Genomic DNA, 55,916 nt, shown 5'->3' with positions numbered 1-55,916 from the left:
CCGGCGGCACCACCGGCCGCGCCAAGGGCGTGATGCTGTCGCACGCCAACCTTTGGGCGGCATCGATGTCGCGCGCCGCCGAGTTGAACAACGCACCGGACAGCGTGTCGCTGCTGGTCGCACCGCTGTTTCATGTCGCCGGTCTGGGCCGGCTGATCGGACAGCTGATCGCCGGCGGCAGCTGCGTGACATTGCCGCAGTTCCGCGCCGACATCGTATTGACTGCGATCGATACGCATCGAATCACGGACATCATGGTCGTGCCCACCATGCTGCAATCGCTGCTCGATCATCCCGATTTCGACGCGGCGCGGTTGCAGAGCCTGAATCGCATCGCCTTCGGCGCCGCCCCGATGCCGCCCGACCTGCTGGCGCGAGCCCTCCTGGCGTGGCCGGATGCAGAGTTCTTCCAGGCCTATGGCATGACCGAGACCGCCGCCTCGGTCTGCATCAATCCGCCGGTCAATCATCGCCCCGGCCCCGACGCGGAACGCCGCCGGCATTCGGTCGGTCGCGCAGGGCTCGGTGCGGAGATTCGCGTGGTCGATGCCGATGGCAATGAAGTGCCGCGCGGCACCGTCGGCGAAATCGTCGTGCGCGGGCCGATGGTGATGCGCGGCTACTGGAACCAGCCGGATGCCACCGCGCAGGCCCTGCGCGACGGCTGGCTGCACACCGGCGACGGCGGCTGGATGGACGAGGACGGTTATCTGTTCATCGCCGACCGGCTCAAGGACATGATCATTTCCGGCGGCGAGAACGTCTATTCGGCCGAAGTCGAGACCGCGCTGCGCAGCCATCCGCGCGTCGCGCAGGCCGCGGTGATCGGCGTGCCCGACGCCCGCTGGGGCGAGCGAGTGCATGCGGTGGTGGTCGTGGAGGGCAGCGCTTCGTTGGCGTCATCAGAGGCGGCCGCGCTGTCGGCGCAGCTGACGCAGTGGTGTCGCGAACGGCTGGCGGGCTTCAAATGTCCGCGCAGTTTCGCCTTTGTCGATACGCTGCCGCTGTCGGCGGCAGGCAAGGTGCTGAAGAACGAATTACGGCAGCGGTATCGCGATGAGGCGGCGGGCGGGGGAGGCTGAGTGGATTGACGCGCGAACGGTTTCGCCAGAACAACGGCCTGCCCTCTCCCCCACCCCTCTCCCACAAGTGGGAGAGGGGGGCCGGACGCGAGCCGTGATGAGCATCACAGCGCTGGCGGTTTTCTCCCCTCTCCCGCAAGGCGGGAGAGGGGCCGGGGGAGAGGGAAAGCGCGCGCCTCAGCGAGCGATCGGCTTGTAGCGGATGCGCTTGGGCTTGGCCGCTTCCTCGCCCAGACGGCGCTTCTTGTCGGCCTCGTACTCCTGATAGTTGCCGGCGAAGAACTCGACGTGCGAGTCGCCTTCGAAGGCCAGGATATGCGTCGCGATCCGGTCCAGGAACCAGCGATCGTGCGAGATCACCATCACGCAGCCGGCGAACTCCAGCAGCGCGTCTTCCAGCGCGCGCAGCGTTTCCACGTCGAGGTCGTTGGACGGTTCGTCCAGCAGCAGCACATTGCCGCCGGCGATCAGCGTCTTGGCCAGATGCAGGCGCCCGCGCTCGCCGCCGGACAGCGTGCCCACGTGCTTCTGCTGGTCCGAGCCCTTGAAGTTGAAGCGGCCGATATAGGCGCGCGACGGCGTCTCGTAGCGGCCCACCGTCAGCACGTCGGCGCCGCCCGAGATTTCCTCGAACACGGTCTTGCTGCCGTCGAGCGCATCGCGGCTCTGGTCGACGTAGGCCAGCTTGACGGTCGGCCCGATCTTGATCGCGCCGCTGTCGGGCTGCTCCTTGCCGGTCAGCATGCGGAACAGCGTCGATTTGCCGGCGCCATTCGGGCCGATCACGCCGACGATCGCGCCCGGCGGCACCTTGAAGCTCAGGTTGTCGATCAGCAGCCGGTCGCCGTAGGCCTTCGACACGTTCTCGAACTCGATCACCTCATTGCCGAGCCGCTCGCCGACCGGAATGAAGATCTCCTGGGTTTCGTTGCGCTTCTGGTATTCCTGGCTGTTCAGCTCGTCAAAGCGCGCCAGACGCGCCTTCGACTTGGCCTGCCGGCCCTTCGGATTCTGACGGACCCATTCCAGCTCCTTCTTCAGCGCCTTCTGCCGCGCCGATTCGCTGGACTCTTCCTGCTTCAGCCGGTTTTCCTTCTGGTCCAGCCACGAGCTGTAGTTGCCCTTCCACGGAATGCCGTGGCCGCGGTCCAGTTCCAGGATCCACTCGGCCGCGTTGTCGAGGAAGTAGCGATCGTGAGTCACGGCGACCACCGTGCCGGGGAAGCGGGTCAGGAACTGCTCCAGCCATTCGACCGACTCGGCATCCAGGTGGTTGGTCGGCTCATCCAGCAACAGCATGTCGGGACGCGACAGCAGCAGCCGGCACAGCGCCACGCGACGCTTCTCGCCGCCGGACAGATTGCCGACCTTCGCATCCCACGGCGGCAGCCGCAGCGCGTCGGCCGCGACTTCCAGCTGCTGCTCGGCATTGTTGCCGTCGCTGGCGGCCAGGATCGCCTCGTACTTGGCCTGATCGGCGGCCAGCTGGTCGAAGTCGGCGTCCGGCTCGGCATAGGCCGCGTAGATTTCCTCGAGCTTCTTGCGCGCCTCGAACACCTCGCCCAGGCCGCCCTCGACCGCTTCACGCACGGTCTGCTCGGGATCGAGCTGCGGCTCCTGCGGCAGATAGCCGATGTTCAGATTCGGCATCGGGATCGCTTCGCCCTCGATGTCCTTGTCGACGCCGGCCATGATTCGCAGCAGCGTCGACTTGCCCGAACCGTTCAGGCCCAGCACGCCGATCTTGGCGCCGGGGAAAAAGGACAGCGAAATATCCTTCAGGATCTGACGCTTGGGCGGAACGATCTTGCCCACGCGATTCATCGTATAGACGTACTGTGCCATGCGGCTTACCCAGTGAAATGACTGTGTTGGAGGGGGATGGCGCAGTGTAGCAAACCGGGCGCGGCCGGCGCACCCGATCGGTGCAGGCGCGGTATCATCATGGCCCTCGCCTTCGGGCCAAATTTCGCTTGCCGAGTACGACCATGAGCCCCAAACCCGCCCGCACGCTGACGTTCAAGTGCAAGAAGTGCAACAAGCCCGTGACGCTATATCTGCAGAAGGTATCGGCCTGCTCGCATATCACGCCGTATCAGGGCTTCTGCAAATGCGGCGAGATGATGCGCCATGCCACCGGCGACAAGGACGCGGTGGCGTCGTTCGTGGAGTCGAACGATATTCATTGGGCGCATCACCATCATCCATCATTGAGCGATGGCTTGTTCAGGCCACGATGCGGGCGGAGACCTTGCGCGTCGTGGACTGAATGAACCGGCCGAGGCGATCCGCGAGATCGCGCGCGCCATGCGGCAACGACGGCAAGGTCTGCTCCACCGCCCGAGCCACTGCCCCAGGAATCCGTTGCGCCAGTTCCGCCGCCTGGCCCAACACGAAGCGTGGCTGCATGCCGAGGGTTTCCGCCATCGCCACCACGTGCTGGCGCGCAATTTCGCCCGGCCGGTTTTCTCCCCCGATCGAAAATGCGAACTCCCCCGACAGGCCGGCATACAAGCGGGTGCACATCAGATCGTAGAACGGGGTCAGCCTCACGCCCTGCCCAGGCAGCACGTACAGCGACAGGTTCTTCGCGTGGCTGTCGTTGTTGCCTACGTAGAGATTGAAGAAGATCCAGTTCACGAAGTTGCGCAGATCCACTGCTGGCTGGGCGCTGCGCTGCCGAATCAGAGCGGCACAGGCCGCGATGCCCGGTCCTCCCTCCTTCTCATACTTGCGGTCCGACACGGTGCCCGCCAACTGGCACAAGTCGTACTGGACCAGCCGTCCCAACGTTCCATCCGGCCGCTGGTACCTGTCGAAGCGGCGCACCACGCATGCCCGGGTCATTGGTTCATAGAAAACTTCTGCGGCAGGCAAACCGCACTCCGCGGCAACGCGCATCACGATGGTTTCGTTCGCTGCCGACTGCCATACCTTGGCCAGGCGCTTGATGTCCGGCTTCAGGATATGCGTGGACGGCGCGACGCCGCGAGGAAGGCGTGGGACGCCATCGTCGAAGATCGCCAGGCTGGTCTTGTCCTGGGCCCCTGCCAGCGAAATCCGCGCACGTGCCCCCTTCAGGTCGACGGCGGCCGCAGACGGCTTGCTAAGCGCTGCTCCCAACGCTTGCCATGAAGTCGGCTGATACGTGGGCGACTTCGGCGTTTCGCCTTCCGGCACGATGACGAAGGCGCCCGCGGTGTCGCCGGCGATCTCCAGAAGCATCGAGAACAACGTGGAGGCCTTCTTCTGCTGCGCGAGATAGTCGCGCAATTCACCCTCGGGCAGCAGGTTCTCGAAGAACGCCTGCACGACCTCGGTGTCCTGCTGCCCCGGTACCAGCGGAATGGCGGCGACCTGGAAGCGGTCCTGCCTGGCAAGCCACGCTGGCGAATAGGCAAAGGCCAGTGGCGCGGTATCGTGGACGGTGCCGACCACGTCATCGCCCCATAGGACGCTGAGCCGCTCGGGCCGGGCCATCACAAGCCTCCGCTCGACTTCGGCTTCACCACCACCTCAAGCCCAAGCAAGTCCATGATGTCGAGAACCTTCTGCAACTGAGCCGTCGGCTTGCCTCGCTCGAGTTCGACGACAAAGCGGTTGCCGGTGCCGCCGAGCCCGGCGAGATCGGTTTGCTTGAGTGCAAGTTGCTCGCGGCGCCGGCGGATGACAGCGCCAAGTTCCACTGAACTATGGACCGCAACGCCATCCTGGCGCAAGTTACCGCTCGGGAAGTCGTGTCCCTTTACCAGCATCTCGTGCCCCTCGAATTACCGTTCGGTAATTCTTGTCTCAAAATCAATCGGGGTCAAGGAGAAAATTACCGATCGGTAATTCGACGGGATGAGCGTGGGCGAGTGACGCGGTCGTATCACTAGCGCGATATAGTGCGGCGTCTGCAGCCCCACCGACCCACCATGAATTCGTACGACTCCAATCCGCTTCCGACGAGCGTGCTTGTGGCGTCCCCCATCTACAACGATCAGTGCTACGGCTCCTATACCCATTCGCTGCTGCAGTTGCAGGCCGCGTTGTATCAGCGGGGCATCGGCTTCGAGTATGCGTGGACGAAGAGTTCGAGCCTGATCACGATCGCGCGCAATCTGCTGGCCAACTGGTTTCTGAAGCGGACAAGCTGTAGCCACCTGCTCTTCATCGATGCCGACATGGTGTTTCGCAGCGCCGACGTGCTGGCGATGCTGGAGACGGATGTCGACGTGATTGCAGCGATGTGTCCGCGCAAGGAAATCAATTGGCCCAATGTCGCGGCTGCCGCGCGGAACCACCCTGAGATGCAGCCCCACGAGCTGGCCAAGGTAGCAGCGTCGTACGGCACGTTTCAGCTTGTTGAGCCGGACAGCGGCTTCAATGTTCGGACGCCGGTGGAGGTTGAAGGCATTGGCACGGGAATCATGCTGATCAAGCGGCAAGTGTTCGAGCGAATGGCCGCGATGTACCCCGACGCGACCATGAAATCGCCGGACCGCTCAAGCGATGAACGGATCCACGTGTTCTTCGATCTCGGCAGGGACGAGCACGGCGACATGCTGTCGGAGGATCTGATGTTCTGCAAACGGTGGCGGCAGATTGGCGGGAAGATTTATGGTGCGCCTTGGTTCGAGGTGGGACATATCGGCAGCCATGAATTCCGCGGCAGCCTGTTCGATATCGCCGCCGTGCCGGGCGCGGTGCTTTGATCCGGTGCGCTGGGCTTGGCCACCGGGACAGAAGTCCGCTCCACCCCTCAGTCGAACGCCTGCACCGCCAACAGCAGAATCACGGCCAGATAGCCCAGATGCATGCGCGTGCGCTGCCGCTTGTAGCGCCTGACGTCGTCGGGCAGGAATAGCTGTCGCGCGGTCTTGAAGCTTGAAATCGGATCGGCCACAACGTCCGAATAGGCCTCGGTGTTGTTGCGATAGATCGTCGCCAACGACTCGCGCTCATGTCCGCCCGCCAGCTGCTGCGTCGTTCGCGAACGCTTGCTGATGCGATAGTAGAACAGCGGCGCATCGATCCGATGCACCTTGGCATCGGGCTCCAGCAAACGGATATAGAACTCCCAGTCCTCGAAGCCGTGCTTCATCGCTTCGGAATAGCCTGAAGTCCGGTCGTACAACGCGCGCGGATAGATCGCGCAGTTGTGGATCATGTTCTCGAAGCGCAGCCGCTGATAGCTGTATTCGGGAAGCCGCCACTTGCCCTTCTTCGCGCCGAAGCGCATCGCCTGGCAATAGACCAGCGCCGTGTCCGGGTGCTTGCGGAAGTGCGCCATGGCGCGTCGCAGGTAGTCGGGATGAATCTTGTCGTCGCCGTCCAGCGGCACGATGTATTCGCCACCGGTCAGCCGGATGCCGAGATTGCGCGCCGACGCCACGCCGCCGTTCTGCTTGCGGATATAGGTGAAGCGACGGTCCTTCTGCACGAAGGCCTGCACGCGCTGCGCGGTGTCGTCGGTGGAGCCGTCGTCGACCACAATGCAGCGCCAGTGCGGATAGGTCTGGCGCTGCACCGACTTCAGCGTGTCGGCGATCACGGCTGCCTGGTTATAGCAGGGGACGACGATGGCAACTTCGGGGGACGAATCGGTCTGCGGACGGCGGATTTTGGAAAGAGACTTCAACAGCATTAATTGGGAAAGCGGGTTCTGCGGTTGCGGCCAATGATCGCATACCGGGCGTGACGGGCCGGGAAAACCGGCCTTCTCCGCCTGTAGGGCTCTGCTCGGGTCGTGGGCTTGGCCAATGAAGTACATTCCCAACACGACTGAGGAGAGCCCAAGTCCAATTTTTACGAGCCGGGAATCTGATGCACAACGACGATTTCGACCTGATCAAGTTTTCATCCCAAGTCCGCGACCTTCTCGACAGCGAGCTTCAGATAGCCGTCGGCAATATGGAAGTGGTGCCCTTTGCCGAGAAGCTGTACAAGCTGGTGCGTGCGCAGGCGTACAACGAAGGCGTGCTGGACGCAAAGCGGGTGATAGACCGCAAGCTGACGGACGTTTCGGAGCAACTCGATATCTTGCTGCAGTATGAGTAGCAAGTATTCGCTGACGCAGATAAGGGATGTCTGGGTCAATGCGCGCCTGAACGGCGAGGTGGACTGGCTCGACTATCTGGAGGCGCCGACCTTCTTTCTGAAGGCGAATGGCGAGCTGGTCTCGAAAGCCAATCAGATCGCGTACATCGAACGCAGCCGGAAGAAGTTTCCGAACAAGCGCGCTGGCGAGGCGGAGTTCAAGGAGACCGGTACCGAGATCCAGCAGCACAAGAGTTGGGCCACGGTAACGGGATCGGCCTGCTTGAAAAGGGACGGAAGGATCGTCCACCAGTTCGATTTTCTCGAGCTGTGGCTGGTGGTGGACGGCCGCTGGCAGATTGCGTCGCTGTGTATCGAGGATATCGAGCATGCAGTGGCGACATGACCTTGCCCGGCGCCGGCATGACGGCGAGGCGTCGTCGCTAACGCGAAGATAGGCGCAGGCCGCCGCTGGCGCTTCCCGGCCAATCGGCCCCGACGCCCCCTTGAGGCACCCGCAGCAACTCAAGACAACGTGGCCTCCATTCCCGGCCCCTTCCCGCTCGGTCCGGGGCAAGTCTAGCTCCAGCGGGCAGCTCCCGGCAGTTCCAGTTCGTCGCAGTTTTGCCCTGGCCCGCCACGGTCCACAACGATGTACCACACCACGCCTTCCGTCACGATCAGCGGGGGGCCACACGCCCTCCGTCTTGCCTGCCGTTGGTGACGATATCGTCGATGTCCTAGGCCACCATCCCGGCCGTTACGCGAGAGAACTTGGCTCTACCGCAACGTTGCTTGGCAACTCCTGCCCTTCCTGATGCTACGCGATATCGCTGCGCATCTTGGATCGCGCGAACGTCGGCTTGGCCGGGACTGCAAATGCTCTCCGAACATGCTGCATGTCGACGTGCTGACTGCGGTCCCACTCTAGGCGGCCGTCTGTTGGATGTTCCTGCGACCGGCGGCATTCCGCTACTACTAAAGATGCCGCTACAGATCTGTCCCTTGCACGAGGCCTTCAGGATTACGGGACAGAGGAACGAAGTCACCGTCAACACGCTGACGCTGAGCTCGCTATCGAGCGAGAGGATACACATCACCGGCGATAGTTCCTGTACTAAACCGCCAATAAGCCCCCGGCGAAGTAACTACCATAGTATGATAGTTACATTACCGGAGCATGATGTTGGAAACGTCACAGAAATCACAACTTTTTAAGAGCGTCTACTTTTCGGATTGCCCTGGAGCGTCCGCCCAGCAGAAGAGCGTATCGATCGCGTTCGGTCGACGCGATGCCCATATCTATGAACGGGTGAGGCCTATGTCTAGCGAAGATATCAGGGGCCTCCTCGGGCTGCAGACATACTCTGCCCTCAAGGCAGCCTCGGAGGCAGACGGGGTCGGGCCAAGCGCATATATCATCGCAAGCCTTAGGAAGCGGCTTGCAATCGGCGACCACCTTGCTCCTCAACAGCAGTTGGAACTGGATAGCTTTGTTGATCCAGTGCACGTTACATTCCGGGGTGGCGCACCAGAGCCGCTCCATTCCTGGTTTCCATATCTGGAAGGGTATTCCCCGGCCTTCGTTCGGGCCATCTTGGAAGAGTACTGCCCGGACGCCCAAACAATTTTTGAGCCGTTCGCGGGTACTGGCACAACGCTTTACGCCGCGGCAAAGAATTCAAAGCAGGTTCTTTTTTCCGAAGTGAACCCGCTGATGACACATGTCATCGCAGCTAAAGTCGCCGCTTTCACAATCTCCGCTAAACAAAGGATCGCGTTGGCCGACTCCCTGGAAGAAGTCGCGCATGACGTTCACGCTTGGCCGTGCAAGTTTGCGCCGGACAAGGACTTGGGCGAATCCTTCCGGCACATCTTTGGAGACAGCCGATATTTCGAAGCGGATGCGTTGAAAGAAGTTTTGATAGCTCGTGCTGCGCTGAATTACCTGCAGCAGAGGTTACCCCACGTTTACCTTCCCGTTTCCGTTGCTGTTGTTTCATGCCTTTTGCCGTGCTCGAATCTTATTCGCCGGGGCGACGTGAGGTTCAAGACTCCCAAAGAGCTGGAGAAGGGAGTACCTTCGTTGCTGGCTGAGACGAGAGCGAAGCTCCTGGTAATGGCGCAGGATCTTAGGACAGTTACAACGCTTCCCGGCGTGATCAAGCATGTGTGCGACGACGCCCGCTCGTTAGGCAAGCTACCACCGCTATCTATCGATGCGGTAATAACCAGTCCACCGTACTTGAACGGCACAAACTACATTCGCAATACGAAAATTGAGCTATGGTTTCTCCGGCTCTTGTCGGCTGACGGCGATTTGCGACGTCTTCGCACGAAGACTATTACAAGCGGAATCAATGATGTCAATCGCGATAGGACCGAGGTCGGGGGCCTCCCTAGGTCCGTTGTAGATATTGCTCGTAGGCTTGATGACGCAGCGTACGACGTCAGAATTCCAAAGATGGTTACCGGCTACTTTGCAGACCTGCAGCGAGTATTCGAAGGTGTCTCTCGACATATCAGATCGGGAGGCACTGTTGCAATCGACATTGGTGACTCTGAATACGCGGGAATTCACGTTCCGACAGATAGGTTAATCGTTGATGTATTCAATGGGCTTGGCTTCGAGTTGGACAGCGAAGTCATGCTTAGACAACGCAAATCTCGGTCCGGGAGACCACTGCGACAGAGTCTCCTCATTTTCAAGAATCGGAAGCCAAAGCGGCCCCGTGCATCGAAGCAAGCGCTACCACGTGAGTTGGATGAACGTTGGTCTACGTTCAAAACGGAACTGCCTCATCAGCGGGGGGAGTTTGCCAAACGTAATTGGGGACATCCTCTTCACTCTCTTTGCTCGTACCAAGGCAAAATGAAGCCGTCGCTCGCCGCTAAATTGATAGAAGCGTTTCTTCCTAAATCCGGCCGCGTGCTCGACCCTTTCGGGGGTGTAGGAACAATTCCATTCGAGGCGGCGTTGGCGGGGCATCAGAGTTTTAGTTTCGATATTAGCCCGTCGGCCTTACCGATAGCCAGGGCAAAAATAGAAGGCTTCGACGGTGATAGCTGTGAACGGGTACTCCGAGAGTTGGAGGACCACATTGAGAACGGCAATGTCCCGGACAGCGTACTGCAGGAGGCATCGGCCATTGGTTTCAATGGAAAAATCCCCGAATATTATTCGCAACAAACCTTCAAGGAAATTCTTTTAGCACGACAGTTTTTTATGGAGCGGGGATACTCCACAGGTCATGAATCACTAGTTCTTTCGGCATTGCTCCACATTCTACATGGTAATCGACCATACGCATTAAGCCGCAATTCGCATCCGATAACCCCTTTTGCACCAACCGGAGAGTTCGAGTACCGCGCACTTATGCCACGCTTGCGGCAAAAGGTACGACGCAGCTTAGAGGCTCCGCACCCGCAGTCATTTGTGGCCGGACGGGTGATTGAGCAAGACGCAACCGGTCACTGGCCGCTATATGTTGATCAACTAGATGCCGTTATTACGTCGCCACCGTTCTTCGACAGCACACGATTCCATCTTGCGAATTGGTTGCGCTTGTGGTTTGCGGGGTGGAGCGCGGTAGATTTCTCGCTACGACCACAATCCTTCGTCGACGAACTACAAAAACTGGATTTAGCCGTTTACGATCCCATATTGCGGCAAGCTAGAGAGCGATTAAAGGCGGGTGGCGTCTTGGTGATGCATTTGGGGAAAAGCAAGAAATGTGATATGGGTGCAGAGCTTCAACGACGGGCCAGGAGATTCTTTAACGTGGCGGATTTATTCGACGAAACAGTCGGCCACTGCGAGAGCCACGGCATACGCGACAAAGGCACAGTGACTTCGCACCAGTACCTCGTCCTGATCTAGTTACGCCTAAGCACGAGGAGGTTATCTGCCTCCTCGCGCCAGGCATCTGAAACTCGCGTACCGTCAAAGAAGTCGAACTTCGCCATTGTGAGCACCCTGTTTCTCAGGCGAATGAGTTCACTTCTATAGCGAGCATATTTGAATATGAGCGCATTGACCTGCGCTGGATCTCGCAACAGCTCTACTGCAACCGGGTTTAGTACAGGAGGGCCACGAAGCAACTCCGCTTGAAGACCCGTTAAGACTGCCAACTGGTTAATCTGCTCTTGGCTATAAAATTCGCTTGGCCACTTTTCAGCTTTTGACCCGTTGTGCTCGCGACAGAGTAAGGTAGCGTTCTGGCTGGTAGCTGGCCAAAGATAATACACAGGAAGCGTGTGATCGATGTTGAAAGCACCGGAGATTGGAAAACCATCGTCATCAACGAGTGGTCTGCTGCAACAAAAACACTTATTTTGGAATCGACGAAAAATTTCCGCAGTATTGATGCGCCCACTCTCTTTTGAAATTTCGATGTAGAGCCGACGCTTCTGTGCAGCTTCCCGGTGCTGATCTTGAGTTCGGGTAGGATTTTTTATGGAGTTATAAATCGACTTACAGAGATTGCACTCACTTTGACGCCCGGTCGCTCGGCCGCTATGTCGATCGAAGGCCTCGAAGGGTTTTAGAGTATTGCAAAGAACACAATACTTGTACTGGAGCGACTGTAGGACATAGCTGCGATGATCAATGATAAATTCGCCGCTATTAAGAGTTTCCAAAACTTCCTTTGTTAGAGGATTCAGTGACTGGATTGCAAAGTCGAAATATTTTTCGCTGCCTCCGTCCTCATGGACATGTTCGCACTTGGGACAAGCAATGACAAAATTCTCTGTAATGGGCTCAGGCCAGATAATGAACTGATCGCAATCCGTATTCAGGCACTGAAAGCCCCGGTAACCTCTGTCCCCCTTTCCTTGTGCCCTCGGAGCGACAACCCGATTGTATTTTTCGACCTTTGTGTATTGATTTCGCCGTGCCATTCCCCGTGGTCCTTTCACGCCATCGTTCTACCAACCAGGAGACGCGCGGTACTTCCTCGGCAAGCTAAAGTAGGATTGGTAGAACAAGAAGCGGGCCCCATCTCTGGAACCCGCATGGGTACTGGTGCCGGCTGCAGGACTCGAACCCGCCACCTGATGATTACAAATCAACTGCTCTACCTGATGAGCTAAGCCGGCATAAATGCAGACCGCGATTCTACTGCATGCGGGCTGCGTTGGCGATGGTTGGCCAGTTAGATCAGACCGGCCGAAGGGCCTTACTTGACGACCTTCAGCGAAGGCTTGCGGGTACCGATGCGCGGCACCGGCGGCGGATTCGGATCGTCGTCGTCCGAAGCGTCGGCAGTGTCGGCTTGGGCACCGCCGTCGCTTTCGACCGGAGCCAGTTTCGGCGGCGGATTCAGTTCGCGTTCGGTCGCGGCCTGGGTTTCCGGCACGCTGCGCTCGACCGGGAAGGCCATACCCTGCCCGTTCTCGCGCGCGTAAATCGCGAGCACGTTATCGACCGGCACGTCCAGCTTCCGGGAGACGCCGCCGAAGCGGGCGCTGAAGCTGATCCACTCGTTGCCCATTTCCAGACCGCTGGTCGCGTCGAAGCTGACGTTCAGCACGATCTCGTTGTTTTTGACGAATTCGCGCGGCACGTTGGTGTTCGCGTCGACGAACACGGCGATATACGGAGTGAAGCCGTTGTCCGTGCACCATTCGTAAATGGCGCGGATCAGGTAGGGCTTGGTCGAGGTTTCAGGCATAAGACTTCCAGTGGCGTCGCGCCGGTGGCCCGAGCGGACTCGGGCCGGGCCGGCTTAGCGGCGCATCACCTTTTCGGACGGGGTCAGCGCTTCGATATAGGCGGGGCGGCTGAAGATCCGTTCCGCGTACTTCAGCAGCGGGGCGGCGTTCTTCGACAGTTCGATGCCGTAGTGGTCCAGACGCCACAGCAGCGGTGCGATGGCAACGTCCAGCATCGAGAATTCTTCGCCGAGCATGTACTTGTTCTTGACGAAGATCGGAGCCAGTTGCGTCAGCCGGTCGCGGATCGCGGCGCGGGCGCGCTCGTGGCTCTTCTCGGCGGTCTTGCCCTTCTCGTTCTCGAGCACGTAGACGTGGGTGAACAGTTCCTTTTCGAAGTTGAACAGGAACAGGCGGGCGCGGGCACGCTGGACCGGGTCGGCCGGCATCAGCTGCGGGTGCGGGAAGCGCTCGTCGATGTACTCGTTAATGATGTTGGATTCGTACAGGATCAGGTCGCGCTCGACCAGGATGGGCACCTGGCCGTAGGGATTCATCACCGAGATGTCTTCCGGCTTGTTGAACAGGTCGACGTCGCGGATTTCGAAGTCCATGCCCTTTTCGAACAGGACCAGGCGGCAACGCTGAGAGAACGGGCAGGTGGTGCCCGAATACAACACCATCATGGTTGGGATTCCTTGGAGGCGGCGCTAGGCCGAAGTTGGGTCAAACATTCTGTCAGAACCCACCATCGGAAAGCAAATTCGTTACAAATAGCGTAACGGAATGTCGGATCGGTGGCTTGGCGGGCGGCGCATGGGGCGCGCCGGTGTCCGATCCGTTCATCCCGTCACAAAGGAAAAAGGGCCAGGCGGTGTCGCATCGGCAACCCCGCGCTAGCCCTCGGGCGGTCTACCGGGATTACTTGACGTCTTTCCAGTAGGCGGCGTTCAGGCGCCAGGCGAACACGGTGAATACGCCGAGGAACAGCAGCACCCACACGCCCAGACGGCGGCGGTGGTTCTGCGCCGGCTCGGCCATCCAGTCCAGATAGGCGACCAGGTCGGCGACGGCGGTATCGTACTGCAGCGGCGTCATGCTGCCGGGCGTCAGTTGTTCGAAACCGACGAACTTGTGCACTTTTTCGCCATGCTCTTCGACGTCGGCGAACTTGGCGGCGCGCTGGCCTTGCAGTTCCCACAGCACGTGCGGCATGCCGACGCTCGGGAATACCAGGTTGTTCCAGCCGGTCGCACGGGTGTCGTCGCGATAGAAGGTGCGCAGATACGTATACAGCCACGCATCGCCGCGAGCACGAGCGATCACCGACAGATCCGGCGGCGCCGCGCCAAACCACGCCTTGGCGTCCTTCGGCTGCATCGCGATCGTCATCGTTTCGCCGACCTTGTCCGCGGTGAACATCAGGTTCTCGCGGATCTGGTCTTCGGTCAGGCCGATATCGCGCAGGCGGTTGTAGCGCATCATCGACGCGCCGTGGCAGTTCAGGCAATAGTTGACGAACAGCTTGGCGCCACGCTGCAGCGAGAACAGGTCGCTGGTGTTGACCGGCGCCGGCTCCAGTGGATAGCCCCCTTCGGCGGCGATGGCGGGCGCACCGGCAAAGCACGCGCCGGCCAGCGCGAGAATGGAAAGCAGCTTTTTCATCGTTGTTCCTTGTCCTTGGGCCTGGCTTAGTGGTGCTTGAACGTCACGCGGTCGGGCACCGGCTGGAAGGTGCCGACGCGGCTCCACAGCGGCATGGTCAGGAAGAAGGCGAAGTACAGCAGCGTACCGAGCTGCGACACCTTCTCGCCGACCGGCGACGGCGGCTGCACGCCGAGGTAGCCCAAGATCAGGAAGAACACGACGAACACCATCAGGATCGTCTTGTGGAAAGCCGGGCGGTAGCGGATCGACTTGACCGGCGAATGGTCGAGCCAGGGCAGGAAGAACAGGATGATCACCGAACCGCCCATGATCACCACGCCCCAGAACTTGGCGTCGATGAAGTAGAAGCCCAGGGCCAGCACGACGGCGATGGCCACCGCGATGCCCTTGACCTTCAGGCTCTTGCTGCGCAGGAACAGGATGCCGAGCAGCACCGCGAAGAAGATCCACAGGATCGGCAGGAAGTTGGCCGTGGTGGCACGCAGCATCGAATAGAACGGCGTGAAGTACCAGACCGGCGCGATGTGCGGCGGGGTCTTCAGCGGGTCGGCCGGGAAGAAGTTGTTGTGTTCCAGGAAGTAGCCGCCCATCTCGGGGAAGAAGAAAATCACCGCCGAGAACAGAATCAGGAACACGCCGACGCCCATCAGGTCGTGCGCGGAGTAGTACGGATGGAACGGGATGCCGTCGAGCGGCACGCCGTTTTCGTCCTTCTTCTCCTTGATTTCGACGCCATCCGGGTTGTTCGAGCCGACCTCGTGCAGCGCGATGATGTGGGCGACCACCAGGCCCAGCAGCACCAGCGGCACGGCGATCACGTGGAACGAGAAGAAGCGGTTCAGCGTCGCGTCGCTGACCACGTAGTCACCGCGGATGAACAGCGACAGGTCCTGGCCGATCACCGGGATCGCCGAGAACAGGTTGACGATCACCTGGGCGCCCCAGTACGACATCTGGCCCCACGGCAGCAGATAGCCCATGAACGCCTCGGCCATCAGCGTCAGGAAGATCAGGCAGCCGAAGATCCAGACCAGCTCGCGCGGCTTGCGGTACGAACCGTACAGCAGCGCGCGGAACATGTGCAGATAGACGACCACGAAGAACGCCGAGGCGCCGGTCGAGTGCATGTAGCGGATCAACCAGCCCCATGGCACCTCGCGCATGATGAACTCGACGCTGGCGTACGCCACCGGGATGCCGGCGGCGTTCAGCGTGCCGTCCGGCTTGTAGTTCATCACCAGGAAGATGCCGGTGACGATCTGGATCACCAGCACCAGCAGCGCCAGCGAGCCGAAGAAGTACCAGAAGTTGAAGTTCTTCGGCGCGTAGTACTTGGACAGATGGTCTTCCCACAGTTGCGTCGCCGGGAAGCGCGCGTCGATCCAGCCCAGCAGGCCGGTCGTCTTGACTTGCTTTTCCGCCGCCATGATCAAGCCTCTCCTTTTTCGTCTTTGCCGATCACGATCGTGGTGTCGGTGAGGAACTGGTATGGGGGAACGTCAAGGTTCTGCGGTGCCGGCTTGTTCTTGAATACGCGGCCTGCCAGGTCGAAGGTCGAGCCGTGGCACGGGCAGAGGAAACCGGGGTCGGAACCGAGGGTGGGATTGGCGCCAGCCGCGAACGGGCCGGACGGGGAGCAACCGAGATGCGAGCAGATGCCGACGACGACCAGGATATCCTTGTGCTCGGGCCGGGAACGGGTTTCGTTCTTGCAGTACTCGGGGGTTTCCATCGTGAACGGAATGTCCGAGTTCGGGTCGGCCACTTCGGCGTCGGTCTTTTTCAGCGACGCCAGCATCTCGTCCGTACGACGCAGAATCCAGACGGGCTTGCCGCGCCATTCGACCGTCATCATTTCGCCGGGCTTGAGCCCGCTGATGTCGGCCTCGACCGGCGCGCCTGCCGCCTTGGCCTTTTCCGACGGTGCAAAGGTACTGACAAACGGCACCGCAACCGCCACTCCTCCGATGCCGCCAGCCACAGACGTCGCGATCAACCAGTTGCGACGCCCCTTATCCACGCTCTTCACGCTTTGCTGGTCATTCATTCCAAACCCCAGGGGAAGTCAATTTAGATTTTGCGTCAACCGTAAATTGTACCTTAGGCACATTGGGCAGTGAAAGCGCGGTAACCCGGGGGTGTTCGTTGATCGCGCGACCGTGTAGGGGACCGACATCCGTCTGCCGCAAAGCCGCGTCAGGCTTGCGTTTGCGGCATCGTTGCGGCAGTCTTGCGCTGCGGTGCGTGGTGAAAAATGAACAACAGCAAGGAGTTAAGCCATGAGCATGATGTCGGAATTCAAGACCTTCGCGATGCGCGGGAACGTGGTCGACCTGGCGGTCGGCGTGATTATCGGCGCAGCTTTCGGAAAAATCGTGGATTCCGTAGTCAATGACCTGATCATGCCGCTGGTGGGCCGGATCATCGGCAAACTCGACTTTTCGAATCTGTTCCTCGTGTTGTCCGATCCCCCGGCGGGCACGCCAATGACGCTCGATGCCTTGAAAAAGGCCGGCGTGCCGGTATTCGCCTACGGCAATTTCCTGACCATCCTGGTCAACTTCCTGATCCTGGCCTTCATCATTTTCATGATGGTGCGCGCCATCAACCGGCTGCGCGCCGCGGAACCGCCGGCACCGGCGCCCGAGGATCCGGAAGACGTCAAGCTGCTGCGCGAGATCCGCGACAGCCTGAAGAGCCGGGCCTGAGTTTGGCCCGAGCGGGCGCCGCTGTCGGCGCCCGCGAAAAAACCCCGGTTATACCGGGTTGGAAATATCGATGAAGGTATGGCGCAGCCCTAATTGCTGTGCCAGATGGGTGCCGAGCGCGCGAATGCCATAGCGCTCGGTCGCATGGTGGCCGGCGGCGATATACCCGACGCCGCTTTCGCGCGCCAGGTGCGTGGTCTGCTCGGAGACCTCGCCGCTCAGATAGACATCGACTCCTGCTTCGATCGCCGCGCCGAAATAGCCCTGCGCGCCACCAGTACACCAGCCCACGGTGCGTACCGGCTGATCCGGATCGCCGATCGCCAACGGGTCGCGGCCGAGCACGCCGGCCACGTGGTCGGCCAGCATGCGCAGCGTCATCGACTGCGGCAGCGTGCCGGTCCAGCCCAGTTGGTCGTCGCCGAAGCGCCCCGTCGGATTCAGACCGAGCTCTCGCCCCAACTGCGCGTTGTTGCCTAGCTCGGGATGGCCGTCCAACGGCAGGTGATAGGCCAACAGATTGGTGTCCGATACCAGCAGACGCCGCAGCCGTCCATGCTTCTGGCCAATGACGCGCGCGTCCTCCCCGCGCCAGAAATAGCCGTGATGGACAAGGATCGCGTCGGCCCCGGCCTCGATGGCCGCGTCGAGCAGCGCAACGCTGGCCGTGACGCCCGTCACGATGTGAGTGATTTCGGGTCGACCTTGCACTTGCAGACCATTCGGGCAATAGTCCTTGAAGCGGGGGACTTCCAATAGGTCGTTCAAGTACAATTCAAGCTCTTTTGTTTTCATTTTCAGCCCAAACTCCAATATGTTGCGCCGCTTCTGGCTGTTCTTTGCCCAGGCCGTCACAGTTGTGCTGGCCATCTGGTTTGTCGTGGCGACATTGAAACCGGAATGGCTGCAACGCGGGCGCGTCGCGGTCCAATCCGGTTCGCCGATCGTCGCGCTCAAGGAAGTGGTGCCGAATGTCACGGGACCATCCGCGGAACGCTCTTATAGCGAGGCGGCGCAGCTGGCGATGCCGGCGGTGGTCAACATCTTTACCAGCAAGAACGGCGCGCGCCGCGGCAATCCGCAGGCCGACGATCCGTGGTTCCGCTTCTTCTTCGGTGACCGGCTGCCCGAGCGGCAGGAGCCGGTGTCGAGCCTCGGTTCAGGCGTGATCGTCAGCGCCGAGGGCTACATTCTAACCAACCACCATGTCGTGGACGGCGCCGACGAGATCGAGGTCGCGCTGACCGACGGCCGCAAGGCCAACGCCAAGGTGGTCGGCTCGGACCCGGAAACCGACCTCGCGGTGCTGAAGATCACGCTGAAGGACCTGCCGGCGATCACGCTGGGACGTCTGGAGAACGTCAAGGTCGGCGACGTGGTGCTGGCGATCGGCAATCCGTTCGGCGTCGGCCAGACCGTGACCATGGGCATCGTGTCGGCGCTGGGCCGCAGCCATCTGGGCATCAACACCTTCGAGAACTTCATCCAGACCGACGCCGCGATCAACCCCGGCAACTCCGGCGGTGCGCTGGTCGATGCGCAAGGCAACCTGCTTGGCATCAACACGGCGATCTACTCGCGCTCGGGTGGCTCGCTCGGCATCGGCTTCGCGATTCCGGTGTCCACGGCAAAGCAGGTGATGGAGTCGATCATCTCCACCGGCTCGGTAACGCGCGGCTGGATCGGCGTCGAACCGCAGGACATGACGCCGGAGATTGCCGAATCGTTTGGGCTCGATGCCAAGGAGGGCGCACTGATCGCCGCGATCGTCCAGGGCGGACCCGCCGACAAGGCAGGCGTGCGGCCGGGCGATGTGCTGGTGGCCGTGCAGGATCAACCGATCACGGATACCACGGCGCTGCTCAATGCGATCGCACAGCTCAAGCCCGGTACGGAAGTCAAGATGAAAGTAGTACGTCGTGGCAAGCCGACCGAGGTGACAGTCATGATCGGCAAGCGGCCGCCTCCGCCGCGACGTGTGCTGCCTTACGACGAGGAAGATTGACCGCCGTCCGACCGCGCATCGCCGCGGTCGGCTGCGACGGGCGATCCAGCAAAAAGCCCCTTGGTACGTTGCCAAGGGGCTTTTTCTTTTTCGGGCCTCTATCCACGATCACGCCGGTTGCTGACGTGGGCAATTGGCCGATCGCCATGACAAACCGCAATCGCCGCAAGCCCTGGCTCGGACAATAGCGGCGGCATGCGAGCGCCCGAACGGTCGTACAGTCGCCATCCGCTCGGACTGCTGCATGGCGTCTCTCTATGCCGCGCCCGACTACTCATCCGGTCACAGCGATCGGGAGCCTGAAGCAGGCGCGGCTTGGAGCAGGCCCGCGCCGACTCATCGTCTGCACCTACAGGTATCGAAACCGCGCGCCCAAAACAAAACGCCGGCATCCCGAAGGATGCCGGCGTTTCGATCAAGCTAACTTGATGCGATCGCTCGCGTCAAATTAGAACTTGTGGCGCACGCCAACGATGGCACCGAACTGGTCCTTGCCCGGCTCGACGTTGAACACCGGGGTCGAAGCGGTCGGGTTGTTGAAGCCAGCCACGCCCAGAGCCGAACCATCCTTGTTCAGGGTGTACGACAGCGAGGTGTAGATGTCGGTGCGCTTCGACAGAGCGTAGTCGCCGGTCAGCACGAATTGCCACGGATCAGCACCGCTGCGGCGGAAGTCCTGGTAGTACGCAGCACCCGTGACCGAGAAGGCCGGGGTCATTTGGTACGCCAGGCCAGCCCAGTACAGGTTCGACGTGGTCACGTCAGCACCGCCAACAGCGCCCGGCAGGACGGCGCCGTCAGATGCCTTCGCCCAACGGTAGCCCAGGAAGGCCTTGGCCGGACCGAAAGCGTACGTACCGGCAACGGTAGCGCGGCGGATCACCGGAGCTTGGTTGCCTCCGGGAGCCAGCGAACCAACGTGCAGGTCGTCATAGGCAGCACCGATCGAGAACGGGCCAGCAGCGTAGCTCAGCAACGCGCCCATTTCGCGACCACCGACGTTGCGGCCAGCAACTTCTTGGCCGTCAGCGCGGAACGAGTACATGGCCGACGCGGTCAGGCCGCCGAACTTGCCGACGTACTTGACGGCGTTGTCAGCACGCGATTGGAACTCGACAGCTTGCGAGGTGATCGAGTAACGCGGAGCGATCGCCATCGGGTCGAACTGCAGACCGAAGTCGTAGAACGGGGTCTGTTGACGGCCCAGGGTCAGGGTGCCGAACTGGTTCTGCAGACCGACGTAGGCGCTACGACCGAACAGACGGCCGTCTTGGCCCGAACGGCCGTTGTCGAGATCGAAACCGCTTTCCAGCACGAACAGACCCTTCAGGCCACCGCCCAGGTCTTCCACGCCGCGCAGGCCCCAACGCGAACCGGACTGGCCGCCCGATTGCATGCGGAACAGGTTCTCACCCGTTTGGCCGGCGTTGTTGTTGTACTCGAGACCAGCGTCGACCACGCCGTACAGGGTCACGCTCGACTGGGCGTAGGCACCACCAGCGGCCAGGGCGGCGACTGCAGCTGCAAACAGTTTCATCTTCATATCGACACTTTCCTTGTCAACTGATTGGGAAATCTTGGGTTGCCCAAGTGCTTGGGCGACGCATTCACCATCACGTCTGAGGCGTATTATGTGTCAGGCTCCCCGGCGCTCAGAAGGCTTTTTCGTCGTAAACCGTTCCTGAGGGCGGCTTTTGTTGCTGGACAGCAACAGGAGAAACGGTGGTTTTCCCCATTTTGGTGCAAAAAGGACGCAATGATTGCGCCCTTCGGCACCAATCAGTCGGCTTGCGACTCTTTGGCCGCGCCGTCATTGGGCAACGGACGACCGATGACCTTGGCCATCAACAGGCCAAGCTCGTAGAGCAGGATCAGCGGGATCGCCAGCAGCAGCTGCGAAAGCACATCGGGCGGCGTCACGATGGCCGCGATGATGAAGGCCCCGACGATCACATACGGGCGGATCTGCTTGAGCTTCTCGAGCTCCACCACACCGAAGCGCACCAGCACGATAACAACCACCGGCACCTCGAAGGTGATGCCGAAGGCTAGGAATGTCGTCATCGCGAAGCCGAGATACTTGTCGATGTCGGTCGACATCTCGGCGCCCAGCGGCGCGTTGTAGTGCGCCATGAAATGGAACACCGTGGGAAACACCAGGAAGTAAGCGAACGCCACGCCGAACAGGAACAGCAGATAGCTGCTGGTGACGAGCGGCATGATCAACCGCTTCTCATGCTGATAGAGCCCCGGCGCGACGAATTGCCAGATCTGGTACAGCACCCACGGCAACGCGATCAGGAAGGCGACCAGCAACGTGACCTTCATCGGCACGAAGAACGAGCCGGTCACGTCGGTGACGATCATCCTGCCGCCCTTGGGCAGCGACTCCATCAGCGGCCGCGCGAACAGATTGAAGATGTCCGGGGCCCAGTAGACCAGACTGACGAATACCACCAGCACGCCGGCGACGGCCTTGACGATGCGCTCGCGCAGCTCCACCAGGTGCGAGATGAAGGTTTCCTGCTGGGATTCTTCTTGGGGATCGGGGGAACGCGATTCGCTCATGGCGGCAGCCGCTCAGCAGCGGTGGGCGGACAACAGGAAAGAGAAAAGCGACATCGCGCGCGGCAAGGCGCGCGACGAACGTGCGGACCGGTCGGCCGCCGGTATCGGGGCGGACTGCCGCATGGTCACTCGAAGAAAGAACGCGCGGGGCGCGTGGCCGGACGGTGGCGCTTGACGCGGGCGGCGCCGGACTGGGCCCAGCCGCGGACATTGTTCTGGCGCTTGTACCACTTCGGCACGGCGGCCTGCTTGACGCGCCAGCTCTTGCGGCCGTTGTGCATCTTGTGCGCGGTGTCCCAGCTGGGGACATACGGCGCCGCGGACATATCGCTGCCGCCGGACACGCCGGACACGCCGCTCTCGCCGGTGGCCTCCGACAATGCCTCGTTCAGCGACTGTGCCTGCTCGTTGACCTCTTTGTGGATGGTCCGCTCGACGTCGCGCGCGGCGTCCTCGAACTCGGTCCGCATGCGGCGCAGTTCGTCGAGCTCGACTTCGCGGCTGACTTCCGCCTTCACGTCGCTGATATAGCGTTGTGCGCGGCCGACCAGCGCGCCGACAGTGCGGGCGACCTTGGGCAGCCGCTCGGGACCGATCACGATCAGCGCGACCGCACCGATCAGCGCCAGCTTGGAAATGCCCAGATCGATCATGCGGGATTCAATGCCATTGCCGGGCGCGGCCGGGCGCAATGCCCCGCGCCGCCGCCCGGAGGAAGAAGAGGATCAGTGTACCGGGCCACGGCGGGGCCGATGCGGGGCCGCGCCGGCCGGACGCCGACTGACTGCATGATCCGGATTACTGCTGCTGGCGCGACTTTTCCTTGGCGTCCACGTCGATCGTGGTCGAGTCGCGCAGTTCCTTGGGCGTGCCCGTGCCGGTAGTGGTGTCCTCGCCCGGGGCCGCGTTGGGATCCTTCATGCCGTCCTTGAAGCCCTTGACCGCGCCGCCCAGATCCTGGCCGATATTGCGCAGCTTCTTGGTGCCAAAGACCAGCATGACGATCACCAGCACGATCAGCCAATGCCAAATGCTAAACGAACCCATTTTCCTGCTCCTGATGAAGCCCCGCGCGGCACCTTGCCACGCGGACCCGTTGTTTCCGTCCGAGCTCGCACGCCGGGCGACGGTAGCCGGCGCTGTTTCGTCCGCCGCAAGCGGCCGGACGTCATTCTCTACTCAAGCGTGCCGCGTCGGCCTACGGCAGCGCGACCTTCCATTCGGTCCGCGGCCCGCCCATCACGTGCAGATGCAGGTGATAGACCTCCTGACCGCCATCCGGACCGGTGTTGATCACGGTGCGGAAGCCATTGCCGCAACCCAGTTCCTGGGCCAGCTGCGGCGCCTTGAGCAGCATTTTAGCAAGCACGTCGCCCTCGCCCGGGCCACAGGCTGCGAGCGAGTCCACATGCACCTTCGGAATGATCAGGAAGTGCACCGGCGCCTTCGGATGGATATCGTGGAACGCCAGCATGTCGGCGTCCTCGTACACCTTTCGCGACGGTATCTGGCCGGCGACGATCTTGCAGAAGATGCAATTCTCGTGTGCGTTCATGAAAGTTTCATTGCGAAGTGAAGGACACCGGCAAGCCCGGCTCAAACCTGGCCCGGATGGCACCGTCTAGAAACGCTGCTCTGGGTACATCGGCTTGCTGTCATTCAAATACAACCAGCCTTTGACAATACGGTAAAGAATCCACAGCGACAACAGGCCCCAGACAATGAAGGCCAGCGCGATGCCCACCACGGTGGCAAACAGCACGCCGCCGAGCACGGTCCACGCGACCGACCACCAGAACGAGCGGATCTGCCACGCAAAGTGCGATGCATAGAGCGTGCCGCGAGCGTCGTCCCGCTTGACGTAGTTGATGATGATCGCGATCAGCGCGGTAATGCCGCCGGTCAGCCAGAAAATCGCATACAGCCCATACAGGATGTGGGTCAGCTTGCGCAGGCTGTCGAGCTGCGCGCCGCCGCTGCTCGGCACCACCTGGCCGGGATAATCCCGGCCGGGATAGTCGTTGCTCATTGCGCCTCCTTGCGTGTGCGCACGGTTCGGTCCAGACGATACTGTGCCACACGATACCCCACAGCCCGTCCAGGAGCCGCGGCGCTCACTTTGCCTCGGGCGTGCGCGACGCCTTCTCGGCCAGCCCCGACAGCCCCTCGCGGCGCGCCAGTTCGGCCACCACGTCGGCCGGGCCCCGGCCGAAGCGGGCCAGCAGCACCATGCTGTGGAACCACAGGTCGGCGACCTCGTAGACGACCTTGTCGAGCGCGGGCGCGGTCAGGTTGGCTGCGCGTGCGTCCTTGGCCGCCATCACGGTCTCGGTCGCTTCCTCGCCGATCTTCTTCAGGATCGCGTCATCGCCCTTGTGGAACAGCCGCGCGACATACGATTGGTCGGGATCGCCGCCGTGTTCCGGCTTGCGCGATTCGAGCACCGCGGCCACGCGCGCCAGTACATCGGCCAGCGCGTCGGCCTGGTTCGCAGAAGAGTCGCTCATCAGTGATTGCTGCCGTAGATGGCCGAGGGATCCTTGAGCACCGGTTCGACGGTCTGCCAGTCGCCGTTCTCGACGTCGCCCTCGAATTTCTGAAAGAAGCAGGAATGGCGGCCGGTGTGGCAGGCGATGTCGCCGGCCTGCGTGACCTTCAGCAGCACCACGTCCTCGTCGCAGTCGAGGCGGATCTCATGCACCTTCTGCACATGACCCGATTCCTCGCCCTTGTGCCACAGCCGCTTGCGCGAGCGCGACCAGAACACCGCCTCGCCGAGCTCGACGGTGCGCTGCAGCGCCTCGCGATTCATGAAGGCGAACATCAGCACGTCGTTGGAGCCGAGTTCCTGCACGATCACCGGCACCAGGCCGTGATCGTCCCATTTGACCTTGTTGAGCCACTTCTTTGCCATCGTCAAACCCGCATCGGAATGCCCTCGCGGGCCATGAATGCCTTCGCCTCGGCCACCGTGTGCTGGCCGTAGTGGAAGATGCTTGCGGCCAGCACCGCGTCGGCGTGGCCGATGCGGATGCCGTCGGCCAGGTCCTGCAGCCCGCCGACGCCGCCCGAGGCGATCACCGGCACGCCTACCGCGTCGCTGACCGCCCGGGTCAGTTCGAGATCGAAGCCGCTCTTGGTGCCGTCGCGATCCATGCTGGTCAGCAGCAGTTCGCCGGCGCCGCGCCGTGCCACTTCGCGCGCCCACTCGACGGCATCGAGCCCGGTGGCCTTGCGCCCGCCGTGCGTGAACACCTCCCAGCGCGGCGGCTCGCCCGGCGCCGAACTGCGCTTGGCGTCGATGGCGACCACGATGCATTGCGAGCCGTAGCGCGCGGTGGCATCCGACACCAGTTGCGGATTGCTGATCGCCGACGAATTGACGCTGATCTTGTCCGCGCCGGCATTGAGCAGCCGGCGTACGTCCTCGACGGTGCGCACGCCGCCGCCCACCGTCAGCGGAATGAAGACCTGCGAGGCCACCGCTTCGATGATGTTGAGCATCAGATCGCGGCCGTCGCTGGTCGCGGTGATGTCCAGGAATGTGATTTCGTCCGCGCCCTGCTCGTCATAGCGGCGCGCGATCTCGACCGGGTCGCCCGCGTCGCGCAATTCGACGAAGTTGACCCCTTTGACCACCCGCCCATTGGTCACGTCCAGGCAGGGGATGATACGTTTGGCTAGCATCGGAATCCTTGCCACGCGGCGCGCGCAGGCGCGGCGCGACGCGGGCAGCAGCGCCCACCGGGGCGCGATGGCGACGGCTTACTTGTCGGCGCCGAGTTTGTCCGCGAGCGCCTGGGCGTCCGCGAAATTCAGGTCGCCGGAGTAGATCGCGCGGCCGCAGATCACCCCTTCGACGCCTTCGCTCTCGACCGAGCACAGCCGGTCGATATCGCTCATGTTCGACAGGCCGCCGCTGGCGATCACCGGGATCGACACCGACTGCGCCAGCTTGACGGTCGCATCGATGTTGATGCCCTGCAGCATGCCGTCGCGGCCGATGTCGGTATAGATGATCGCCTCGACGCCGTAGTCCTCGTACTTGCGCGCCAGGTCGATCACTTCGTGGCCGGTCAGCTTGCTCCAGCCGTCGGTGGCGACCTTGCCGTCGCGGGCATCGAGACCGACGATGATGTGGCCGCCGAACGCCGAGCACGCGTCCTTCAGAAAGCCCGGGTTCTTGACCGCGGCGGTGCCGATGATGATGTACGACAGGCCGTCGTCCAGCCACCGTTCGATGGTGTTCAGGTCGCGGATGCCTCCGCCGAGCTGCACCGGGATCTCTTCGCCGACCTCGGCAATGATGGCCTTGATCGCGGCCTCATTGCGGGGCTTGCCGACGAAGGCGCCGTTCAGATCGACCAGGTGCAGACGCCGCGCGCCCTGTTCCACCCAATGTCGTGCCATGGCGGCGGGCTCTTCGGAGAAGACGGTGGCCTGGTCCATATCGCCTTGTTTGAGGCGTACACATTGACCGTCCTTCAGGTCGATGGCCGGAATGAGCAACATAAGCGTGACGAGCGTGTTGAAGTAAAAAGGTTGTCCTGGCGTGACCGGCGCTGCCGGCCCGGCCTTGCCTGCGTCGAACGGCTTGGTGAATCAGGGCTTCCAGTCCACGAAGTTCCGGTAGAGCTGCAAGCCGAGCGCCGCACTCTTCTCGGGGTGGAACTGCGTGGCAAAAATATTATCTCGGGCCACCGCGCTGGTAAACACGACGCCATATTCGGTTTCCCCGGCAGTATGGGCGGAATCGCGCGGCTGCACATAGTAGCTGTGGACGAAATAGAACCAGCTCTGATCGGGAATACCCTGCCACAGCGGATGCGGCCGGGTCTGGCGAACGCGGTTCCAGCCCATCTGCGGCACCTTGTAGCGCGAGCCGTCCGGCTGCGTCATGCCATCGAGCTCGAAGCGGACCACCTCGCCCGGCATCAGGCCCAGGCATGGCGTGCTGTCCGCACCGGCCCTACTTTCCCTGCTGGCCTCGAACAGCATCTGTTCGCCAACGCACACGCCCAGCAGCGGCTTGCTGGCCGCGGCCTCGAGCACGGCTTCGCGCAGCCCCGAGGCGTTCAGCGCAGCCATGCAGTCGGGCATCGCGCCCTGGCCCGGCAGCACCACGCGCTGCGCGGCGCGGATGCCCTCGGGCGCATCGACGACGCGCACATCGGCGTCGGGCGCCGCACGGCGCAGCGCCTGCGCCACCGAGCGCAGGTTGCCCATGCCGTAATCCACAATTGCAATCGTAGTCATGATGTTGGAAACGGCCGTGGCATCGCGTGGCCGTCCCGTCGGAACGGTGGAGTTGGGTAGGTGGAGTCCGGTAGAGACCGGTCGGAGTCGTTGGCGGCAGGCAGGGCGCCGCCGTACTTCATCGGACCGGTATCGAGATCAGAGCGTGCCCTTGGTCGACGGAATCGTGTTGGCCGCGCGCGGATCCAGTTCCACCGCCATGCGCAGCGCCCGGCCGAAGGCCTTGAATACCGTTTCGCATTGATGATGCGCATTGATGCCGCGCAGGTTGTCGATATGCAGCGTCACGCCGGCATGATTGACAAAGCCGCGGAAGAACTCGATGGTCAGGTCCACATCGAAGCTGCCCACGCGCGCCCGGGTGAACGGCACATGGAACTCCAGCCCCGGGCGGCCCGAGAAATCGATGACCACGCGCGACAGGCATTCGTCCAGCGGCACGTAGCTGTGCCCATAGCGGGTGATGCCCTTCTTGTCGCCGATGGCCTTGGCCACCGCCTGCCCCAGCGTGATGCCGACATCCTCGACCGTATGGTGGTCGTCGATATGGGTGTCCCCCTTGGCTTCGACCTCGAGGTCGAACATGCCATGGCGGGCGATCTGGTCCAGCATGTGGTCCAGGAAGGGAACGCCGGAAGCCAGCAACTGGCGTCCGGTGCCGTCCAGATTCAGGGCGACGCGGATCTGGGTCTCTGAGGTATTGCGGGTGACCTCGGCAACACGCATGGTGCTAATCCTGCAGCGAGGCGGCAAACGCCTCGAGAAACTGCGCATTTTCTTCGGGGGTGCTGACCGTCACGCGCAGACAGTTGGCCAGCAATGGGTGCATTTTACTCACGTTCTTGATCAGCACCTTGCGCGCGAGCAGCCGATCGAAGATTCGCGCGGCATCGGGCACGCGCACCAGCAGGAAATTGCCGGCGCTCGGGAACACCGTGACGCCGGGGTGCGCGGCCATCGCCGTGGCCACGCTGGCGCGCTCGGCACGCAGTTGCGCCGCCTGTTCGTCGAGCACGTCGACATGCTCGAGCACGAACAGCGCGGTCGCCTCGGTCAGCACGTTGACGTTATACGGTGGGCGGACCTTGTCGATCTGCGCAAGCCAGGCCGGATCGCCGGCCAGATAGCCGAGGCGGATGCCGGCCAGACCGAGCTTGGACACGGTCCGCATCACCAGCAGATTGCCGAACTCGGGCAGCCGCGGCATCCAGCTGTGCTGGGCGAACGGCTGGTAGGCCTCGTCGATCACCACCAGGCTGTGGCAGACCTCGCCCTGCGCGGCGCGCACGATGGCCTCCATGTCCTGCTCGTCGAACAGCGTGCCGGTCGGATTGTTCGGATACGCCAGGTAGATCACGGCCGGCTTGTGCTCGGCCATCGCGGCCAGCATCGCGGCGCGGTCCAGCGTGAAGTCCTCCCGCAGCGGCACGCCGACGAATTCGAGTCCGGTGAACTGCGCCGACATCGCATACATCACGAAGCCCGGCACCGGCGCCATCACCTTCGCGCCGGGCCGCGCCACCGCCAGCGCCAGCATGCTGATGATCTCGTCCGAGCCGTTGCCCAGCAGGATCTCCATGCCGGCCGGCACGTCCATCACCTCCTTCAGCCGCGCGCGCAGCGCCTCGCTGGTCGGCACCGGATAGCGGTTCAGCGCGACCTCGGCGAGCCGCTTGCCGAGCTGCTCACGCAGCGGCGCAGGCAGCCGGTACGGATTCTCCATCGCATCGAGCTTGATCAGACCGTGCGAATCGGCCACGTGATACGCGCCCATGGCGCGGACGTCGTCACGGATGATTCGCTCGATCAGGGAAGGCTCGACGGCTGACATAAATTCCTCTTCGGTTGGGGAGTGATGGGGCGGCACACCGGGCCGGCACGCATGCCGCCCCGGCAAATCAACTGCGCTTGAGCCGGTACTCGGCGCTGCGGGCATGCGCCTGCAGGCCCTCGCCATAGGCGAGTTCCGCCGCGATCTGGCCCAGCATCTGCGCGCCGGCCTCGCTGACCTCGATCAGACTCGAGCGCTTCTGGAAGTCGTAGACCCCCAACGGCGACGAGAAGCGCGCGGTGCGCGAGGTCGGCAACACGTGGTTCGGACCCGCGCAGTAGTCGCCCAGCGATTCGCTGGTGAACTGGCCCAGGAAGATCGCGCCGGCGTGGCGGATCTTCTCGGCCCACTGGCGCGGATTGAGCGCGGAGATCTCCAGGTGCTCGGGGGCGATCGCATTGGCGATGTCGCAGGCCTCGTCCATGTCGCGCACCTTGATCAGCGCGCCGCGGCCGCCGATCGAGGCCGCGATCACGTCGCGGCGCGGCATGTCGTCGAGCAGGCGGCGGATGCTGTCTTCCACCTTCAGCAGATAGCCGGAATCCGGGCACAGCAGAATCGACTGCGCCATCTCGTCGTGTTCGGCCTGCGAGAACAGGTCCATCGCGACCCAGTCGGGGTCGGTGCTGCCGTCGCAGATCACCAGGATCTCGGACGGCCCGGCGATCATGTCGATGCCCACCGTGCCGAACACGCGGCGCTTGGCCGCGGCGACATAGGCGTTGCCCGGCCCGACGATCTTGTCGACCTGGGGCAGCGTCTCGGTGCCGTAGGCCAGCGCGCCGACCGCCTGGGCCCCGCCGATGGTGAACACCCGGTCGACCCCGGCGATGGCCGCAGCCGCCAGCACCAGCGGATTGCGCACGCCGCCCGGCGTCGGCACCACCATGATCACTTCCTTGACGCCCGCGACGCGGGCCGGAATCGCGTTCATCAGCACCGACGACGGATACGCGGCCTTGCCGCCCGGCACGTACAGGCCGACGCGATCGAGCGGCGTCACCTTCTGGCCGAGCACGGTGCCGTCGGCCTCCGCGTATTCCCAGCTATGGCTGCCGCATTCGATCTTCTGCTTCTCGTGATAGGCGCGCACGCGCGCCGCGGCCGCCTCGAGTGCCGCGCGGCGTTTCGGCTCGAGCTCCTCGAGCGCCGCGTCCATCTCGGCCGGCGACAGTTCCAGCGCGGCCAGCGATTCCGCCTCGACACGGTCGAAGCGCAGCGTGTATTCGAGCACCGCGGCATCGCCGCGCACCTTGACGTCGGCCAGGATCTGCGCAACGGTGCGCTCGATGGCCTCGTCCTCGCCGGCCTCGAAGGCCAGCAGCTGGCGCAGCCGCAACGGGAAGTCCGTGCTGGCCGAGTCCAGTCGGCGGATGTTCAGGCTTTGTTCCTTCATGACTCCATTCCCCGGGCCGTCGGCCATGGCATCACGCCACGGCCGCGGAGGCCCGTTCAAATGCTTCGAGGATCGGCGCCAGCCGCTCGCGCTTGAGCTTGAGCGCGGCCTGGTTGATCACCAGCCGCGACGAGATCTGCACGATCTCCTCGACTTCCACCAGATTGTTGGCGCGCAGCGTGCCGCCGGTGCTGACCAGGTCGACGATCGCATCGGCCAGCCCGACCAGCGGACCGAGCTCCATCGAGCCGTACAGCTTGATCAGATCGACGTGGACGCCCTTCTTGGCGAAATGCTCGCGCGCGGTCTGTACATACTTGGTCGCCACCGCCAGCCGCGCCCCCTGGCGCACCGCGCGGACATAGTCGAAACCCGCCGGCACCGCCACCGACATGCGGCAGCGGGCGATATTCAGATCGATCGGCGCGTAGAGGCCGGCCATGCCGTGTTCCATCAGCACATCCTTGCCCGCCACGCCGAAGTCGGCGGCGCCGTACTGCACATAGGTCGGCACGTCGGAAGCGCGCACGATGATCACGCGCACGTCCGGGTCGGTGGTTGGCAGGATCAGCTTGCGGGAGGTTTCCGGGTCTTCGGTGACCTCGATGCCCGCGGCCGCCAGCAGCGGCATGGTTTCGGTGAAGATCCGGCCCTTGGACAGGGCCAGGGTCAGCTGATTCGGAGAAGGGCTCATCGTCTTGTTGGTCGCTGGGTCAGCCGGCGATGCGGCGAATGCGCGCACCCACTGCCGACAGCTTGTCTTCCATGCGGTCGTAGCCGCGGTCCAGGTGATAGATGCGGTCGATCACCGTTTCGCCGTCGGCGATCAGGCCGGCGATCACCAGGCTGGCCGAGGCGCGCAGATCGGTGGCCATCACCCGCGCGCCGGACAGGCGCGGCACGCCGGTCACCACCGCGGTATTGCCTTCGACCGCGATATTGGCGCCCAGCCGGTTCAGCTCCTGCACGTGCATGAAGCGGTTCTCGAAGATCGTCTCGGTGACCCGAGCGGCGCCGTCGGCGACGCAATCGAGGGCCATGAACTGCGCCTGCATGTCGGTCGGGAACGCCGGATATTCGGAGGTGCGAAAGCTGACCGCGCGCGGGCGCTGGCGCATTGCCAGCCGGACCCAGTCGGCGCCGCGCTCGATCGAGGCGCCCGCTTCGGCCAGCTTGTCGAGCACCGCGTCGAGAATGCCCGGCGGGACATCGCGCACCACCACCTCGCCCAGCGTTGCAGCGGCCGCACACAGAAAGGTGCCGGCCTCGATGCGATCGGCGATCACGCGGTGCTCGGCGCCGTGCAGGCGCTCGACGCCCTGGATCACCAGCCGGTCGGTGCCGATGCCCTCGATGCGCGCGCCCATGCCGACCAGCAGGTTGGCCAGGTCGGTGACCTCGGGCTCGCGCGCCGCGTTCTCGAGCACGGTCTCGCCCTCGGCCAGCGTGGCGGCCATCAGCAGGTTCTCGGTGCCCGTCACCGTGATCATGTCGGTGACGATGCGCGCGCCCTTGAGCCGGCGCGCGCGGGCGTGGATGAAGCCGTGCTCGATGGCGATGTCGGCGCCCATCGCCTGTAGGCCCTTGATGTGCTGATCCACCGGCCGCGCGCCGATCGCGCAGCCGCCGGGCAGCGACACCCGCGCCTCGCCCAGGCGCGCGACCAGCGGTCCCAGCACCAGGATCGACGCGCGCATGGTCTTGACCATCTCGTAGGGCGCCTCGGGCGAGGTGATCTCGCCCGCGTTCAGCGCCAGCTGCGTGCCGCTCTGCTCGGCGCGCACGCCCATCTGGCGCAGCAGCGTCAGCATGGTGCGCACGTCGTGCAGACCGGGCACGTTGTCCAGCGTCAGCGTGTCGCCGGTCAGCAGGCTCGCACACAGGATCGGCAAGGCAGCGTTCTTGGCGCCGGAGATGCAGATTTCGCCGCGCAGCGGGCCGTTGCCGTGGATTTCGAGTTTGTCCATGAGGATCGGCGGCTGCTCAGCGCTGGCCGGGCTGTCCCGCCTGCCCGGCTTGCCCGGCCTGATCCCCCTGCCATTCGGCGGGCGTCAGCGTCTTCATCGACAGCGCGTGGATCTCGGCGCGCATGCGGTCGCCGAGCGCGGCATAGACGCGCTGATGACGCTGGATCAGCCGCTTGCCTTCGAATTCGGCGCTGACGATGGTGGCGAAGAAGTGCTGGCCGTCGCCCTCCACTTCGAGGTGTTCGCAGGGCAGCCCCTGGGCAATGTAGTCCCTGACTTGTTCAGGTGTAGGCAGCATGGCTAATCTCGTTTCGTCGGTTTGCATCCCGCTGTCGCGCGCGTCGCTGCGATCTGGTGTCGCAGTGCGGTTCGCGATCAGTGCCGCAGCTTGTAGCCGCTCTGCAGCAGCCGCAGCGCAATCGCCGCGACCACCGCGAAGGCGCTTGCCACCACGGCCAAACTGAACCACGGCGACACGTCGGAGACGCCGAAGAAGCCGTGGCGGAACCCGTCGATCATGTAGAAGAACGGGTTGGCGTGCGACACCTTCTGCCAGAACGCGGGCAGCGAGTGGATCGAATAAAACACGCCGGACAGGAAGGTCGCCGGCATGATCAGGAAATTCTGAAAGGCGGCCAGCTGGTCGAACTTCTCCGCCCAGATGCCGGCGATCAAGCCAAGCGTGCCGAGCATGCCGGCGCCCAGCAGCGCGAACACGACGATCCACGCGACATTGGCCACATGCAGGTCGGCGAACCATACCGTCACCAGCAGCACGCCCAGGCCAACCGCGAGCCCGCGTACGATCGCGGCGGTCACGTAGGCGCCGAACATCTCCCAGTGCGACAGCGGCGGCAGCAGCACGAACACCAGGTTGCCGGTGATCTTCGACTGGATCAACGACGACGAACTGTTGGCGAACGCGTTCTGCAGGATGCTCATCATCACCAGCCCGGGCACCAGGAAGGCGGTGTAGCTGATCTGGTCGTAGACGCGGACGCGGTCCTCGAGCACATGGCCGAAGATCAGCAGATAGAGGATGGCGGTCAGCACCGGCGCGGCCACGGTCTGGAAGCTGACCTTCCAGAAGCGCAGCACTTCCTTGTACAGCAGCGTGCGAAAGCCGACCAGGCCGCCCACCGCCATCGGCGCCAGGTGCAGGCTGTCGTCGCCGCCGCTGCGGGCACCCTGGTCCGCGCGGTCGAGTCCGGCTGGATGTTTCATACCGGGCTCTCCAGCGAGGAAGGGGTGGCATTGACGGGTTCGGCACGGTCCGCGGCGCGCTTGCCGCCGTCGCGGTCCACCTCGCCCCCTGCGTCGCCACCGTCGGCGCCGTCACGCGAGGCCGGCTTGCGCCCTTCCCTCCCCATGATCTGCACGAATACGTCCTCGAGGTCCGCCTTGTTGATTTCCATGTCTTCGATTTCGCAGCCCGCCTCGCGGCACGCCGCCAGGATCGGTTCGACCACCTGATAGCCGGACAGCCGCAGCCGGATCGCGCGCTCGCCCGGATTGGACGGCATCCGCAGCGGCTCGAGCGAGGCCGGCAGGCGGCCCGCCGACAGCGTCAGCACCAGCTGCAGGCCGGCGAACTGGCTCAGCAGGCTGCTGGTGCGGTCCAGCGCCACCACCTCGCCGAACTTGAGCATCGCGATGCGATCGCACAAAGCTTCGGCCTCTTCCAGATAGTGCGTGGTCAGGATGATGGTATGACCTTCGCGGTTCAGCCGGGAGATGAATTTCCACAGCGTCTGGCGCAGTTCCACGTCGACGCCCGCGGTGGGCTCGTCCAGCACGATCACCGGGGGACGATGGACCAGCGCCTGCGCGACCAGCACGCGTCGCTTCATGCCGCCCGACAGCTGGCGCATGTTGGCGTCGGCCTTGTCGGTCAGGTCCAGGTTGGCCATGATCTCGTCGATCCAGTCGTCGTTGCGCGTCAGGCCGAAATAGCCGGACTGCAGGCGCAGCGTCTCGCGCACGGTGAAGAACGGATCGAACACCAGTTCCTGCGGCACCACGCCCAGCATGCGGCGCGCCAGCCGGTAGTCGCCGACCACGTCGTGGCCATGCACGCGCACCTGCCCCGAGTCGGCGCGGTTCAGTCCGGCAAGAATCGAGATCAGCGTGGTCTTGCCCGCGCCGTTGGGGCCGAGCAGGCCGAAGAATTCGCCGCGCTCGACGCTGAAACTGACGCCCTTGAGCGCCTGCAGATTGCGGTAGCGCTTGCGGACATCCTGGATTTCGATGGCTTTCATGGCCGATATCGTCTGGCGGGCGTGCGAGCGTCGCGCTGCCGCGCCGGGCTCCTGGAAATGGCGGGAACCGCCTGAGGGTGATACAGCTGCCGGCCTGGTCGCCCGGCTGGCTTGCCGGCTGCCGGCGTGGCAGGCGCATCGCGCGTTGGCGCGCGGCGGTGCTGACGAACGAATAACCCGGAATTATAGGGGATGCGGAGAAATCCCCGCTTGGGACGCGGCATCGGCTGACGGCCGGTGCCGAGGCATCGCGACGGTGCCGGCGCCGGCCATCGGCCGACGCTCACCGCGGATGCCGGTTCAATGTCGATGCAAGGCGGCTTGCCCGGCGGCGGCGAGGGGGTCGGCGGCGGACTGGATGCCGGATTCAGTGGCCGCAGCCGCCGGCACAGATGCCGGGTTGCGCGGCGACAGCGTCAGCAGCGTATCGACGCCGTACAGGCTGGCGAGCGCGGCCACTTGCTGCGGCACGCCGACGAAGGAGAGGGACTGTCCGCGCGCGGCGGCGTCGCGATGCAGCGCCAGCATGACGGCCACCGCCGACGAATCGACCTGTCCGAGCGCGCTGCAATCGATCTGCGCTTCCCCTTGCGCGACGCGCGCGGCCGCATCGCGCAGCACGGCGGCGGCGTTGCGGTTGGTCAGCGAGGTTCCGAGTGAAAGCATCGAATCGAGCAGGCCGGTAGGTAGGTCGGACGGTAGGTAGGTCGGTCGGTCGGTAGGGATCGATCAGCGAAAGCCGGTGGTGCGAGTGACGCATCCGCGCCACGCCGGCATTGTAACGCGGCGCAGCATCGACGTGCTGCGCCGCGTCGTCACGACATGCGCCGGCGTCGCAAGGTTTAGCCCTTGGCGCTGGCCAGCTGGCGGTTGCGGTCCTGCAGCGTCTTGATCACGCCTTCGATGCCCTGCTGGCTGGCGATCGTGTTGAAGCTGCCCTTGTAGGCTTCGGTCAGCCAGGCGCCCAGCACATTGATGTCGTAGACCTTCCAGCCCTGCGCAGTCTTCTCCAGGCGGTAGTCCATCTGGATCGGCTCGCCCTTGTTGATGACCTGGGTGCGCACGGTGACCTCGGTGTCTTCCGGCGCGGCGCGGAACGGGCGGAACTGCACGGTCTGGTCGCGGATCTGCGAGACGGCGCCGGCGTAGGTGCGGATCAGCAGCATCTTGAATTCCTCGACGATCTGCTTCTGCTGCTCCGGCGTGGCCTTCGCCCAGTTGCGGCCCATCGCGATCTGCGTGGTCTTCTGGAAGTTGGCGTTCGGCAGGATCTTCTGCTCGACCAGCGCGGTGATCTTCGGAATGCTGCCGGCCTGCATTTCCTTGTCGGCCTTGACGGTGGCCATCACGTCGTCCACCAGCGCCTTGATCAGTCCGTCCGGGGTCGAGGTATCGGGGCTCTGGGCCATGGCGGCGCCGGCCATGGCGAAGGCCGCAATGAAGGGAAGCAACAGTCGCTTGAACATGGTTTTTCCTTGTCTATCTTGTTGCGCCGGGGGCGGCGGGGGTGCGTTTGTTGGAGAGTGCGCACCCCTGGCAAGTTCATGGTGCCGGGCGCGCGTGGCGCTCGCACCGGTTATCACAGTTTGTTGCAGCCGTGACGGCGCGCTCACAACTGAAGTGAAGCGGCGACCTCACGGCGAGTCACCTCAAAGGCCCAGGCGGCCCGGCGAGAACGACGGCGCCACCGGCGGCACCGGCATGGTCTGGCCCGGCAGGCTTTCGCCGGAGCCCGAGCTAGGCGGCTTGGGCTCGGCGTCGCTGTCGATGTCGTCGTCCTCGCGGTCCGGCGGATTGCCGTCATAGACCAGATACTCGCGGCGCTGCAGATAGGCGTCGCGCATGAACGAGTAGCGGTCCAGCGCGGCCATCTCGACCAGGTTGCTGGCGCCGAGCAGTTCGGCACGGGCGCTGACCACGCGCACGCCGATCAGCGAATTGCGCATCCACACCGGATGCAGGTAGGCGGTCGGATCGGCCTGCCGGTCGACCAGCATGCCGCCGGTGTCGCGCACCGTGCTCGGCCCGAACAGCGGCAGCACCAGGTACGGACCCGGCGGCACGCCCCACACGCCCAGCGTCTGGCCGAAGTCTTCCTTGTACTTCGGCAGGCCGGCCGGCGTGGCGATGTCGATCAGGCCGCCCAGACCGAGCACCGTGTTGATCGCCACGCGCATGGTGTCCTCGGCGAAGCGCGTCGGCTTGCCCTGCAGCAGGTTGTTCAGCGCCGAGTAGACGTCGCTGACGTTGGAGAACACGTTGCTGACGGCGGTGCGGACCGGCGACGGCACATAGTCGGCATAGACCTCGGCCACCGGGCGCATCACGCCCTTGTCGAAGTCCTCGTTGATCTTGTTGACTTCGCGGTTGAACGGCTCGAGCGGGTCGCGCGGATTGGCGTCCGGCCCCGTCGCGCAGCCCGCCAGGGCGACCGCCATCGCGCCGGCCAACAGCCAGCGCCCGTGAACTCCCGAACCCCTCATTTCTCCGCTCCCGTGCCGCCCGCGTCGGCCGCCTTGTTGTACAGGAATTGCCCGATCAAGTTCTCCAGCACCACGGCCGATTGAGTCATCGTGATCCGTGCGCCGTCGGCCAGCATCGCGGTGTCGCCGCCCGCTTCGAGGCCGATGTATTGCTCGCCCAGCAGCCCCGACGTCAGGATCTTGGCCGACGTGTCCTTGGGGAACTGGTAGCGCTTCTCCAGGTTCAGCGTCACCGTGGCCTGGTAGTTCTTGTCGTCGAAGCTGATCTGCCCGACGCGGCCCACCACCACGCCGGCGCTCTTGACCGGAGCGCGCGCCTTCAGGCCGCCGATATTGTCGAAGCGGGCCTGCACGGTGTAGGTGTCCTCGAAGCTGAAGGCGCTCATGTTGCCGGCCTTCAGCGCCAGGAACAGCAGGGCCACGAAGCCGGCCACCACGAACAGCCCCACCCAGAAATCGAGTGCGTTCTTTCTCATCGGAATTCTCTAGTTCAACCAGCGGAATGCGACGGCGCCCATGCGGGGCTCAGGTACTGAACATCAGCGCCGTCAGCAGGAAATCGAGCCCCAGCACGGCGAGCGACGCGATCACCACGGTGCGGGTGGTGGCGCGCGACACGCCCTCGGGCGTCGGCTTGGCCTCGTAGCCCTGGTACAAGGCGATAAACGTCACGGCAATGCCGAAGATAAAGCTCTTGATGACGCCGTTCAGCACGTCGTCGCGCACGTCGACGCCGCCCTGCATCTGGGACCAGAACGCGCCGGCGTCGACGCCGATCAGCTGCACGCCGACGATGTAGCCGCCAAGGATGCCGACCGCGCTGAAGATTGCCGCCAGCACCGGCATCGCGATCACGCCGGCCCAGAAGCGCGGCGCCACCACGCGCTGCAGCGGGTTCACCGCCATCATTTCCATCGCGGTCAGCTGCTCGCCGGCCTTCATCAGGCCGATCTCGGCGGTCAGCGAGGTGCCGGCGCGGCCGGCAAACAGCAGCGCGGTCACCACCGGACCCAGCTCGCGCACCAGCGACAGCGCCACCAGCAGGCCGAGCGCCTGTTCGGAGCCATAGCGGTTCAGCGTGTAGTAGCCCTGCAGGCCGAGCACGAAGCCGACGAACAGCCCCGACACGGCGATGATCACCAGCGACAGGTTGCCGACGAAGAAGATCTGGTCCGACACCAGCCGGAAGCGCCGCAGCATCGACGGCGACATCGCCAGCATCGCAAAGAACATGCGCGTGGCCATGCCCAGCCCCTCGACAGTCTGACGGACCGCCGAGCCGATCATCGCGATGGCGTTGTAGAGCGCGCCCATTACCGCCCCGCTCCGCCGGCGAAGTCCTCGGCGAGCGACGGCCCGCCGTAGTGGAACGGCACCGGGCCGTCGGCCTCGGCGTGCACGAACTGGTGGACGAAGGGGTCGGTCGAGGCGCGCAGCGCGTCCGGCTCCCCTTCCGCCGCGATGCGGCCTTCGGCGATGAAATACACGTAGTCGGCGATCTGGAAGGTCTCGTGCACGTCGTGCGACACGATGATCGTGGTGGCGCCGAGCGCGTCGTTCAGCGTGCGGATCAGGCGCGCGGTCAGGCCCAGCGAAATCGGATCGAGCCCGGCAAAGGGCTCGTCGTACATCAGCAGCGAGGGGTCCAGCGCGATCGCGCGGGCCAGCGCCACCCGGCGCGCCATGCCGCCGGAGATCTGCGCCGGCATCAGGTCGCGGGCGCCGCGCAGCCCCACCGCATTGAGCTTCATCAGCACCAGATCGCGGATCATCGATGCCGGCAGGTCGGTGTGTTCCCGCAGCGGGAAGGCGACATTGTCGAACACCGACAGGTCTGTAAACAGCGCGCCGAACTGGAACAGCATGCCCATCTGCCGCCGTGCCGCATAAAGGCCGGCGCGGTCCAGCGCCGGAATATCGGCGCCGTCGAAGCGGACATGACCGCGCTGCGGCCGGACCTGGCCGCCGATCAGCCGCAGCACGGTGGTCTTGCCGCAGCCGGAGCCGCCCATGACCGCGACGACCTTGCCACGCGGAATCCGCATGGACAGGCCCGACAGGATGGGCTTGCCGCCCGCCGCATAGGCGAAGTCGACCGCTTGCAGCTCGACGAGGTTGGGTGTGGTTTCAGTCACGTTGGCATCGCTAGGGACGGTCGGCATTATAAGTGCTAATACCTATACTCGTCCGTGCGCGTGCTGGGCAATGCGCCCGCGATGAAATGCTGCATGGCAGCGTGAGGTGCACTATCGGGCGACGAAGGGATATTCGGGCGCATGGCGGCCCGGAAAAGGCCGGGAAACATCCCCGGCAGGTGCCCCGCCGTCAAGGCTCCACCGGCCGCCCGGCCTGGCGCAGAATCACCTGCCACTGGATCGATTCCGACCGGATCGAGGTGGCGAAGGCCTCCGGCGAATCGCGCAGCGGCGTCAGCCCGACCGATTCCAGCCGGCGCCCGACATCCCCTTCGCGCACCACCTCGTCCAGCACGGTGGCGAGCTTGGCCACGATCGCGCGCGGCGTCTTGGCCGGTGCCAGCACCCCCAGCCACGGCCCGGCGCCGTAGCCGTCGAGTCCGCTTTCGTGCAGCGTCGGCACACCCGGGGCGAGCGACGATCGCGCCGAGCCCGCCACGCCGAGCAGCCGCAGCGTACCCTCGCGCACATGCTGCTGAACCGCGGCGAAATTGCAGAAACAGGCGCTGATACGGCCGGCCAGCATCTCCTGCACCAGCGCCGCCTCGCCCTTGGCGGTGACCAGCGGCACGCCGTTGGGGATGCCTCGCACCGCGTATTCGGCATACAGATGGGCTGGGGTACCGGCCTGGGCCGTGCCGACGCTGTAGGCGCCGGGATTGGCGCGCACCGCCGCGACCCATTGCTGCGGCGTGCGCATCGGCAGCCGCGCGTCGATCACCAGGAACAGCGGCATCGCGGCGACGCGCGCCACCGGCGTGAAATCGCGCACCACGTCGTAGGGCAGCGGCTCCACGCCGGACTGGATCAGCATGGTGGACTGGTGCAGCAGCAGCGTATGGCCGTCGGAGCTGGCCTTGGCGACCACGTCGCCGGCCGTGGTGCCGTTGGCGCTGGGGCGATTGTCGACTTCGACCGGAACGCCGAGCCTGGCGGTCAGCTTCTCGGCCAGCGTCCGGGCGATGGCGTCCGGCACGCCGCCGGCGGGAAACGGCACGACCAGCCGCAGCGGGCGGGCGGGGAAGGACATCGGGGCGGAGCGCCCGGCAGCGGATGGTGCGGCTGATGGCGCGGCCGACGGCGCGGCGGACGGGGCGGCCGACTGCGCGGCCGATGGGACGGCGGAAGGCGCGGCAGGCGAGGCGGCCAGCGCGTCGCTGGCCGGGCCGAGGAGAGCCGACAGGAGGCACATCATGACCACCGCGCGCCCGGGGCCGGAAGCCGCGCCCGGTCGCACGGTGCGCGCGCCGGTCGCCGTCACGGCGGGGAAGTGCAACGTCGCCTTACCTCGCCAAAGCCGCGCAAGCATGCGTACTTCGGGCATCAAGATCCTCCGGGGCGCCGCGCTGGCGGGGCGCCTGGATTGGCTGACAGGGGTGAGCGAGGCAGCGTTGTTCTTGCTGTGGCCGATTGTACGGAGTCGGTTCCGGCGAGCACAGACCGCGTTAACCATAGCCGGGTCAACCCGGACGCACATCGGGCGGCCGCCTGTCGCGGAACCGCCTGTGCGCAGCGTCCGCCTGTTGCCGAGCCCTATAATCCGCGCCATGTCCGAATTCCTGTTGCGGCCGATGGCGGCGGCCGATCTGCCCGAGGTGCTGGCGGTGCAGGCGCAGTGCTACCGCCCCGAACTGATCGAATCGGCCGACGCGCTGGCCAGCCGCCTGGCACTGGCGCCGACGCTATGCTGGGTCGCAGCGCACGCCGACGCGCCGCAGCGGCTCGCGGCCTATCTGCTGACCCATCCATGGCCGCGCGAGGCGCTGCCGCCGCTCGACGGCGTATTGCCGGACGACGGTGTCGCCGCGGACCGAACGCCGCTGACCTGGTTCATCCACGACATGGCGGTCGCGCCTGGCGGACAAGGGCAAGGCCTGGCGAAACGGCTGTATGCGAAAGCGCGACACGGCGCGATGCGGGCCGGCCTGCGCTGCTCGCGGCTGATCGCGGTGCAAAGCGCGGCGCGCTGGTGGCAGGGGCTGGGCTATGCGCCGGTGGCGCTGGCTGGAGAAGCGGCGACGAAACTGTCGCGCTATGGGGACGGGGCGGTGGTGATGGGCAGGGAGATCGGGGAGTAGGTCGGATGGCGGTGGCATGGCGTCCGCCCGCTGCCCTCTCCCCCGGCCCCTCTCCCGCAAGCGGGCGAGGGGAGCGAACCTGCAGCGGCAGGACTCGTCACGAACCTGTAGTGCCGGGAATCGTAACGAACCTGCAGCGCTGGCCCACTCCTTACTGTGTTCTCCCTCTCCCGCTTGCGGGAGAGGGAGCGAACCTGCAGCGCCGGGACTCGTCACGAACCTGTAGTGCCGGGATCCGTAACGAATCTGCAGCGCTGGCCCACTCCCTACTGTGTTCTCCCTCTCCCGCTTGCGGGAGAGGGTCGGGGAGAGGGCAACCAGCGCCTCCCCCGCGTCAGCGCCATTCAGCGCGGCAGCTCCGAATGCCCCATCAGGAAGGCATCGACCGAGCGCGCGGCCTGGCGGCCCTCGCGGATCGCCCAGACCACCAGCGACTGGCCGCGGCGGACGTCGCCCGCGGCAAACACCTTGGGCACATTGGTGAAGTACGCGCGCCCGCCTTCGGTCGACGCCTTGGCGTTCTTGCGCGCATCGGTGTCGACGCCGAACGCTTCCAGCATCGAGCCCACCGGGTTGGTGAAGCCCATCGCGAGCAGCACCAGGTCGGCCTTCAGCACGAACTCGCTGTCCGGCACTTCCTGCATCTTGCCGTCCTTCCATTCGACGCGGCAGGCCTTCAGCGCGGTGACCTTGCCGTTCTCGCCGATGAATTCCTTGGTCGCCACCGACCAGTCGCGCTCGCAGCCTTCCTCGTGCGAGGACGAGGTGCGCAGCTTGATCGGCCAGTACGGCCACACCAGCGGCTTGTTCTCTTCTTCCGGCGGCTGCGGCAGCAGTTCGAACTGGGTCACCGACACCGCGCCATGGCGGTTCGAGGTGCCGACGCAGTCCGAACCGGTGTCGCCGCCGCCGATCACCACGACATGCTTGCCGTCGGCGCGGATCTCGTTGGGGCCGTCGCCGGCCACTTCCTTGTTCTGCGGGATCAGGAACTCCAGCGCAAAATGCACGCCCTGCAGATCGCGGCCCGGCACCGGCAGATCGCGCGGCACTTCGGCGCCGCCGGCCAGCACGACCGCGTCGAACTGGTCCATCAGCTCCTGCGCCGAGATGGTTTCGCGCGCGTAGTTCTTGATGCCGGCCGGCAGCTTGCCGTCGGTCACCATCACGCCGGCGCGGAACGTCACGCCTTCGGCCTGCATCTGCGCCATGCGGCGGTCGATCAGCGTCTTCTCCAGCTTGAAGTCGGGGATGCCGTAGCGCAGCAGGCCGCCGATGCGGTCATTCTTCTCGAACACCGTGACGTCGTGGCCGGCACGCGCCAGCTGCTGCGCGGCGGCCAGGCCCGCGGGGCCGGAGCCGACCACGGCCACCGTCTTGCCGGTCTTGTGCGCCGGCGGCTGCGGCTTGACCCAATCCTCTTCCCAGGCCTTGTCGCCGATCGCGCGCTCGATCGACTTGATGCCGACCGGGTCCTCGTTGATGCCGAGCGTACAGGCGGCCTCGCACGGCGCCGGGCAGATGCGGCCGGTGAACTCGGGGAAGTTGTTGGTCTGGTGCAGCACGTCGATCGCCGACTTCCAGTCCTGGCGATACACCAGGTCGTTGAAGTCCGGGATGATGTTGTTGACCGGGCAGCCGTTGTTGCAGAACGGAATGCCGCAGTCCATGCAGCGCGCGCCCTGCACCTTGGCTTCGTTGTCGCTCAGCCGGAACACGAATTCCTTGTAATGCCGGACCCGCTTCGGTGCCGGTTCGTAACTCTCGCTCTGGCGCGGAAATTCGAGAAAGCCAGTCGCCTTGCCCATGTCGCTTCCTTGGGTTGTGCTCGGGGCGCAGCGCGACACGCGCGCGCCCCGTTGTGAGGTCATTGTGGTGTGATGGACGGCGGGGGCGAGCCCGGCGCCGTCCTGGCCGAACTGCCTGCGCTCAGGCGGCGATCGCCTCGCGGTCGCTGTCGCGCGCGGCCTGCTCCTTGGCGTACATCTCGCCCAGCGCCCGCTTGTACTCGGTCGGGAAGACCTTGACGAACTTGCGGCGCGCCGTGGTCCAGTCCGACAGCAGCGCCTTGGCGCGCTCCGAGCCGGTGAAGCGGAAGTGCTGCTCGATCAGGCCGCGCAGGATCACCTCGTCCAGCTGGCGCTTGCCGCCGAACTTGTGCCAGCTGGCCGCGCTCTGCCCCTTCTCCTGGTCGGCGGCGCCCAGTACTGCTTCCAGCGCGACCATCGAGGTGTTGCAGCGCTTGTCGAACAGGCCGTCCTCGTCGTAGACGTAGGCCACGCCGCCCGACATGCCGGCCGCGAAGTTGCGGCCGGTGGCGCCCAGCACCACCACGGTGCCGCCGGTCATGTACTCGCAGCCATGGTCGCCGGTGCCCTCGACCACCGCGACGGCGCCCGAGTTGCGCACCGCGAAGCGCTCGCCCGCCACGCCGTTGAAGAAGGCCTCGCCCGCGATCGCGCCGTACAGCACGGTATTGCCGACGATGATGTTGCGGGTCGGATCGCCGCGGAACTCGTGCGGCGTGCGCACGATCACGCGGCCGCCCGACAGGCCCTTGCCGACGTAGTCGTTGGCGTCGCCGACCAGATCCAGCGTGATGCCGTGCGCCAGGAACGCGCCGAACGACTGGCCCGCGGTGCCCTGCAGCTGGATGTGGATGGTGTCGTCCGGCAGGCCCTCGTGGCCGTACTGGCGCGCCACCACGCCCGACAGCATCGCGCCGACGGTACGGTTGACGTTCTTGATCGGCTGAATGAACGACACCCGCTCGCCCTTGTCGATCGCCGCGCGCGACTTGGCAATCAGCACATGGTCGAGCGCCTTGCCCGATTCCGGCGCCAGGCCGTGGTCCTGCGTATCGGTATGGAAACGCGGCTGCTCGCTCGGGAACGGCGGCTGATAGAAGATCCGCGAGAAGTCCAGGCCGCGTGCCTTCCAGTGGTCGATGCCCGCACGGGTGTCGAGCAGGTCGGCACGGCCGATCAGCTCGTCGAAGGTCCGGATGCCCAGCTGCGCCATGATCTCGCGCGCTTCCTCGGCGACGAAGAAGAAGAAATTGACGACGTGCTCCGGCTTGCCCTGGAATTTCTTGCGCAGCACCGGGTCCTGCGTGGCGACGCCGACCGGGCAGGTGTTCAGATGGCACTTGCGCATCATGATGCAGCCCTCGGCGACCAGCGGCGCGGTGGCGAAGCCGAACTCGTCGGCGCCCAGCAGCGCGCCGATCACGACGTCGCGGCCGGTCTTCATCTGGCCGTCGGCCTGCACGCGGATGCGGTTGCGCAGGCCGTTGAGCATCAGCGTCTGCTGCGTCTCGGCCAGGCCCAGTTCCCACGGCGTGCCGGCATGCTTGATCGACGACCACGGCGAGGCGCCGGTGCCGCCGTCATGGCCGGCGATCACCACGTGGTCGGCCTTGGCCTTGGCCACGCCGGCCGCGACCGTGCCGACGCCCACTTCGGACACCAGCTTGACCGAGATGTCGGCCTGCGGATTGACGTTCTTCAGATCGTGGATCAGCTGCGCCAGGTCCTCGATCGAGTAGATGTCGTGGTGCGGCGGCGGCGAGATCAGGCCCACGCCCGGCACCGAATAACGCAGCTTGCCGATGTAGTCCGACACCTTGTGGCCGGGCAGCTGGCCGCCCTCGCCGGGCTTGGCCCCCTGCGCCATCTTGATCTGGATCTGGTCGGCCGAGGCCAGGTATTCGGCGGTCACGCCGAACCGGCCCGAGGCGACCTGCTTGATCTTGGAGCGCAGCGAATCGCCGTCCTTGAGCTCGATGTCGCGCTCGACCACGTCGTCGCCGAGCAGGCTCTTGAGCGTGTCGCCGTTCTTGATCGGAATGCCGCGCAGCTCGTTGCGATAGCGCTTCTCGTCCTCGCCGCCCTCGCCGGTGTTCGACTTGCCGCCGATGCGGTTCATCGCGATCGCCAGCGTGGTGTGCGCCTCGGTCGAGATCGAGCCGAGCGACATCGCGCCGGTGGCGAAGCGCTTGACGATTTCCTTGGCCGGCTCGACTTCTTCGAGCGGAATTGCCTTGGACGGATCGACCTTGAACTCGAACAGGCCGCGCAGCGTCATGTGCCGGCGGCTCTGGTCGTTGATCAGGTTGGCGTATTCCTTGTAGGTCTGGTACGCGCCCTGGCCGTCGTTGGCGCGCACCGAATGCTGCAGCTTGGCGATCGAGTCGGGAGTCCACATATGCTCTTCGCCGCGGACGCGGAACGCATATTCGCCGCCGGCGTCGAGCATGTTCTCCAGCACCGGGCTGTCGCCGAAGGCGTCGCGGTGCAGGCGCAGCGCTTCCTCGGCGACCTCGAAGATGCCGATGCCCTCGACGTTCGACGCGGTACCGTGGAAGTACTTCTGCACCAGCTCGCGCGACAGGCCGATGGCCTCGAAGATTTGCGCGCCGGTGTACGACATGTAGGTCGAGATGCCCATCTTGGACATCACCTTCTGCAGGCCCTTGCCGATCGCCTTGATGAAGTTCTTGATCGCCTTCTCGGCCGACAGGTCGCCCGACAGGCCGCCGGCCATCTCGGCCAGCGTTTCCATCGCCAGGTACGGGTGCACCGCCTCGGCGCCGTAGCCGGCCAGCAGCGCGAAGTGATGGACCTCGCGCGCCGAGCCGGTTTCGACCACCAGGCCGGTCGACGTGCGCAGGCCCTTCTCCACCAGGTGATGGTGGATCGCCGAGGTGGCCAGCAGCGCGGGGATCGCGACGTGCGACGGATCGACGCGGCGGTCCGACACGATCAGGATGTTGTAGCCCGACTTCACCGCATCGACGGCCTCGGCGCACAGCGACGCCAGGCGCGCCTCGATGCCTTCCTTGCCCCACTGCGCCGGATAGCAGATGTCGAGCTCGTACGAGCGGAACTTGCCGCCGGTGTAGTGCTCGATGTTGCGGATCTTGGCGATGTCCTTGAAGTCCAGCACCGGCTGGGACACTTCGAGGCGCATCGGCGGGTTGATGTTGTTCAGCTCGAGCAGGTTCGGCTTCGGTCCGATGAAGGACACCAGCGACATCACCATGTTCTCGCGGATCGGATCGATCGGCGGGTTGGTGACCTGGGCGAACAGCTGCTTGAAGTAGTGATACAGCGTCTTGTTCTTCGACGACAGCACGGCCAGCGGGGAGTCGTTGCCCATCGAGCCGGTCGCCTCTTCGCCGGACAGCGCCATCGGCGCCATCAGGAACTTGACGTCCTCCTGCGTGAAGCCGAACGCCTGCTGGCGGTCCAGCAGCTTGGCTGCCGGCTTCTGCTCGGAGGCGACGTCTTCGGGCTTCGCATCGATCTCGTCGAGCTTGATGCGCACGGCGTCGATCCAGCTCTTGTACGGCTTGGCGTTGGCCAGGTTGTCCTTCAGTTCCTTGTCGTCGATGATGCGGCCCTGCTCCATATCGATCAGGAACATCTTGCCCGGCTGCAGGCGCCACTTCTGCACCACGCGCGACTCGGGGAACGGCAGCACGCCGGCCTCGGAGGCCAGCACCACGACGTCGTCCTCGGTCACGTAGAAGCGCGCCGGACGCAGGCCGTTGCGGTCCAGCGTCGCGCCGATCTGGCGGCCGTCGGTGAAGCAGATCGCGGCGGGGCCGTCCCACGGCTCCATCATCGCGGCGTGGTACTCGTAGAAGGCGCGACGGTTGTCGTCCATCAGCGTGTGCTGCTCCCACGCCTCCGGGATCATCATCATCATCGCGTGGACCAGCGGGTAGCCGGCCATCGTCAGCAGCTCGAGGCAGTTGTCGAACGACGCGGTATCGGACTGGCCCGGATAGATCAGCGGCCACAGCTTGGGCAGGTCGTCGCCCAGCACCGGCGACGAGATCGCGCCGGTACGCGCGTTGATCCAGTTGACGTTGCCCTTGACGGTGTTGATTTCGCCGTTGTGCGCAACCATGCGGTACGGGTGCGCCAGCTCCCAGGCCGGGAACGTGTTGGTCGAGAAGCGTTGGTGGACCAGCGCCAGCGCCGACACGGCGCGCGGGTCCTGCAGGTCGCGGTAGTACTGGCCGACCTGGTTGGCCAGCAGCAGGCCCTTGTAGACCACGGTGCGCGCCGACATCGACGGCACGAAGTATTCCTTGCCGTGCTTGAGCTTGAGCGCCTGGATCGCGTGGCTCGCGGTCTTGCGGATCACGTACAGCTTCCGCTCCAGCGCGTCCGTCGTCATGATGTCGCGGCCGCGGCCGATGAAGATCTGGCGGATCACCGGCTCGGTCTTGCGCACGGTCGGCGACATCGGCATCGTGGCGTCGACCGGCACGTCGCGCCAGCCCAGCACGACCTGGCCTTCGAGGCGGACGGTGCGCTCGAGCTCCTGTTCGCAGGCCAGGCGCGACGCATGCTCCTTCGGCAGGAAGATCATGCCGACGCCGTACTCGCCGGCCGGCGGCAGGGTCACGCCCTGCTTTGCCATTTCCTCGCGATAGAACTGGTCGGGGATCTGGATCAGGATGCCCGCGCCGTCGCCCATCAGGTGGTCTGCGCCCACCGCGCCCCGGTGATCCAGGTTCTCCAGGATCTTCAGGCCCTGCAGCACGATCTCGTGGCTCTTCTTGCCCTTGATATGGGCGACCATGCCGACGCCGCAGGCGTCATGCTCGTTGGCGGGGTCGTACATGCCTTGCGCCTGCGGGCGCTCGGCGGGCAGTTGACCCTGCGAGGCCATCTGCTGCTGGGCCTGCTCGGCCGACGGGATTTGCGGTTGGTCCACGGGCTTCGATTCCGGTGAGGGCAGCGCGCCTCGTGTGCCATCGGCCGGAACGGCGTTCGCGTGCGGTCCGGATCGGTTCGGACGGGGTTCGCAGGCGAGGGGACCGCAGCGGCGTACACAGGACGTGACGCGCCGCACAATGAATGTGCGGTGGAGCAAATATAAAAGAATCGTCCGAGGCCCGCAAAAAAATAAAATGGGGTCAGATCATATTAATCCATGCCCTGTTTTGGTGAGGGTCAATAAATGGGGACACATTGGCTCCGCACCAATTCTGGGCGGTTTTTTGGCGCGCCCCGGCCGACGCCATCACGGGCCGTACCGCCGTCGGCCGTCACGCAGCCTCCGGTTCGGACACCTGGCGCTTCGGACGGCCCTTGGGCAACGGCTGTACACGCCGCTCGCCGTGCCGTTCCAGGCTGCGCAGGAAGGCTTCGCCACCGAGCGGCCACCCGCTGTGGGCATGCTTGCGCAGCACCGTCAGCGTCGACGACGACAGCCCCTCCGCCGCCAACGACTGGTAGCGCGATTGCCGTTCGAATGGTGTATTGCCAAGCGCCCAGTAAGCAGAGTGATCGCTTACAAAGGGGCTGGCTTCGAGGCCGACGTGGTGGCGATGGCTGCTCCATTTGTCCTCGTCCGGCGTGTTCGCATCGCCGGCGCGGACCGCATTGCCTTCGACATAGAGCATGGCGGGCAGCATCCAGGTGTCCGGCTCGAGCACCGCGGAGCGAAAGCGCCCTTCCCATAGCGTGCCGGTCCGGTTGGCAACCCGATTGAAGTAGCGGGCGTAGCGGCGGCCGACCGCCTGCATGGTCAGGCTCAGCGCGTCGTCGCGGCGCGGGGTCGCCACCAGATGGATATGGTTCGGCCGCAGTCCGTATGCGTGTACGGCCAGATCGTGCTCGCGCGCCGCCATGCGCAGGCAGTCGAGGTAGAAGCGGTAGTCGTCGGGACCGAGGAAGACCGGCTGGCGGTTGTTGCCACGTTGCAACACCAACGCCGGCAGGCCGGTCGGAGAGAAGCGGGGAAGTCGAGCCATGGCGCCATCGTGTCAAAGCGATGGCGCCATGATAGCTGATCCGTCCCTATTTTTTGTTGTGCAGCCCGTCAGTTCTGCTCCCCGACTGCGAACATCCGCCGATGCTCCCGGATCGCGTAGCGGTCGGTCATGCCGGCGATGTAGTGGGCGATCAGCCGCGGCTGGTCGCCGCCGTGGGACGCCTGGTATTGCGGCGGCAGCAGGCGCGGGTCACCCATGAAGGCCTCGAACAGGTCGCTGATGATCCGCTGGGCCTTGGCCGACATCCGCATCACCAGATAGTGACGGTACAGGTGGCGGAACAGGAAGCGCTTGAGCGCCTGCGCCTCTTCCCTGACCGCGGGGCTGAACGCGACCAGCGGACCGGCCGCACGCACCGCGTCGATATCGGCGGGCCGCGCCGCGGCGATATTGCGCTGGGTCGTCTCGATCAGGTCGACGATCAGCGTGTTGATCATGCGGCGGACCGTCTCGTTGATCAGCCGGCGGCCGTTGATGCCCGGATAGGCCGCCATCGCTTCGGCGCGATGGCGTCCCCACATCGGCACCTCGTCCATCTGTTCCAGCGTCAGCAGCCCCGAGCGCAGGCCGTCGTCGATATCGTGGTTGTTGTAGGCGATCTCGTCGGCCAGATTCGCCAGCTGCGCCTCCAGCGACGGCTGCGTGCCCTCGAGAAAGCGCCGCCCCAGCTCGCCGAGCGCGGCCGCGTTGACGCGCGAGCAATGTTTGAGGATGCCCTCGCGCGTCTCGAACGTCAGGTTCAGGCCGTTGAAGCCGCCGTAGCGCTCTTCCAGTTCGTCGACCACCAGCAGGCTCTGCAGGTTGTGCTCGAAGCCGCCGTGGTTCTTCATGCAGGCATTGAGCGCGTCCTGCCCGGCGTGGCCGAACGGCGTGTGGCCGAGGTCGTGCGCCAGCGAGATCGCCTCGACCAGATCCTCGTTCAGCCGCAGGTTGCGGGCGATCGACCGCGCGATCTGCGCCACCTCGAGGCTATGCGTCAGCCGCGTGCGAAACAGGTCGCCCTCGTGATTGACGAACACCTGCGTCTTGTATTCGAGCCGGCGAAACGCGGTGCTGTGGATCACGCGGTCGCGGTCGCGCTGAAATTCGCTGCGCGAGGACGACGCCGGTTCGACATGGACACGCCCGCGCGACTGCGCCGAGTGCGCGGCATAGGGAGCGAGATGGCTTTCGAGGTCGGTCATGCGGCAATCCGGTTGGGCGATGCGGGCATCGTCTGAGGGTTGCGAGGCATGGCCGACCGCTTACGCGACCGGCGCCTCGACGGGACGTTTCAAAACGGCGTGCTGCAGCGTGCTGCGCAGATCGGCGTCCGGCACGCTGGTGATCAGCGCCTCGCCGAGCTTCCTGAGCAGGATGAACTTGATCTGGCCGGCCTCGGCCTTCTTGTCGACCTTCATCAGTTCGATGTAGCGGTCCACGCCCAGGTCCGGCGCCACCACCGGCAGCATCGCGGCGGCTACCAGCCGCTCGATGCGCGAGCGCGTCTCGATGTCGATGAAGCCGAGCCGCAGCGACAGGTCCGCGGCCATGACCATGCCGCAGCCTACCGCCTCGCCGTGCAGCCACTCGCCATAGCCCATGCCGGCCTCGATCGCATGGCCGAAGGTATGGCCGAAATTGAGCGTGGCACGGATGCCGCCCTCGCGCTCGTCGGCAGCAACGACCGCAGCCTTGATCTCGCAGGAGCGCTGCACCGCCAGCGCCAGCATGTCGGCGTCGCAGTTGTTGAGCGCGCCGATATGCTGCTCGATCCAGCCGAAGTAGTCGGCATCGGCGATCGCGCCGTGCTTGATCACCTCGGCCAGGCCCGCGGCCAGTTCGCGCGGCGGCAGCGACTTGAGCGTGCCGATATCGGCGATCACCGCCTGCGGCTGGTGGAAGGCGCCGATCATGTTCTTGCCGAGCGGATGATTGATGCCGGTCTTGCCGCCCACCGACGAATCGACCTGGGCCAGCAGCGTGGTCGGCATCTGGACGAACGGCACGCCGCGCATGTAGCAGGCCGCGGCAAACCCGGTCATGTCGCCGACCACGCCGCCGCCCAGCGCGATCAGCGTGGTCTTGCGGTCGGCGCCGGCGCCGAGCAGCGCGTCGAAGATCAGGTTCAGCGTCTGCCAGTGCTTGAAGGACTCGCCGTCGGGCAGCGTCACCGTGCGCACGGTCTTGCCGAGACTGGCCAGCGTGGCCTCGACCCGCGCCGCATACAGCGGCCCGACGGTCTCGTTGGTGACAATGACGGCATGGCGGCCACGGATATGGGGAGCCAGCAGGTCGGCGCGGTCCAGCAGGTCCGCGCCGATATGGATGGGATAGCTGCGCTCTCCCAGGTCGACTTCAAGCGTGATCATCGGTCTTGGCATCTTGCGACGGCTCGGCGTCGGCATTGGCGTCCGCGTTGGCGTTGGTGCCCGCGTCCGCGTCGGTATGGGGATGGGCCTCGCTGCCGCCGGCCACTGCGGCGATCCAGCCGGACATCTCGAGTTGCATCAGCACCATATTAGCAAGCTGGGCTACCGAGGGCTTGCCGGTCTCGATGACGAAATCGGCGACCTCGCGATAAAGCGGGTCGCGCTCGGCGTACAGCGCCTCCAGTCGCCCCTTCGGGTCCTGCGTCTGCAGCAGCGGCCGGTTGCGGTCGTGCCGCGTGCGCAGCCACAGGTCGTGCGGGCTGGCGCGCAGATAGACCACGGTGCCGCGCGCCTTCAGCCGGCTGCGGTTCTCCGGCCGCAGCACCGCGCCGCCGCCGGTCGCCAGCACGATGCCCTCGCGCTGCGTCAGTTCGTCGATCATCTGCGCCTCGCGGTCGCGAAAGCCGCTCTCCCCTTCGTGATCGAAGATCACCGGGATGCGCACGCCGCAGCGCGCCTCGATCTCATGGTCGGAATCGAAGAAGGAATAGCCGATGCGGCGGGCCACGGTGCGGCCGACAGTGGTCTTGCCGGCGCCCATCAGGCCGACGAAAAAAAGATTCGGGCGGGAAGCGGTCACGGATTCGCGGCGAGCCGATCGGCGCTCTGCAGGCGGCTCGCGGGTTGGAAACGGCATCATCTTCTTATGTCGGGCCCGGCGGGGCAAGACCCGTGCAGGCGCGCGGCCGGCACAGACGGCAAATCGGCGGCGGGATTTGCCGGATCCGGCCGCATGTGCGTGGCTGCATCGCAAGGCGGGCCTCAGTCTACTGCATCCCGCCGAGCGGGGCGTGCGAATGGCGGCGGGCCGGCGAGACGGCATCGTGCAGGATGCGCGGCGTCAGAAAGACCAGCAGCTCGGTGCGATCGCGCCAGACCGAGCGGCTGCCGAACAACCGGCCGAGCACCGGGATATCGCCCAGCAGCGGCACCTTGGCCGCGTCGCCGCGCTCGGCGCGCGTATAGATGCCGCCGATCACCGCGGTGCCGCCGTTCTCGAGCAGCACCTGGGTCTGCACGTGCTTGGTATCGATCGCGAAGCCCTGCGTGGTCTGCACGCCGACGCTGTCCTTGCTGACGTCGACATCGAGCAGCACCTGGCCCTCGGGCGTGATCTGCGGCGTCACCTCCAGCTTCAGATTGGCCTTGCGGAACTGCACCGAAGTCGCGCCGCTGGAGGTCGCGGCCTGATAGGGCAGTTCGGTGCCCTGCTCGATCAGCGCCTTGATATTGTTGGTGGTCACCACGCGCGGGCTCGACACGATCTTGCCCTTGCCGTCGGCCTCCAGCGCCGACAGCTCCAGCGCGACGAAACGGCTGGCCGCGCTGTTGAACAGGCTGACCGCCAGATGGCCAGGATCGGCGCCATGCAGCGCGCCGGCCGGCAGACTGAGCAAGGGCCCGGGCTCGCCGGCCGCGCCGGGCAGCACGTTCGGCAAGGCATCGGCGACGCGACTGTTGCCGTACTGCGCCGCAAAGCCCAGCTTGACGCCCAGATTGCGGCTGAACTTGTCGTCGGCTTCGACGATGCGGGCCTCGATGATGACCTGCCGCACCGGCACATCGATGCGGGCCAGAAATTCGGCGATCTGCTGCAGCCGCTCCGGCAGGTCCGAGACGAACAGCTGATTGGTACGGGCGTCCGCGGTCAGGCTGCCGCGGCGGGACAGCAGGCGGGCCGACGATACGGGCTGCCCATGCTGCGGTCCTTGTTGCCCGCCATACGAGCCCGCGCTGGCAGCGGGCGCGCCAGCTCCGCTGCCGAGCAGCAGCCTGCGGACATCGTCGGCGCGCTGATAGTTCAGCTGGAACACCTGGCTGCGGACCGGCTCCAGATCTGCCACGTGCTGCCGCGCTTCCAGTTCCTGCCGGTCGCGCGCCGCCAGTTCGGCGCGCGGCGCCACCCACAGCACATTGCCTTCGCGCCGCGACGCCAGTCCCTTGGCATCGAGCACGATGCGCAGCGCCTGCTCCCACGGCACGTCCTTGAGCCGCAGCGTCAGATTGCCCTGCACGCTGTCGCTCGTGACCACGTTCAGATCGGTGAAGTCCGCAAAGACCTGCAGCAGCGCGCGGATATCGACGCGCTGGAAGTTGAGGGACAGGCGTTCGCGCGATGTCGAAGGCGCGGCGTCGGCTGACGACGCGGCCACCGCGGCCGCGGCCGGCGCGGCCAGCACGTGCAGCGGCGCGGCATGCGCGAGCGCCAGCACCCACGGGATCAGCCCCATCACGCCGGCGCATCGAGCGCGAGGCGGGCCGTCGTTTCGATCCATCGATCCTCCCCGTTCCAGACCCGCTCTCGCAGGACGATCTCGTCCCGCTCGATGCGCACCACGACGCCGTCGCGGCGGCCCAGGCGCTGACCCACCTGCAGCGCCGCGACCAGCCCATCCGCGCCATCCACACACACCACGCCGTAGGCGCGGTCCGCGCTCTGCAGGCTCCCGACCATCCGCATCTGCTCGAGCGCATAGGCCTCCAGCGGCTCGCGCGCCCGCGCCGCGGCTGCAGTGTCGGGCGGCGCGGATTCCGGCGCGAGCAGCCGCGCGTCAGCGAAGGGATCGGCCCCGGCGGAACCGACCGTGCCGGCATTCGCGGCCTCGAGCAGCGGCACGCGAGGCGCAAGGTCCAGCGGTGCGGGATGCCATGTCGGCGCTGGGGCGGCGTCGTGTCCGCCATTCCCTCGCGCGGCGCGCGTCGTGCGCTGCGGCGCGGGGCGTTCGGCAGCATCGAGCGCCCGATAGGCCAGCACGACCGCCTCCATCGTCAGTGCGCCGTCGCCCTTGCCGGCCGCCAACTGCATCGACTGCAGTGTCACGAGGCGAGGCAAGGCGGCCAGTCCGGCCAGCCATGCCGCGATCTCGCGATAGCCTCCGTCGATACGCAGCGTCAATGGCGTCTGCGCGAAGTCCGCGCCGGCTACCGTGGCCTGCGGCTGTAACAGCCCGATCCGGACGCCATGCGCGCTGGCGAGCGAACTGAACGTGACCAGCAGATCGTCGATGCCGCCATGGCCGGGCAGATGGCGCTCGCGCACCGTCAGCGCCTGCTTCAGTTCGGCCAGCCGCCGCCGCATCGGCTCGACGCTCGCCGCCTCGGCCGCCAGTCGTCCGGCCGACTGCTGCAGCCCGGCGTGCTCGGCCTGCCGGCTGTTCAGCAAGGCCAGCTTGTCGCGCCAATGCCATTGCCACCCGGCCGCCAGCACCGCACACGCGACCACGATCGGCCACAGCCCGCGCAGTTCCGAACGATCGCGATCGGCCCACTGCCCAAGCCACGACGCCGAGCCGGGTGGGATCTCGTCTTCGTCATCCGGCGCCATATGGGCTCCCGTCCCGCGCTGGCGTTGGCGCGCACGCACCGGCCGTGCCGACGTTGGCTGCCGTGGCGCAAGGACGATAGACCAGCCGGACAGCGAACGCGAAGCGCGGCTCTGCCCCTGCGCCCGCTGCGGCCGCGCCAGACACCGGCGCTTCGGCCCGCGACTCGATCAACTCGACGCGGGCCAGCCACGGCGCCGGCTCCAGTACACGCATCAGGCTCGCCACCTGCTCGTGACCCCGCGCTACGCCTTCGATCGTCACCGTATCGTCGCGCTGGCCGACGCTGCGCAATTGGATGCCCCGCGGCACGTGGCTGGCCAGCGCATCGAGCAACTGCGCCGGCCGGCCCCGGCTCTGCAGCAGCGTGTCCAGCGCGCTGCCACGCCGGCTCGCCGCGCCGATCTGCTGGCGCAGTGCCTCGGCCTCGTGCGCCGGGACTTCCCAGCGGCGCGCCCGCTCGGCCAACGCACGATTCTCCGCCTCGGCGGCCGCGATACGCCGATCGAGCACGTAGCCGCCCGCCAGCACCGCCGTGGCCGCCACGGCTGCCATTGCGCGCCAACCGGGGCGCAACGAGCCGGCCCGACTGGCCAGATGCTGTCCACGATCCCTGACCGAATGCCATGCCGACCGCCACCTCTGCTGCGCTCGCACGATGCCTCCTTTCCTCCGTCCATCCGGCGCGGCGTTGAACTCGGCGGCGCGAATGCGGCTCTAACCGCCTTTCTCGCCGCCGAGCGCAAGCCATCCGCCCTGTTCGCCCTGTTCGCCCTGTTCGCCCTGCCCGTTCCTGCCCGCCTCGCCTGGTACAAAGCCTGTCCAGGCCTGCCCAAGCCTGTCCAGGTCCGGTGTCTCACGCCGCTTTCCCGGCGGGCGCGCCCCTCGCACTCCCGCCCCGCATGGCGCGCCGATGGACAGATTGTCGGCAGCCGGACATGGCACCGGCAATGCGACGCCATGCCCATCGCGCCGGTTTTCGCAAGTCACGGCGCGATTGCAGTTAGGCTGCTGGCGCCCATACTGGTACGAGCGGCGACGACTTTCCGGTCTTACAACTTGTAACAGCATGGATGCGCCCGCCACGGCACTACCCGCCCGGGAGCCGCGGATGCGAGCGATATAATCCGGGCACCTCCAACTAGGTATTACCCAATGGCTACTGCACAACAGAAGCCGGCTAAACCGGCTCGCCGCCCGCTGTGGATACGCGCCA

At 65.0% G+C, this 55,916-nt stretch carries 54 protein-coding genes, 1 tRNA gene and 2 pseudogenes (2 of these 57 running past the window's edge); 10 read left to right on the top strand and 47 right to left on the bottom strand.

From position 1 onward, the window contains the following. Positions 1-1,082 carry the 3' portion of a class I adenylate-forming enzyme family protein gene (locus tag HTY53_RS18000; protein ID WP_174107872.1) on the top strand. The gene continues 481 nt to the left of window position 1, outside the view, so the window shows 1,082 of its 1,563 coding nt (coding positions 482-1,563); its start codon lies off the left edge, out of view; its stop codon occupies positions 1,080-1,082. A 177-nt stretch (positions 1,083-1,259) separates the two neighbouring features. Here HTY53_RS18000 and ettA read toward each other — a convergent pair whose 3' ends face one another. Next, entirely contained in the window at positions 1,260-2,927 is a 1,668-nt protein-coding gene (gene ettA / locus HTY53_RS17995; RefSeq protein WP_174107871.1) for an energy-dependent translational throttle protein EttA, read from the bottom strand. A gap of 143 nt (positions 2,928-3,070) precedes the next feature. Between ettA and HTY53_RS17990 the strand changes: the two are divergent. Beyond that, positions 3,071-3,286, top strand: a pseudogene (locus HTY53_RS17990) (hypothetical protein); the annotation flags it as partial. Between the two features lie 22 nt (positions 3,287-3,308). Here HTY53_RS17990 and HTY53_RS17985 read toward each other — a convergent pair. Together HTY53_RS17985 and HTY53_RS17980 are read right to left on the bottom strand one after the other, a co-directional pair. After that, complete coding sequence (locus HTY53_RS17985) at positions 3,309-4,562, bottom strand: type II toxin-antitoxin system HipA family toxin (protein WP_174107870.1); 1,254 nt, start codon at positions 4,560-4,562, stop codon at positions 3,309-3,311. Further along, complete coding sequence (locus HTY53_RS17980) at positions 4,562-4,837, bottom strand: helix-turn-helix domain-containing protein (RefSeq protein WP_174107869.1); 276 nt, start codon at positions 4,835-4,837, stop codon at positions 4,562-4,564. The genes HTY53_RS17985 and HTY53_RS17980 overlap by 1 nt, the downstream gene beginning before the upstream one ends. Positions 4,838-4,999: 162 nt before the next feature. Between HTY53_RS17980 and HTY53_RS17975 the strand changes: the two genes are divergently transcribed. After that, positions 5,000-5,779 (top strand): hypothetical protein, encoded by a 780-nt coding sequence (locus HTY53_RS17975; protein ID WP_174107868.1) that lies wholly within the window; start codon positions 5,000-5,002, stop codon positions 5,777-5,779. 47 nt (positions 5,780-5,826) lie between these two features. Here the strand turns inward: HTY53_RS17975 and HTY53_RS17970 are convergent, their stop codons facing one another. Next, a complete protein-coding gene (locus tag HTY53_RS17970; RefSeq protein ID WP_174107867.1) occupies positions 5,827-6,705 on the bottom strand; it encodes a glycosyltransferase family 2 protein in 879 nt (292 codons plus the stop codon). Between the two features lie 185 nt (positions 6,706-6,890). On the opposite strand from HTY53_RS17970, the gene HTY53_RS17965 reads away from it, so the two are divergent. From HTY53_RS17965 to HTY53_RS17955, 3 genes are all read left to right on the top strand, one after another. Next, positions 6,891-7,124: a DUF2164 family protein gene (locus HTY53_RS17965; RefSeq protein WP_174107866.1), complete on the top strand. Its 234-nt coding sequence runs from the start codon at positions 6,891-6,893 to the stop codon at positions 7,122-7,124. Further along, positions 7,117-7,509, top strand: a complete 393-nt coding sequence (locus HTY53_RS17960; RefSeq protein WP_174107865.1) for a hypothetical protein — start codon at positions 7,117-7,119, stop codon at positions 7,507-7,509. The genes HTY53_RS17965 and HTY53_RS17960 overlap by 8 nt, the downstream gene beginning before the upstream one ends. A gap of 915 nt (positions 7,510-8,424) precedes the next feature. After that, positions 8,425-10,983 carry a DNA methyltransferase gene (locus HTY53_RS17955; protein ID WP_174107864.1) on the top strand — a complete coding sequence of 853 codons (2,559 nt, stop codon included), beginning with the start codon at positions 8,425-8,427 and terminating at the stop codon, positions 10,981-10,983. On the opposite strand, the gene HTY53_RS17950 is transcribed toward HTY53_RS17955, so the two are convergent. The 7 genes from HTY53_RS17950 to petA all read right to left on the bottom strand — a co-directional run bounded on the left by HTY53_RS17950 (position 10,980) and on the right by petA (position 16,473). Continuing rightward, the gene (locus HTY53_RS17950) at positions 10,980-12,005 is read right to left on the bottom strand and encodes a hypothetical protein (RefSeq protein WP_174107863.1); all 1,026 of its coding nucleotides are present in this window, start codon (positions 12,003-12,005) and stop codon (positions 10,980-10,982) included. The genes HTY53_RS17955 and HTY53_RS17950 overlap by 4 nt on opposite strands. A gap of 122 nt (positions 12,006-12,127) precedes the next feature. Next, positions 12,128-12,203: transfer RNA gene (locus HTY53_RS17945), tRNA-Thr, on the bottom strand. Positions 12,204-12,283: 80 nt separating this feature from the next. Further along, positions 12,284-12,778, bottom strand: coding sequence for a ClpXP protease specificity-enhancing factor (locus HTY53_RS17940; protein WP_174107862.1), 495 nt, complete (start codon positions 12,776-12,778; stop codon positions 12,284-12,286). A 54-nt stretch (positions 12,779-12,832) separates the two neighbouring features. Continuing rightward, positions 12,833-13,444, bottom strand: coding sequence for a glutathione S-transferase N-terminal domain-containing protein (locus tag HTY53_RS17935; protein WP_174107861.1), 612 nt, complete (start codon positions 13,442-13,444; stop codon positions 12,833-12,835). Positions 13,445-13,679: 235 nt separating this feature from the next. Next, positions 13,680-14,423, bottom strand: a complete 744-nt coding sequence (locus HTY53_RS17930; RefSeq protein WP_174107860.1) for a cytochrome c1 — start codon at positions 14,421-14,423, stop codon at positions 13,680-13,682. A gap of 26 nt (positions 14,424-14,449) precedes the next feature. Next, positions 14,450-15,853 carry a cytochrome b gene (locus tag HTY53_RS17925; RefSeq protein ID WP_174107859.1) on the bottom strand — a complete coding sequence of 468 codons (1,404 nt, stop codon included), beginning with the start codon at positions 15,851-15,853 and terminating at the stop codon, positions 14,450-14,452. A gap of 2 nt (positions 15,854-15,855) precedes the next feature. Then, the gene (petA, locus tag HTY53_RS17920; protein WP_174107858.1) at positions 15,856-16,473 is read right to left on the bottom strand and encodes a ubiquinol-cytochrome c reductase iron-sulfur subunit; all 618 of its coding nucleotides are present in this window, start codon (positions 16,471-16,473) and stop codon (positions 15,856-15,858) included. 232 nt (positions 16,474-16,705) lie between these two features. Between petA and mscL the strand changes: the two genes are divergently transcribed. Next, positions 16,706-17,134 (top strand): large conductance mechanosensitive channel protein MscL, encoded by a 429-nt coding sequence (gene mscL, locus HTY53_RS17915; RefSeq protein WP_274383344.1) that lies wholly within the window; start codon positions 16,706-16,708, stop codon positions 17,132-17,134. A gap of 48 nt (positions 17,135-17,182) precedes the next feature. On the opposite strand, the gene HTY53_RS17910 is transcribed toward mscL, so the two are convergent. Further along, positions 17,183-17,929, bottom strand: a complete 747-nt coding sequence (locus HTY53_RS17910; RefSeq protein WP_174107887.1) for a Nif3-like dinuclear metal center hexameric protein — start codon at positions 17,927-17,929, stop codon at positions 17,183-17,185. 19 nt (positions 17,930-17,948) lie between these two features. On the opposite strand from HTY53_RS17910, the gene HTY53_RS17905 reads away from it, so the two are divergent. Beyond that, on the top strand, positions 17,949-19,139 hold the full coding sequence (locus HTY53_RS17905) for a Do family serine endopeptidase (RefSeq protein ID WP_174107857.1): 1,191 nt from the start codon (positions 17,949-17,951) through the stop codon (positions 19,137-19,139). A 448-nt stretch (positions 19,140-19,587) separates the two neighbouring features. Here HTY53_RS17905 and HTY53_RS17900 read toward each other — a convergent pair whose 3' ends face one another. The 26 genes from HTY53_RS17900 to HTY53_RS17775 all read right to left on the bottom strand — a co-directional run bounded on the left by HTY53_RS17900 (position 19,588) and on the right by HTY53_RS17775 (position 40,417). Continuing rightward, the gene (locus HTY53_RS17900; protein ID WP_174107856.1) at positions 19,588-20,682 is read right to left on the bottom strand and encodes a porin; all 1,095 of its coding nucleotides are present in this window, start codon (positions 20,680-20,682) and stop codon (positions 19,588-19,590) included. 236 nt (positions 20,683-20,918) lie between these two features. Next, entirely contained in the window at positions 20,919-21,707 is a 789-nt protein-coding gene (tatC, locus tag HTY53_RS17895; RefSeq protein WP_174107855.1) for a twin-arginine translocase subunit TatC, read from the bottom strand. Between the two features lie 125 nt (positions 21,708-21,832). Next, entirely contained in the window at positions 21,833-22,360 is a 528-nt protein-coding gene (tatB, locus tag HTY53_RS17890; RefSeq protein WP_174107854.1) for a Sec-independent protein translocase protein TatB, read from the bottom strand. A 145-nt stretch (positions 22,361-22,505) separates the two neighbouring features. Further along, positions 22,506-22,754, bottom strand: coding sequence for a Sec-independent protein translocase subunit TatA (tatA, locus tag HTY53_RS17885; protein ID WP_174107853.1), 249 nt, complete (start codon positions 22,752-22,754; stop codon positions 22,506-22,508). A gap of 151 nt (positions 22,755-22,905) precedes the next feature. Next, positions 22,906-23,262, bottom strand: coding sequence for a histidine triad nucleotide-binding protein (locus HTY53_RS17880; RefSeq protein ID WP_174107852.1), 357 nt, complete (start codon positions 23,260-23,262; stop codon positions 22,906-22,908). Positions 23,263-23,328: 66 nt separating this feature from the next. Continuing rightward, entirely contained in the window at positions 23,329-23,736 is a 408-nt protein-coding gene (locus HTY53_RS17875; RefSeq protein WP_232206324.1) for a DUF4870 family protein, read from the bottom strand. Between the two features lie 85 nt (positions 23,737-23,821). Continuing rightward, positions 23,822-24,214 carry a phosphoribosyl-ATP diphosphatase gene (locus HTY53_RS17870; protein WP_174107851.1) on the bottom strand — a complete coding sequence of 131 codons (393 nt, stop codon included), beginning with the start codon at positions 24,212-24,214 and terminating at the stop codon, positions 23,822-23,824. Further along, complete coding sequence (hisI, locus tag HTY53_RS17865; protein WP_174107850.1) at positions 24,214-24,621, bottom strand: phosphoribosyl-AMP cyclohydrolase; 408 nt, start codon at positions 24,619-24,621, stop codon at positions 24,214-24,216. The genes HTY53_RS17870 and hisI overlap by 1 nt, the downstream gene beginning before the upstream one ends. Positions 24,622-24,623: 2 nt before the next feature. Then, positions 24,624-25,394, bottom strand: a complete 771-nt coding sequence (hisF, locus tag HTY53_RS17860; RefSeq protein WP_174107849.1) for an imidazole glycerol phosphate synthase subunit HisF — start codon at positions 25,392-25,394, stop codon at positions 24,624-24,626. Positions 25,395-25,472: 78 nt separating this feature from the next. Next, complete coding sequence (gene hisA / locus HTY53_RS17855) at positions 25,473-26,219, bottom strand: 1-(5-phosphoribosyl)-5-[(5-phosphoribosylamino)methylideneamino]imidazole-4-carboxamide isomerase (protein ID WP_006575774.1); 747 nt, start codon at positions 26,217-26,219, stop codon at positions 25,473-25,475. A 90-nt stretch (positions 26,220-26,309) separates the two neighbouring features. Then, complete coding sequence (gene hisH, locus HTY53_RS17850) at positions 26,310-26,963, bottom strand: imidazole glycerol phosphate synthase subunit HisH (protein ID WP_174107848.1); 654 nt, start codon at positions 26,961-26,963, stop codon at positions 26,310-26,312. A 138-nt stretch (positions 26,964-27,101) separates the two neighbouring features. Beyond that, positions 27,102-27,689 carry an imidazoleglycerol-phosphate dehydratase HisB gene (gene hisB, locus HTY53_RS17845; protein WP_006575772.1) on the bottom strand — a complete coding sequence of 196 codons (588 nt, stop codon included), beginning with the start codon at positions 27,687-27,689 and terminating at the stop codon, positions 27,102-27,104. A gap of 4 nt (positions 27,690-27,693) precedes the next feature. Next, entirely contained in the window at positions 27,694-28,794 is a 1,101-nt protein-coding gene (hisC, locus tag HTY53_RS17840) for a histidinol-phosphate transaminase (protein WP_174107847.1), read from the bottom strand. Between the two features lie 67 nt (positions 28,795-28,861). After that, positions 28,862-30,190, bottom strand: coding sequence for a histidinol dehydrogenase (gene hisD / locus HTY53_RS17835; RefSeq protein ID WP_174107846.1), 1,329 nt, complete (start codon positions 30,188-30,190; stop codon positions 28,862-28,864). Between the two features lie 31 nt (positions 30,191-30,221). Then, on the bottom strand, positions 30,222-30,884 hold the full coding sequence (gene hisG / locus HTY53_RS17830) for an ATP phosphoribosyltransferase (RefSeq protein ID WP_149319713.1): 663 nt from the start codon (positions 30,882-30,884) through the stop codon (positions 30,222-30,224). Between the two features lie 19 nt (positions 30,885-30,903). Beyond that, positions 30,904-32,157: a UDP-N-acetylglucosamine 1-carboxyvinyltransferase gene (gene murA / locus HTY53_RS17825; RefSeq protein WP_174107845.1), complete on the bottom strand. Its 1,254-nt coding sequence runs from the start codon at positions 32,155-32,157 to the stop codon at positions 30,904-30,906. A gap of 16 nt (positions 32,158-32,173) precedes the next feature. Further along, positions 32,174-32,455: a BolA family protein gene (locus tag HTY53_RS17820; RefSeq protein ID WP_174107844.1), complete on the bottom strand. Its 282-nt coding sequence runs from the start codon at positions 32,453-32,455 to the stop codon at positions 32,174-32,176. Positions 32,456-32,532: 77 nt separating this feature from the next. Then, on the bottom strand, positions 32,533-33,303 hold the full coding sequence (locus HTY53_RS17815; protein ID WP_174107886.1) for an ABC transporter permease: 771 nt from the start codon (positions 33,301-33,303) through the stop codon (positions 32,533-32,535). Between the two features lie 74 nt (positions 33,304-33,377). Continuing rightward, complete coding sequence (locus tag HTY53_RS17810; protein WP_174107843.1) at positions 33,378-34,415, bottom strand: ABC transporter ATP-binding protein; 1,038 nt, start codon at positions 34,413-34,415, stop codon at positions 33,378-33,380. Between the two features lie 300 nt (positions 34,416-34,715). Continuing rightward, on the bottom strand, positions 34,716-35,081 hold the full coding sequence (locus HTY53_RS17805) for an STAS domain-containing protein (RefSeq protein ID WP_174107842.1): 366 nt from the start codon (positions 35,079-35,081) through the stop codon (positions 34,716-34,718). 176 nt (positions 35,082-35,257) lie between these two features. Then, on the bottom strand, positions 35,258-35,881 hold the full coding sequence (locus HTY53_RS17800) for an MlaC/ttg2D family ABC transporter substrate-binding protein (RefSeq protein WP_174107841.1): 624 nt from the start codon (positions 35,879-35,881) through the stop codon (positions 35,258-35,260). Between the two features lie 183 nt (positions 35,882-36,064). Then, positions 36,065-36,898: an MlaA family lipoprotein gene (locus HTY53_RS17795; protein WP_174107840.1), complete on the bottom strand. Its 834-nt coding sequence runs from the start codon at positions 36,896-36,898 to the stop codon at positions 36,065-36,067. Further along, entirely contained in the window at positions 36,895-37,374 is a 480-nt protein-coding gene (gene mlaD / locus HTY53_RS17790; protein ID WP_174107839.1) for an outer membrane lipid asymmetry maintenance protein MlaD, read from the bottom strand. The genes HTY53_RS17795 and mlaD overlap by 4 nt, the downstream gene beginning before the upstream one ends. A gap of 49 nt (positions 37,375-37,423) precedes the next feature. Next, positions 37,424-38,212, bottom strand: a complete 789-nt coding sequence (gene mlaE / locus HTY53_RS17785; RefSeq protein WP_023263295.1) for a lipid asymmetry maintenance ABC transporter permease subunit MlaE — start codon at positions 38,210-38,212, stop codon at positions 37,424-37,426. Beyond that, the gene (locus tag HTY53_RS17780; RefSeq protein WP_217435665.1) at positions 38,212-39,060 is read right to left on the bottom strand and encodes an ABC transporter ATP-binding protein; all 849 of its coding nucleotides are present in this window, start codon (positions 39,058-39,060) and stop codon (positions 38,212-38,214) included. Before HTY53_RS17780 ends, mlaE begins: the two co-directional genes overlap by 1 nt. A 163-nt stretch (positions 39,061-39,223) precedes the next feature. After that, entirely contained in the window at positions 39,224-40,417 is a 1,194-nt protein-coding gene (locus HTY53_RS17775) for a Bug family tripartite tricarboxylate transporter substrate binding protein (RefSeq protein WP_174107837.1), read from the bottom strand. A gap of 223 nt (positions 40,418-40,640) precedes the next feature. Here HTY53_RS17775 and HTY53_RS17770 point away from each other — a divergent pair, with 223 nt between their 5' ends. Beyond that, positions 40,641-41,171, top strand: a complete 531-nt coding sequence (locus HTY53_RS17770) for a GNAT family N-acetyltransferase (protein WP_174107836.1) — start codon at positions 40,641-40,643, stop codon at positions 41,169-41,171. A gap of 344 nt (positions 41,172-41,515) precedes the next feature. Here HTY53_RS17770 and HTY53_RS17765 read toward each other — a convergent pair whose 3' ends face one another. From HTY53_RS17765 to HTY53_RS17725, 9 genes and pseudogenes are all read right to left on the bottom strand, one after another. Then, positions 41,516-42,979 (bottom strand): glutamate synthase subunit beta, encoded by a 1,464-nt coding sequence (locus HTY53_RS17765; protein ID WP_174107835.1) that lies wholly within the window; start codon positions 42,977-42,979, stop codon positions 41,516-41,518. 121 nt (positions 42,980-43,100) lie between these two features. Next, positions 43,101-47,858, bottom strand: a complete 4,758-nt coding sequence (locus tag HTY53_RS17760) for a glutamate synthase-related protein (RefSeq protein WP_217435666.1) — start codon at positions 47,856-47,858, stop codon at positions 43,101-43,103. Between the two features lie 379 nt (positions 47,859-48,237). Further along, entirely contained in the window at positions 48,238-48,945 is a 708-nt protein-coding gene (locus tag HTY53_RS17755; protein ID WP_174107833.1) for a transposase, read from the bottom strand. Positions 48,946-49,013: 68 nt separating this feature from the next. Further along, positions 49,014-50,150 carry a deoxyguanosinetriphosphate triphosphohydrolase gene (locus HTY53_RS17750; protein ID WP_174107832.1) on the bottom strand — a complete coding sequence of 379 codons (1,137 nt, stop codon included), beginning with the start codon at positions 50,148-50,150 and terminating at the stop codon, positions 49,014-49,016. A gap of 60 nt (positions 50,151-50,210) precedes the next feature. After that, positions 50,211-51,317: a 3-dehydroquinate synthase gene (gene aroB, locus HTY53_RS17745; RefSeq protein WP_174107831.1), complete on the bottom strand. Its 1,107-nt coding sequence runs from the start codon at positions 51,315-51,317 to the stop codon at positions 50,211-50,213. Beyond that, positions 51,304-51,957, bottom strand: a complete 654-nt coding sequence (gene aroK, locus HTY53_RS17740; RefSeq protein ID WP_368041024.1) for a shikimate kinase AroK — start codon at positions 51,955-51,957, stop codon at positions 51,304-51,306. Before aroK ends, aroB begins: the two co-directional genes overlap by 14 nt. Positions 51,958-52,144: 187 nt before the next feature. Next, a pseudogene (locus HTY53_RS17735) lies at positions 52,145-53,509 on the bottom strand (type IV pilus secretin PilQ); the annotation flags it as partial. A gap of 98 nt (positions 53,510-53,607) precedes the next feature. Beyond that, on the bottom strand, positions 53,608-54,702 hold the full coding sequence (locus HTY53_RS17730; protein WP_174107829.1) for a pilus assembly protein PilP: 1,095 nt from the start codon (positions 54,700-54,702) through the stop codon (positions 53,608-53,610). Further along, positions 54,689-55,255, bottom strand: a complete 567-nt coding sequence (locus HTY53_RS17725) for a PilN domain-containing protein (protein WP_174107828.1) — start codon at positions 55,253-55,255, stop codon at positions 54,689-54,691. The genes HTY53_RS17730 and HTY53_RS17725 overlap by 14 nt, the downstream gene beginning before the upstream one ends. A gap of 600 nt (positions 55,256-55,855) precedes the next feature. Between HTY53_RS17725 and HTY53_RS17720 the strand changes: the two genes are divergently transcribed. Then, a protein-coding gene (locus tag HTY53_RS17720) for a penicillin-binding protein 1A (RefSeq protein WP_174107827.1) crosses the window boundary here: on the top strand, positions 55,856-55,916 show its beginning. 2,318 nt of this gene lie beyond the right edge of the window; only the first 61 of its 2,379 coding nucleotides appear in the window; its start codon is at positions 55,856-55,858; its stop codon lies off the right edge, out of view.

The organism is Cupriavidus gilardii (assembly GCF_013314895.1).
Taxonomy (GTDB): Bacteria; Pseudomonadota; Gammaproteobacteria; order Burkholderiales; family Burkholderiaceae; genus Cupriavidus; species Cupriavidus gilardii_C.
This window is presented reverse-complemented; position numbering and strand designations above follow the sequence as displayed.

Excerpts from the sequence above, each read along its gene's own strand:
- ettA (WP_174107871.1), bottom strand. The coding sequence starts at position 2,927 with ATGGCACAGTACGTCTATACGATGAATCGCGTGGGCAAGATCGTTCCG.
- HTY53_RS17985 (WP_174107870.1), bottom strand. The coding sequence starts at position 4,562 with ATGGCCCGGCCCGAGCGGCTCAGCGTCCTATGGGGCGATGACGTGGTC.
- HTY53_RS17980 (WP_174107869.1), bottom strand. The coding sequence starts at position 4,837 with ATGCTGGTAAAGGGACACGACTTCCCGAGCGGTAACTTGCGCCAGGAT.
- HTY53_RS17975 (WP_174107868.1), top strand. The coding sequence starts at position 5,000 with ATGAATTCGTACGACTCCAATCCGCTTCCGACGAGCGTGCTTGTGGCG.
- HTY53_RS17965 (WP_174107866.1), top strand. The coding sequence starts at position 6,891 with ATGCACAACGACGATTTCGACCTGATCAAGTTTTCATCCCAAGTCCGC.
- HTY53_RS17960 (WP_174107865.1), top strand. The coding sequence starts at position 7,117 with ATGAGTAGCAAGTATTCGCTGACGCAGATAAGGGATGTCTGGGTCAAT.
- HTY53_RS17955 (WP_174107864.1), top strand. The coding sequence starts at position 8,425 with ATGTCTAGCGAAGATATCAGGGGCCTCCTCGGGCTGCAGACATACTCT.
- HTY53_RS17950 (WP_174107863.1), bottom strand. The coding sequence starts at position 12,005 with ATGGCACGGCGAAATCAATACACAAAGGTCGAAAAATACAATCGGGTT.
- HTY53_RS17940 (WP_174107862.1), bottom strand. The coding sequence starts at position 12,778 with ATGCCTGAAACCTCGACCAAGCCCTACCTGATCCGCGCCATTTACGAA.
- HTY53_RS17935 (WP_174107861.1), bottom strand. The coding sequence starts at position 13,444 with ATGATGGTGTTGTATTCGGGCACCACCTGCCCGTTCTCTCAGCGTTGC.
- HTY53_RS17930 (WP_174107860.1), bottom strand. The coding sequence starts at position 14,423 with ATGAAAAAGCTGCTTTCCATTCTCGCGCTGGCCGGCGCGTGCTTTGCC.
- HTY53_RS17925 (WP_174107859.1), bottom strand. The coding sequence starts at position 15,853 with ATGGCGGCGGAAAAGCAAGTCAAGACGACCGGCCTGCTGGGCTGGATC.
- petA (WP_174107858.1), bottom strand. The coding sequence starts at position 16,473 with ATGAATGACCAGCAAAGCGTGAAGAGCGTGGATAAGGGGCGTCGCAAC.
- mscL (WP_274383344.1), top strand. The coding sequence starts at position 16,706 with ATGAGCATGATGTCGGAATTCAAGACCTTCGCGATGCGCGGGAACGTG.
- HTY53_RS17910 (WP_174107887.1), bottom strand. The coding sequence starts at position 17,929 with ATGAAAACAAAAGAGCTTGAATTGTACTTGAACGACCTATTGGAAGTC.
- HTY53_RS17905 (WP_174107857.1), top strand. The coding sequence starts at position 17,949 with ATGTTGCGCCGCTTCTGGCTGTTCTTTGCCCAGGCCGTCACAGTTGTG.
- HTY53_RS17900 (WP_174107856.1), bottom strand. The coding sequence starts at position 20,682 with ATGAAGATGAAACTGTTTGCAGCTGCAGTCGCCGCCCTGGCCGCTGGT.
- tatC (WP_174107855.1), bottom strand. The coding sequence starts at position 21,707 with ATGAGCGAATCGCGTTCCCCCGATCCCCAAGAAGAATCCCAGCAGGAA.
- tatB (WP_174107854.1), bottom strand. The coding sequence starts at position 22,360 with ATGATCGATCTGGGCATTTCCAAGCTGGCGCTGATCGGTGCGGTCGCG.
- tatA (WP_174107853.1), bottom strand. The coding sequence starts at position 22,754 with ATGGGTTCGTTTAGCATTTGGCATTGGCTGATCGTGCTGGTGATCGTC.
- HTY53_RS17880 (WP_174107852.1), bottom strand. The coding sequence starts at position 23,262 with ATGAACGCACACGAGAATTGCATCTTCTGCAAGATCGTCGCCGGCCAG.
- HTY53_RS17875 (WP_232206324.1), bottom strand. The coding sequence starts at position 23,736 with ATGAGCAACGACTATCCCGGCCGGGATTATCCCGGCCAGGTGGTGCCG.
- HTY53_RS17870 (WP_174107851.1), bottom strand. The coding sequence starts at position 24,214 with ATGAGCGACTCTTCTGCGAACCAGGCCGACGCGCTGGCCGATGTACTG.
- hisI (WP_174107850.1), bottom strand. The coding sequence starts at position 24,621 with ATGGCAAAGAAGTGGCTCAACAAGGTCAAATGGGACGATCACGGCCTG.
- hisF (WP_174107849.1), bottom strand. The coding sequence starts at position 25,394 with ATGCTAGCCAAACGTATCATCCCCTGCCTGGACGTGACCAATGGGCGG.
- hisA (WP_006575774.1), bottom strand. The coding sequence starts at position 26,219 with ATGTTGCTCATTCCGGCCATCGACCTGAAGGACGGTCAATGTGTACGC.
- hisH (WP_174107848.1), bottom strand. The coding sequence starts at position 26,963 with ATGACTACGATTGCAATTGTGGATTACGGCATGGGCAACCTGCGCTCG.
- hisB (WP_006575772.1), bottom strand. The coding sequence starts at position 27,689 with ATGCGTGTTGCCGAGGTCACCCGCAATACCTCAGAGACCCAGATCCGC.
- hisC (WP_174107847.1), bottom strand. The coding sequence starts at position 28,794 with ATGTCAGCCGTCGAGCCTTCCCTGATCGAGCGAATCATCCGTGACGAC.
- hisD (WP_174107846.1), bottom strand. The coding sequence starts at position 30,190 with ATGAAGGAACAAAGCCTGAACATCCGCCGACTGGACTCGGCCAGCACG.
- hisG (WP_149319713.1), bottom strand. The coding sequence starts at position 30,884 with ATGAGCCCTTCTCCGAATCAGCTGACCCTGGCCCTGTCCAAGGGCCGG.
- murA (WP_174107845.1), bottom strand. The coding sequence starts at position 32,157 with ATGGACAAACTCGAAATCCACGGCAACGGCCCGCTGCGCGGCGAAATC.
- HTY53_RS17820 (WP_174107844.1), bottom strand. The coding sequence starts at position 32,455 with ATGCTGCCTACACCTGAACAAGTCAGGGACTACATTGCCCAGGGGCTG.
- HTY53_RS17815 (WP_174107886.1), bottom strand. The coding sequence starts at position 33,303 with ATGGCGGTGGGCGGCCTGGTCGGCTTTCGCACGCTGCTGTACAAGGAA.
- HTY53_RS17810 (WP_174107843.1), bottom strand. The coding sequence starts at position 34,415 with ATGAAAGCCATCGAAATCCAGGATGTCCGCAAGCGCTACCGCAATCTG.
- HTY53_RS17805 (WP_174107842.1), bottom strand. The coding sequence starts at position 35,081 with ATGCTTTCACTCGGAACCTCGCTGACCAACCGCAACGCCGCCGCCGTG.
- HTY53_RS17800 (WP_174107841.1), bottom strand. The coding sequence starts at position 35,881 with ATGTTCAAGCGACTGTTGCTTCCCTTCATTGCGGCCTTCGCCATGGCC.
- HTY53_RS17795 (WP_174107840.1), bottom strand. The coding sequence starts at position 36,898 with ATGAGGGGTTCGGGAGTTCACGGGCGCTGGCTGTTGGCCGGCGCGATG.
- mlaD (WP_174107839.1), bottom strand. The coding sequence starts at position 37,374 with ATGAGAAAGAACGCACTCGATTTCTGGGTGGGGCTGTTCGTGGTGGCC.
- mlaE (WP_023263295.1), bottom strand. The coding sequence starts at position 38,212 with ATGGGCGCGCTCTACAACGCCATCGCGATGATCGGCTCGGCGGTCCGT.
- HTY53_RS17780 (WP_217435665.1), bottom strand. The coding sequence starts at position 39,060 with ATGCCGACCGTCCCTAGCGATGCCAACGTGACTGAAACCACACCCAAC.
- HTY53_RS17775 (WP_174107837.1), bottom strand. The coding sequence starts at position 40,417 with ATGCCCGAAGTACGCATGCTTGCGCGGCTTTGGCGAGGTAAGGCGACG.
- HTY53_RS17770 (WP_174107836.1), top strand. The coding sequence starts at position 40,641 with ATGTCCGAATTCCTGTTGCGGCCGATGGCGGCGGCCGATCTGCCCGAG.
- HTY53_RS17765 (WP_174107835.1), bottom strand. The coding sequence starts at position 42,979 with ATGGGCAAGGCGACTGGCTTTCTCGAATTTCCGCGCCAGAGCGAGAGT.
- HTY53_RS17760 (WP_217435666.1), bottom strand. The coding sequence starts at position 47,858 with ATGGCCTCGCAGGGTCAACTGCCCGCCGAGCGCCCGCAGGCGCAAGGC.
- HTY53_RS17755 (WP_174107833.1), bottom strand. The coding sequence starts at position 48,945 with ATGGCTCGACTTCCCCGCTTCTCTCCGACCGGCCTGCCGGCGTTGGTG.
- HTY53_RS17750 (WP_174107832.1), bottom strand. The coding sequence starts at position 50,150 with ATGACCGACCTCGAAAGCCATCTCGCTCCCTATGCCGCGCACTCGGCG.
- aroB (WP_174107831.1), bottom strand. The coding sequence starts at position 51,317 with ATGATCACGCTTGAAGTCGACCTGGGAGAGCGCAGCTATCCCATCCAT.
- HTY53_RS17730 (WP_174107829.1), bottom strand. The coding sequence starts at position 54,702 with ATGGCGCCGGATGACGAAGACGAGATCCCACCCGGCTCGGCGTCGTGG.
- HTY53_RS17725 (WP_174107828.1), bottom strand. The coding sequence starts at position 55,255 with ATGGCAGCCGTGGCGGCCACGGCGGTGCTGGCGGGCGGCTACGTGCTC.